The organism is Paenibacillus sp. cl123 (assembly GCF_900101595.1).
In the GTDB taxonomy this organism is placed as follows: domain Bacteria; phylum Bacillota; class Bacilli; order Paenibacillales; family NBRC-103111; genus Paenibacillus_G.
Genome location: NZ_FMYY01000022.1, coordinates 57,672 through 114,233 on the forward strand (window position 1 = coordinate 57,672; position 56,562 = coordinate 114,233).

Annotated in this window: 42 protein-coding genes, 1 riboswitch and 1 other annotated feature (1 of these 44 cut by a window edge); of the genes, 28 read left to right on the plus strand and 14 right to left on the minus strand. The window is 55.9% G+C overall.

Annotation, left to right across the window (positions count from 1 at the left end; translation table 11 throughout):
• Window positions 1–420, minus strand: the 5' portion of a protein-coding gene (locus BLR08_RS24745; RefSeq protein WP_072331029.1) for a GNAT family N-acetyltransferase. The gene continues 27 nt to the left of window position 1, outside the view; only the first 420 of its 447 coding nucleotides appear in the window; its start codon is at window positions 418–420; its stop codon lies off the left edge, out of view.
• A gap of 74 nt (window positions 421–494) precedes the next feature.
• A riboswitch (guanidine-I (ykkC/yxkD leader) is annotated at window positions 495–594 on the plus strand.
• A gap of 138 nt (window positions 595–732) precedes the next feature.
• Between BLR08_RS24745 and BLR08_RS24750 the strand changes: the two genes are divergently transcribed.
• Complete coding sequence (locus BLR08_RS24750) at window positions 733–1,257, plus strand: spermidine/spermine N(1)-acetyltransferase (RefSeq protein ID WP_072331027.1); 525 nt, start codon at window positions 733–735, stop codon at window positions 1,255–1,257.
• A gap of 54 nt (window positions 1,258–1,311) precedes the next feature.
• On the opposite strand, the gene BLR08_RS24755 is transcribed toward BLR08_RS24750, so the two are convergent.
• A complete protein-coding gene (locus BLR08_RS24755) occupies window positions 1,312–1,629 on the minus strand; it encodes a hypothetical protein (RefSeq protein ID WP_072331025.1) in 318 nt (105 codons plus the stop codon).
• Between the two features lie 147 nt (window positions 1,630–1,776).
• Window positions 1,777–2,008: a binding site (T-box leader), on the plus strand.
• A gap of 62 nt (window positions 2,009–2,070) precedes the next feature.
• Between BLR08_RS24755 and BLR08_RS24760 the strand changes: the two genes are divergently transcribed.
• Window positions 2,071–2,877, plus strand: coding sequence for a class I SAM-dependent methyltransferase (locus BLR08_RS24760; RefSeq protein ID WP_072331023.1), 807 nt, complete (start codon window positions 2,071–2,073; stop codon window positions 2,875–2,877).
• Window positions 2,878–2,925: 48 nt separating this feature from the next.
• On the opposite strand, the gene BLR08_RS32170 is transcribed toward BLR08_RS24760, so the two are convergent.
• The 3 genes from BLR08_RS32170 to BLR08_RS24770 are packed head-to-tail and all read right to left on the minus strand — an operon-like array spanning window position 2,926 to window position 4,542.
• Window positions 2,926–3,240: a nitroreductase family protein gene (locus BLR08_RS32170; protein ID WP_371117700.1), complete on the minus strand. Its 315-nt coding sequence runs from the start codon at window positions 3,238–3,240 to the stop codon at window positions 2,926–2,928.
• On the minus strand, window positions 3,230–3,559 hold the full coding sequence (locus tag BLR08_RS32175) for a nitroreductase family protein (RefSeq protein WP_371117701.1): 330 nt from the start codon (window positions 3,557–3,559) through the stop codon (window positions 3,230–3,232). Before BLR08_RS32175 ends, BLR08_RS32170 begins: the two co-directional genes overlap by 11 nt.
• Window positions 3,560–3,594: 35 nt before the next feature.
• On the minus strand, window positions 3,595–4,542 hold the full coding sequence (locus tag BLR08_RS24770; RefSeq protein WP_072331021.1) for a DMT family transporter: 948 nt from the start codon (window positions 4,540–4,542) through the stop codon (window positions 3,595–3,597).
• Window positions 4,543–4,720: 178 nt separating this feature from the next.
• Between BLR08_RS24770 and BLR08_RS24775 the strand changes: the two genes are divergently transcribed.
• The 10 genes from BLR08_RS24775 to BLR08_RS24820 all read left to right on the plus strand — a co-directional run bounded on the left by BLR08_RS24775 (window position 4,721) and on the right by BLR08_RS24820 (window position 15,377).
• Window positions 4,721–6,064 (plus strand): aminotransferase-like domain-containing protein, encoded by a 1,344-nt coding sequence (locus tag BLR08_RS24775; protein WP_072331319.1) that lies wholly within the window; start codon window positions 4,721–4,723, stop codon window positions 6,062–6,064.
• A 150-nt stretch (window positions 6,065–6,214) separates the two neighbouring features.
• Window positions 6,215–6,991, plus strand: a complete 777-nt coding sequence (locus BLR08_RS24780; RefSeq protein ID WP_072331020.1) for a UTRA domain-containing protein — start codon at window positions 6,215–6,217, stop codon at window positions 6,989–6,991.
• Between the two features lie 263 nt (window positions 6,992–7,254).
• Entirely contained in the window at window positions 7,255–8,226 is a 972-nt protein-coding gene (locus tag BLR08_RS24785) for an SIS domain-containing protein (protein WP_072331018.1), read from the plus strand.
• A gap of 127 nt (window positions 8,227–8,353) precedes the next feature.
• Window positions 8,354–9,652 carry an ABC transporter substrate-binding protein gene (locus BLR08_RS24790; protein WP_072331016.1) on the plus strand — a complete coding sequence of 433 codons (1,299 nt, stop codon included), beginning with the start codon at window positions 8,354–8,356 and terminating at the stop codon, window positions 9,650–9,652.
• Between the two features lie 75 nt (window positions 9,653–9,727).
• Window positions 9,728–10,606, plus strand: coding sequence for a carbohydrate ABC transporter permease (locus BLR08_RS24795; RefSeq protein WP_072331014.1), 879 nt, complete (start codon window positions 9,728–9,730; stop codon window positions 10,604–10,606).
• Between the two features lie 2 nt (window positions 10,607–10,608).
• On the plus strand, window positions 10,609–11,466 hold the full coding sequence (locus BLR08_RS24800; protein WP_072331012.1) for a carbohydrate ABC transporter permease: 858 nt from the start codon (window positions 10,609–10,611) through the stop codon (window positions 11,464–11,466).
• 17 nt (window positions 11,467–11,483) lie between these two features.
• The gene (locus BLR08_RS24805) at window positions 11,484–12,311 is read left to right on the plus strand and encodes a PfkB family carbohydrate kinase (RefSeq protein ID WP_072331010.1); all 828 of its coding nucleotides are present in this window, start codon (window positions 11,484–11,486) and stop codon (window positions 12,309–12,311) included.
• Window positions 12,312–12,327: 16 nt separating this feature from the next.
• The gene (locus tag BLR08_RS24810) at window positions 12,328–13,152 is read left to right on the plus strand and encodes a sugar phosphate isomerase/epimerase family protein (RefSeq protein ID WP_072331008.1); all 825 of its coding nucleotides are present in this window, start codon (window positions 12,328–12,330) and stop codon (window positions 13,150–13,152) included.
• Between the two features lie 47 nt (window positions 13,153–13,199).
• The gene (locus BLR08_RS24815; RefSeq protein ID WP_072331006.1) at window positions 13,200–14,591 is read left to right on the plus strand and encodes an NAD-dependent malic enzyme; all 1,392 of its coding nucleotides are present in this window, start codon (window positions 13,200–13,202) and stop codon (window positions 14,589–14,591) included.
• A 102-nt stretch (window positions 14,592–14,693) separates the two neighbouring features.
• On the plus strand, window positions 14,694–15,377 hold the full coding sequence (locus tag BLR08_RS24820; protein WP_072331004.1) for a cysteate racemase: 684 nt from the start codon (window positions 14,694–14,696) through the stop codon (window positions 15,375–15,377).
• Window positions 15,378–15,515: 138 nt separating this feature from the next.
• On the opposite strand, the gene BLR08_RS32180 is transcribed toward BLR08_RS24820, so the two are convergent.
• On the minus strand, window positions 15,516–16,034 hold the full coding sequence (locus BLR08_RS32180) for a glucuronyl esterase domain-containing protein (protein WP_371117702.1): 519 nt from the start codon (window positions 16,032–16,034) through the stop codon (window positions 15,516–15,518).
• Here BLR08_RS32180 and BLR08_RS24830 point away from each other — a divergent pair.
• Complete coding sequence (locus tag BLR08_RS24830; RefSeq protein WP_072331000.1) at window positions 15,970–16,767, plus strand: peptidylprolyl isomerase; 798 nt, start codon at window positions 15,970–15,972, stop codon at window positions 16,765–16,767. The genes BLR08_RS32180 and BLR08_RS24830 overlap by 65 nt on opposite strands.
• A gap of 180 nt (window positions 16,768–16,947) precedes the next feature.
• Here the strand turns inward: BLR08_RS24830 and BLR08_RS24835 are convergent, their stop codons facing one another.
• From BLR08_RS24835 to BLR08_RS24840, 3 genes are read right to left on the minus strand one after another with little or no spacing between them, the layout of a single operon-like run.
• The gene (locus BLR08_RS24835) at window positions 16,948–18,921 is read right to left on the minus strand and encodes a glycoside hydrolase family 15 protein (protein WP_072330998.1); all 1,974 of its coding nucleotides are present in this window, start codon (window positions 18,919–18,921) and stop codon (window positions 16,948–16,950) included.
• A complete protein-coding gene (locus BLR08_RS30835) occupies window positions 18,882–19,103 on the minus strand; it encodes a hypothetical protein (RefSeq protein WP_143014449.1) in 222 nt (73 codons plus the stop codon). The genes BLR08_RS24835 and BLR08_RS30835 overlap by 40 nt, the downstream gene beginning before the upstream one ends.
• Window positions 19,104–19,153: 50 nt before the next feature.
• Window positions 19,154–19,366 carry a KTSC domain-containing protein gene (locus BLR08_RS24840; protein ID WP_072330996.1) on the minus strand — a complete coding sequence of 71 codons (213 nt, stop codon included), beginning with the start codon at window positions 19,364–19,366 and terminating at the stop codon, window positions 19,154–19,156.
• A gap of 469 nt (window positions 19,367–19,835) precedes the next feature.
• On the opposite strand from BLR08_RS24840, the gene BLR08_RS24845 reads away from it, so the two are divergent.
• The 7 genes from BLR08_RS24845 (at window position 19,836) to BLR08_RS24880 (ending at window position 28,210) form a co-directional block, all read left to right on the plus strand.
• A complete protein-coding gene (locus tag BLR08_RS24845; protein WP_072330994.1) occupies window positions 19,836–20,264 on the plus strand; it encodes a hypothetical protein in 429 nt (142 codons plus the stop codon).
• Window positions 20,265–20,550: 286 nt separating this feature from the next.
• Window positions 20,551–21,384: an RNA polymerase sigma factor SigI gene (gene sigI / locus BLR08_RS24850; RefSeq protein WP_072330992.1), complete on the plus strand. Its 834-nt coding sequence runs from the start codon at window positions 20,551–20,553 to the stop codon at window positions 21,382–21,384.
• Complete coding sequence (locus BLR08_RS24855; protein WP_072330990.1) at window positions 21,381–22,937, plus strand: anti-sigma-I factor RsgI family protein; 1,557 nt, start codon at window positions 21,381–21,383, stop codon at window positions 22,935–22,937. Before sigI ends, BLR08_RS24855 begins: the two co-directional genes overlap by 4 nt.
• 219 nt (window positions 22,938–23,156) lie before the next feature.
• Entirely contained in the window at window positions 23,157–23,606 is a 450-nt protein-coding gene (locus tag BLR08_RS24860) for a hypothetical protein (protein ID WP_072330988.1), read from the plus strand.
• A gap of 259 nt (window positions 23,607–23,865) precedes the next feature.
• Window positions 23,866–24,810, plus strand: a complete 945-nt coding sequence (locus BLR08_RS24870; RefSeq protein WP_072330984.1) for an acetylxylan esterase — start codon at window positions 23,866–23,868, stop codon at window positions 24,808–24,810.
• A 262-nt stretch (window positions 24,811–25,072) separates the two neighbouring features.
• On the plus strand, window positions 25,073–26,098 hold the full coding sequence (locus BLR08_RS24875; protein ID WP_072330982.1) for an aldo/keto reductase: 1,026 nt from the start codon (window positions 25,073–25,075) through the stop codon (window positions 26,096–26,098).
• 525 nt (window positions 26,099–26,623) lie between these two features.
• Window positions 26,624–28,210 carry a leucyl aminopeptidase gene (locus BLR08_RS24880; RefSeq protein ID WP_176835601.1) on the plus strand — a complete coding sequence of 529 codons (1,587 nt, stop codon included), beginning with the start codon at window positions 26,624–26,626 and terminating at the stop codon, window positions 28,208–28,210.
• A 401-nt stretch (window positions 28,211–28,611) separates the two neighbouring features.
• Here the strand turns inward: BLR08_RS24880 and BLR08_RS24885 are convergent, their stop codons facing one another.
• On the minus strand, window positions 28,612–29,181 hold the full coding sequence (locus BLR08_RS24885; protein WP_072330980.1) for a hypothetical protein: 570 nt from the start codon (window positions 29,179–29,181) through the stop codon (window positions 28,612–28,614).
• A gap of 201 nt (window positions 29,182–29,382) precedes the next feature.
• Here BLR08_RS24885 and BLR08_RS24890 point away from each other — a divergent pair, with 201 nt between their 5' ends.
• The 5 genes from BLR08_RS24890 to BLR08_RS24910 all read left to right on the plus strand — a co-directional run bounded on the left by BLR08_RS24890 (window position 29,383) and on the right by BLR08_RS24910 (window position 36,768).
• Complete coding sequence (locus BLR08_RS24890) at window positions 29,383–30,327, plus strand: Gfo/Idh/MocA family protein (protein ID WP_072330978.1); 945 nt, start codon at window positions 29,383–29,385, stop codon at window positions 30,325–30,327.
• A gap of 159 nt (window positions 30,328–30,486) precedes the next feature.
• The gene (locus BLR08_RS24895) at window positions 30,487–31,086 is read left to right on the plus strand and encodes a sulfite oxidase-like oxidoreductase (protein ID WP_072330976.1); all 600 of its coding nucleotides are present in this window, start codon (window positions 30,487–30,489) and stop codon (window positions 31,084–31,086) included.
• Window positions 31,087–31,728: 642 nt separating this feature from the next.
• The gene (locus BLR08_RS24900; protein WP_072330974.1) at window positions 31,729–33,027 is read left to right on the plus strand and encodes an ammonium transporter; all 1,299 of its coding nucleotides are present in this window, start codon (window positions 31,729–31,731) and stop codon (window positions 33,025–33,027) included.
• 358 nt (window positions 33,028–33,385) lie between these two features.
• Window positions 33,386–35,437, plus strand: a complete 2,052-nt coding sequence (locus tag BLR08_RS24905) for a molybdopterin-containing oxidoreductase family protein (protein ID WP_072330971.1) — start codon at window positions 33,386–33,388, stop codon at window positions 35,435–35,437.
• Between the two features lie 209 nt (window positions 35,438–35,646).
• On the plus strand, window positions 35,647–36,768 hold the full coding sequence (locus BLR08_RS24910) for an acyltransferase family protein (RefSeq protein WP_256257648.1): 1,122 nt from the start codon (window positions 35,647–35,649) through the stop codon (window positions 36,766–36,768).
• Window positions 36,769–36,933: 165 nt separating this feature from the next.
• Here the strand turns inward: BLR08_RS24910 and BLR08_RS24915 are convergent, their stop codons facing one another.
• The 3 genes from BLR08_RS24915 to BLR08_RS24925 form a co-directional block, all read right to left on the minus strand.
• Window positions 36,934–38,658, minus strand: a complete 1,725-nt coding sequence (locus BLR08_RS24915) for a COG1361 family protein (RefSeq protein WP_072330960.1) — start codon at window positions 38,656–38,658, stop codon at window positions 36,934–36,936.
• A complete protein-coding gene (locus BLR08_RS24920) occupies window positions 38,655–45,362 on the minus strand; it encodes a DUF7507 domain-containing protein (protein ID WP_072330958.1) in 6,708 nt (2,235 codons plus the stop codon). Before BLR08_RS24920 ends, BLR08_RS24915 begins: the two co-directional genes overlap by 4 nt.
• Window positions 45,363–45,695: 333 nt before the next feature.
• Window positions 45,696–46,586 (minus strand): methyltransferase domain-containing protein, encoded by an 891-nt coding sequence (locus BLR08_RS24925; RefSeq protein ID WP_072330955.1) that lies wholly within the window; start codon window positions 46,584–46,586, stop codon window positions 45,696–45,698.
• Window positions 46,587–46,820: 234 nt separating this feature from the next.
• Here BLR08_RS24925 and BLR08_RS24930 point away from each other — a divergent pair, with 234 nt between their 5' ends.
• The 3 genes from BLR08_RS24930 (at window position 46,821) to BLR08_RS24940 (ending at window position 54,686) form a co-directional block, all read left to right on the plus strand.
• The gene (locus BLR08_RS24930) at window positions 46,821–47,375 is read left to right on the plus strand and encodes a hypothetical protein (RefSeq protein ID WP_072330953.1); all 555 of its coding nucleotides are present in this window, start codon (window positions 46,821–46,823) and stop codon (window positions 47,373–47,375) included.
• 376 nt (window positions 47,376–47,751) lie between these two features.
• Complete coding sequence (locus BLR08_RS24935) at window positions 47,752–54,129, plus strand: phosphodiester glycosidase family protein (RefSeq protein WP_072330951.1); 6,378 nt, start codon at window positions 47,752–47,754, stop codon at window positions 54,127–54,129.
• A 335-nt stretch (window positions 54,130–54,464) separates the two neighbouring features.
• Window positions 54,465–54,686, plus strand: coding sequence for a hypothetical protein (locus tag BLR08_RS24940; RefSeq protein ID WP_256257642.1), 222 nt, complete (start codon window positions 54,465–54,467; stop codon window positions 54,684–54,686).
• Window positions 54,687–55,267: 581 nt separating this feature from the next.
• Here BLR08_RS24940 and BLR08_RS24950 read toward each other — a convergent pair.
• A complete protein-coding gene (locus BLR08_RS24950) occupies window positions 55,268–56,488 on the minus strand; it encodes an IS256 family transposase (RefSeq protein ID WP_072327300.1) in 1,221 nt (406 codons plus the stop codon).
• Window positions 56,489–56,562 lie beyond the last annotated feature (74 nt).

The window sequence follows — 56,562 nt, forward strand, 5'->3', positions numbered from 1 at the left end:
CCCTTGCACGCTTCCCATCTTATCAAAAAAACGTTGAGCACGTTTGTTGTCTGCAGCCGTTATCCAAGACATGTGCGTGAATTGATGCTCTTGCGTGTACTTTTGACATTCTAGGAACAGGTGTGCCTCCACTTCTGTATCTCGTAATGGCTCGATTACAAACAGATCGTTCATCACCGTGTATCTATCTGCCTTCATCGTGCTAAATGTAAAGTATAAGGTCGCAAAGCCAATTAACTTCCCATCTTGTTCGGCCACAAACTGTATACCTTCCTTTTTCTGTAAAAGGGTGCGAATCAATTGATGAAGCTTTTCAAGGTCAGGTCGAGGTTTCTTATAAAAACCAACTATGTATTCATACATCAATTCGGACAAACCGTTCAAATCATTAAGCTCAGCATCTCTTATAACAAATGACATTAAGCAACCCTCCTGATTATGATTGAATAAATATACATTATGATGAATTAAAATTCAAGTCGTTGGCAGTTATAAATAATGTTATCTAGGGTTCCGCGATTGATAAATCGGCTGGTCCGAGAGATAACTCACGGCCGGTAGGTCGTGTCACGGAGGGATAAAAGCCCGGGAGATAAGCTGTTAAACGACAGTTTGTTTCCCAGGCTTTTTTTATTTTTTCTGCATTTGGAAACAATGAGTGCAGGTAGGCTTGAAGTTAGTTAGCGAAGGAACAAGAGAAGTTATTGATTCATTATTAGGGGGACAACGGGGATGACTAAGCACATAAAAAAATGCACGTTCGATGATCTTGGCGTACTTCAAGAAGTTAGTGTTGAAACATTTACTGAGACGTTTAAGAATGACAATTCACCTGAAAATATGAAAGCCTATTTGGAAAAAGCGTTTAACTTAAAACAATTAGAAAAAGAACTGTCCAGCAGTTCTTCGCAATTCTTTTTTGTTTACCTTGATGATGAAGTCGCGGGATATTTGAAGGTGAACACCAATGACGCCCAGTCTGAAGAGATGGGGGAAGAGTCCCTTGAAATCGAGAGAATCTATATAAAGAGCAGCTTTCAAAAACATGGGCTTGGCAAATATCTGCTAGATCAAGCTATAGAAATCGCAACGGAACTTCGTAAAAAGAAAATCTGGCTAGGCGTATGGGAAAAAAACAAAAATGCCATCGCGTTTTATAAGAAAATGGGATTTGTTGAAACAGGAGCTCATTCTTTCTATATGGGTGATGAAGAACAAATAGATTTTATAATGGCCAAAACACTTATATACCAGTAAGGCAGGCAGGGTAGGACAAACTGAATCTCATTATTTTCGAGCAGCCACTTTCACCTATTTAAATATGATGTCATGACTTTCCACTTTGCCCGTATCATCAAAATGAAGCTGCAACAAAGTAACCTTTACCCCGAATCCTGCACTCCCGATGTAGTACAAGAATTGTCGTGAAGGTTCAGTTAACTTTTCCGCTGGTTCTCCAAGCAAGTCAATAATTTCGCTCTCGGTCATACCCTTAAGTGTGTACTTGCTTGTTAAATCGCTCACCATATCGTGTCTTTTCTCTGGTTCTTTGAGCCACGTTTCCTGGTCAAAGCGACTGCATGAACAAAGAATAAGTACCAATAAGAATGAAAGTGTAATTTTCTTCATCGGAACACCCTTTCAATAACTCAATAGTAAGCAGAACGCTCCCTACACAACGAAACCAAGTCGAAGAATGTTGCAAAAATTTGGTTGCAACATCTCTATTGACAGGATATATTTGGAAAAGGTATACTGATTTAAATTTCATACTCGTTAAACGCAAGGATTGGGAGTATTAAGGATGAGTATTGCTCAGAGAACTGTCGTTTCGGTGCGAGACAGTCAATAGCTTCCCCAACTCACCCATGAGCGGTAAGGCTGAAACCAGCAGGTTTAGGTCTTAACGGTTAACCTCCGTCATTTGGTTCTAAGATGGTTCGTTAACGTTCGGAAACAAACGAATCAAAAAGAGTGGTACCGCGAAGGGAAACCTGTCGCCTCTTTGTAGGCGATAGGTTTTTTTATTGTACTTTAAACAAGAAAACAGGGTGAGGCAGGTGTTATCAAATGGAAAACGTGATTGATTATTATTCCCGGTTTGACGAGTGGGGCAGGTTGGATAGAGAACCGCTAGAGTTTATCATTAACTGGCATTACATGAAAACCTATTTACCTCCCATCGGCAACGTATTTGACAATGGAGCTGGCCCCGGGAAATATGCCATGGAGTTAGCGAAGCTGGGATATCGTGTAACCCTTTCTGACTTAACACCTCGCTTAGTGGAAATGGCGAAAGAAAAGGCAGACGAACTGGGCATAGCAGAACGCTTCAATGGCTTTCATGTGTTGAATGCTGCACATTTGGACGGATTACCGAATGAAGGGTTTGACGCTTCTTTGATGCTGGGACCACTTTACCACTTGCAGAGCGAAGAAGAACGGATCAGTGCAGTAAGGGAGTTGTTCCGCGTTACCAAAAAAGGGGGCATCGTTTTTGTCGCTTTTCAGAGCAGGATGAGAATGACAATAACGTCCTTGCAATATCCACAGCACTGGAAGCCCAATGATACGATAGATGCTATAAAAGAATTCCGTGAAACGGGGATTTTTAATCACGCGGATAAGGGGCGTTTTACTGGAGCCTATTACTTCGACATCAGTGAAATTACCCCCTTTATGGAAAGTCAGGGGTTCGAAACGGTTGATTTGATTGGTTCTTCCAGTATCGGTGGATTGATAACCAATGAACAAAGGCAGTTATGGGAAGAAAAGGGCGAGTCGCAGAGGCTGATGGATTTATTTATTGAACTTGCTAAGGATCCTTACGTCCTGGGAACATCGTCTCATTTGCTGTATATCGGCAGAAGAAAGTAATCGAGGGATGTTTAGCTGGATTCTCCAGCCGAACATCCTTCCCTATAGTCAGAAGCCATTCCAGACGATGGTTTTGGCGATGGGGAGTCGAGCGGATGGCCGGGCAGGAACGGCTGCCTTGCCGATGGCGATCAGCATGACGGGAATATAACGCGGCGGCACGTTGAAAGCTTCGGTAAATTGATCGGCGTCAAATCCGCCCATAGGGCACGAATCCAGTCTGTTCGCTTTCGCAGCGAGCATGAACTGCATCGCGACCAGCGATGCGTTGCGGATTGCCTCTTCGTGGGGATAGTTCGGCGCGCTTGTGTAAGCAGCTTCAATTTGGCTGATCAGGCTCGACTTGGTATTTTCAGGCAGCAACCCGTCTTGTACGTCCGGTCCAAAGACATTTTCGGCGTTTAAATTGGCTTGAATATCCCCTAGTACGGCAATGACGATGGAAGGCCTCCACGACCTGCTTTTGCCCGTAGGCGATAGGCAGCAGCTTCTCTTTGGCAGCCTGGTTATGAATGGCGAGGAACTTCCAATGCTGAAGATTGCAAGCCGAGGGTGCGCCGCTTGCAATCTCCAGCAGCTCTTTAATCTCTTGCTCTTCCAGTTCGTGCGAAGCGTCAACATGTTTGACGGAATGACGTTCCCGAACGATGGTGAAAAAATCGCTTTGTATAGCGGATGACATATACGCTCAACTCCTTCAGTGGTTTATTTCAAACTTCATGCTTCGGCACGTTTCCCCTGTACCATGCTTTCCGCAGCCTTTTTTCGCCCCAGACGATTCGCCCCGACAACCCCGGCTATAATCAGCAACGAGCCGATCAAATGGTAGACCGTAAGTTCTTCCCCGAGCACGATCGCTCCGGCCGCCATGGAGACGATCGTAGACAGATTGGCAAATACGCTCATTTTCGAGGCTTCCATCTTGGACAAAATGTAGTTGGACGTCAAGGCGGTGACGAGCGAGGATACAATGCCCAAGTAAAGAACGGATACGACAAACGTACTGCTGGAGAGCGGTACGAAAAAGCGATGGAGCGTACCGGCCGCCGCATGACCCGCGAACGAAATGATAAGGAAGACGGCAAAGCCAATGGCCATCATGATATAAGTGATTTCCGCCGGGCTGAACTGCTTCGTCAGCGACCGGGCCATGGTGGTATATCCGGCAAAAATGACGCATGTCAACAGCAGCAAAGTGATCCCCGTCAGGTTCGACCAATCGATGCCGCCGCCCTTCATCAGGAAAATGAACACAACGCCGAACACCGACACAAAGATCGACAGCTTCTGTAAGAGGGTGGTCATTTCTTTCAAAAAGACGGAGGCGACGATCATCGTGACGATCGGGGTGAACGCGTACAGGATGCCTCCCTCTGCCGAAGTAGCGTGCTGCAGCCCGTACGCCTGGAGCGTGAAAAAGCCAAGCGGATACATGGCGGCCAGCGGCAGCAATTTAGGCCATGGCTTGCCGCGGTACGCCAGTTTAACCCAGCCGAACGCCACCGGGACGGACATGACCAAAAATGAAGCGGCGAAACGGAAGGTCAGCGTGTCGAGCGGACTGGCGTCATCAAGCGCTTGCTTGGCAAACAAAAAAGACAATCCGATAATAACTGCGTTCAGCACGGCGAAAAAATAGGGAAGCTTCAATGATTTTGAATCCATGATGACATCATCCTCTCTAACAATCGTGAGCGTTCACGAACGTCTCAACCTTTGTGTTGATGATAAGCCAAACCGGCTGATCGAACAACGGCCTTTTCGTCCAACTGTATCGATACAGTTGAGGGATGTGCTGTATAATGGAGAAGTGAAGATGACGAGGGCGGACGGGGGAGGCAGCATGAAAAAATATTTTGCGATTTTATCCGATATGGAGAACAAGATCCGGGAGGGACTATACGTTCCTGGACAAAAGCTGCCTTCCGTTCGCAGCTCGGCGGAATTGTATGGGTGCAGCGTCGGCACGATCACGAGAGCATACGCAGAACTGGAGAAGCGTCACGCCATTTATTCGGTTCCGCAAAGCGGCTTTTATGTGGTCGAGAAGCCGGGGGATTGGCGTGACAATAGAGATAGCCGGCTGATCAATTTTGCCACGGTATTGCCGGACCTGGACGCGTTTCCGTATTTGGATTTTCAGCATTGCTTAAACAAAGCGATCGATATCTACAAATACGACCTGTTTACTTATGGCGAACCCAGAGGGCTGGAGTCTTTGCGCCACACGCTTGTTCCCCATTTGGCGGGTGACCAGGTGTTTGCCCAAGCTGAGCGGATCATCATTACCCCGGGAGCGCAGCAGGCATTGGAAACATTAGCGAAAATGCCGTTTCCGAACGGGAGAAAGGCGGTTTTGGTCGAACAGCCGACTTACGATATCTATGTGCGGTTTCTGCAGACGGAGGGCATACCGGTATACGGCATCGCCCGTACGGCGGCGGGTATTGACTTGCGGGAGCTGGAGAAATGGTTCAGAGGCGGCGAGATCAAATTTTTCTACACCATGTCCAGGTACCATAACCCGCTTGGCACAACCTACAGCGCAGAAGAGAGGAAGGCTATCGCCAGGCTGGCCGGCAAATACGACGTATTCGTTCTGGAGGACGATTACATGGCTGATCTGGGTGCGGAGCGGCAGTTCGATCCCATTTATGCTTACGATGGAGGTTCGAATGTCATTTATTTGAAGAGCTTCTCCAAAATTATTTTTCCGGGCCTAAGGGTAGGGGCCATCGTTTTGCCGGAACGGCTGCTCGGGACCTTCCATGCCTACAAAATATATCCCGACACTTCGCTGCTGTCCCAGGCAGCGCTTGAGGTGTATATTAAAAACGGCATGTACGAGCGGCACAAGCATAAGATCGGCAGCTTGTACGAATCGCGCATGCGGGCTTTGAACGCGTCGGTGGAACGGCACAATAGGCAGGGGCTGATTGAAGTGCCGCCCATTCGTTCAGGCATTTACACGCACTTCAAGCTGAAGTCGACGGTCAACCTGGAACGCCTCATAAAGCGGCTTGCTGGCAGGAATATTCGCGTCGTGTCCGGCAAAGGGTTCTATTTGTCGAGTTACCTGGAGCGGGAGAAGTTTCTGCGGATCAGCATCTCCCAGACACAACCAGAACAAATCGACGAAGGAGTTAAGGGGATTCTGGAGGAAATAGGGCGGGAAAGCAAGTGGTAGACGGCATTTTCAGGCTTATCGTTTCTGTTGGAAAAATAAACACTGCTTTGGCGATGGTTTCCTGGCGCCATCGACGTTGACACCCGGGAGGAATCGGGCTAAAGTAGGGTAAGTACAGTTTTTCCCGCCATTTATAAGGAGCCGTAACGCATGAAATTGAATAATACGAGTCAGGAACCGCTCTACTTACAATTAAAAAATATTATCAAAGAAGATATACACCGGGGGAAATACAGTGCCGGTGAACAGCTGCCTCCCGAGGAAGAGCTATGCGAAACGTACGGTGTCAGTCGGGGGACGGCGCGCAAGGCTATCATGGATCTGGTCGGCGAGGGTATTCTGAAGCGCCATCAGGGCAAGGGCACATTTGTCCGGGAAGAATCGATGATTAAGCGCGAGCTGTTCTCGATGGGCGGTTATTCCGAAACGGCTACCACGACTGGGGATGCGCTGCGTCCGCATATTTTGTCCTGTTCGGTGATCGGAGCGGACGATTATCTGGCCTCTTTTTTTCAAGTCGAGCCGGGCGATCGGATTTTGGAGCTGAAGCGCACGCACTACATTCGGGACGAGGTGCTCATCTATGAGACCGCTCACTACTCGCTTGACCGTTTTCCAGGGCTGGAGCGCTTTATATTGGAGTCGCCATCGACCTACAGCACGCTGAAGAGACGGTACAATATCGAGATGACGTACACGGAGAAAACGTTGGAGCTGGCGCATGCGACAGAAGAAGAGGCCGCTGTTCTGAATTGCGATCCGGGAACGACGCTGTATGTCATCGAACGCAAGTCGTACGACGACGATGATGCTCCGATTCATATTTCGTCTTCCTTGTACAAGACGAACCGTGTCAAATTTACAATTACGGTCAACCAGCGCGAAGAAAAGGGTTCGCGGGCTCCGCGAGAGCCGGAATCTATATAACCACCCGCCGATAGGCCAAGCGCCCGCAGGTCACATCGGGAATTCAAGTCCGCCATAGCCTGGCGGGCTTTTTTCATGCCCGGCCGCAGGGGCGGCAACTGGACGGCGAAAGTCCGTTTCAGGCCTCGCGATAGGACGCTTAGAATTGACCGCAAGCGAAAATTTTCCATAGTGCAGCGCTTTCAAAAAAATCGTTGACTCCATTTGTACATTATTGTACAATAACGTATGTGAACAATATTATACAACTTGGAGGTAACGTCATGATGGTCAATGAACATGTGCAGCGCGTACTGGACGCAGTGAAAGAAAGATCGATTGAACGTGTGTTTTTCGTAGCTTGTGGAGGTTCGTCATCCTTGATGTATTCCAGCAAATATATCTTGGACCGCGAGGCGGAAACGATCACCTCGGATTTGTACAGCTCCAATGAATTTATTCATCGAAATCCGAGAACGCTAAACGAAAGATCGCTTGTCATCTTGTGTTCGCTGCGGGGCAACACGCCGGAAACCGTAGAAGCGGCCAAATTCGCCCGCAGTAAAGGAGCCATTACCGCATCGATGACGAACCTGACCGACTCCCCGCTGGCTCAAGCTTCGGAGTATGTCATCCCGTATTCGTGGGGAGGGGAAGTGAAGGCGGAGGAATCGAACTACGGCGTATTGTATCAGTTGGTGCTCGGCGTGCTTTCCGTTAAGGAAGGGAACAAGAAGCTTGATAGCATGCTGCGCAGCATGCCGCATTTCGACTCCGTCTATGCCAAGGCCAAACAACAATTCGCTCCCACAGCGCAAAAGTTCGCCGTCGATTTCAAGGATGAGAGCGTCATCTACACGATGGCAAGCGGCGCGAACTACGGCATCGCCTACATGTTTGCGATCTGTTTCCTGATGGAAATGCAATGGAAAAATTCGCATGCGATTCATGCCGGTGAGTTTTTCCACGGACCATTTGAAATTTTGGACAAGCAGTCGCCGTTCATTTTGTTCCTCGGCCTTGACGAAACTCGCCCGCTCGAAGAGCGCGCCCTCAAGTTTCTCCGCCAATACGGCGAAAAGCTGCTCATTATCGATGCGAAGGACTACGACTTCACCGGGATTGAGGAAGACGTTAAGGGTTACGTGGCCCCGCTCGTTCTCAACCAGGTCATCCGTCAATTTGCCGCCGAATTGGCCAAAGAAACGAACCACCCGCTTGAAACGAGAAGGTACATGTGGAAGGTCGCTTATTGATCGTTTGATCATTTGATGGGCCGGCCGCGGGCAGGAGCAATAGGGGAACGTTCTCTATTGCCTTCCTTCATCGCGGGTTTGAAAGCGTTTTTTTTAAAACTTGATCACTATAAAGGGGGAACTAGCCATGAAAAAAACGATTGCCATCCTTATGAGCGCTTTGATGATCCTTCTGCTTGCCGCTGCCTGCTCGAATGGTAATGACGCCGGGAAGGCGGCGGGCGAAACGGGAGATGCGGGCAAAGTGACGCTTCAGTTTTTTCACAGATGGCCGAACGAGCCGTTCAATGGTTACTTCAATAGCGTCATCAAGGAATTCCAAGACAAAAATCCGAATATTAAAATCGAGGTCATCTCGGCGCTGAATGACCAGTACAAGCAGAAGATCAACGTCGTTCTGGCCAATGAAAATCCGCCGGACATCTTCTTCTCCTGGGCCGGAGAATACGGAGAGAAGTTCGCCCGCGAAGGAAAAGCGCTTGACTTGACGAGCTATTATGCGGACGACAAGACATGGTCGGAGCAAATAATGCCTTCCGCCATTGAGCCCTTTACGAAAGACGGCAAGACATTCGCCGTTCCCCTGATGGTGTCGACGAAGCTGTTCTACTATAACAAGACGGTCTTCAACAAGCTGGGGCTCCAGCCTCCGGCGACTTGGTCGCAATTCATGCAGGTGCTCACCAAGCTGAAAGCGGAGAGCGGCCTTACGCCTCTTGCGGTCGGGAATAAAGCGCCATGGGTTGCCGGCGCCTACATGACCTCGCTGAACGCTCGCCTTGTACCCGGGGACGTGCTGACGAAAGATTACGCGGCGGCAACCGGCGAGTTCACTCATCCGGGTTATGTTCAGGCAATCCAGAAGTTCCAGGAACTTATGCCTTATATGAACGATCAGCCGAATGCGATCTCGTTCGAGGAAGAGCGGAATATGTTCATCAACCAGCAGGCAGTTATCTCTTATGAGGAAACGAGCGGGTTCCGGTTCTTCAAGGATCTTCCTTTCGAATGGGGCTTCTTCCAGATGCCGGCGATCGAAGGTGGAGCGGGAGATCCGAACATTATGACGGGCGCGCCGGAAGGGTTCATGATTTCGGCGAAGACGAAGCACCCGAAAGAAGCGATGGCGTTTTTGAAATTTTTGACGAGCAAGGAAAATGGCGTGAAATACGTCAAGGATACGAATTACGCCAGTGCGGTCAAAGGCGCTATCAATGCGGAGACCTCCCCGCACCCGCTCATGATTGAAGCGGCGAACAAAATCATCGAGGCGAAGAGCATGGCGCAATGGGTCGATACGCTGATGGATTCGCGGGTATCCCAGGTTTACTTGGCCGCCATGCAGGAAGTGCTTAACAATAAAAAGACGCCGGAACAAGTCATGAAGGAAGTTCAGGATATTGCCAAGCAAGTACGCGGAAAATAAAGCAATGCCGCAAGCACGCCGGGCGGAGCCAAAACTGAGGCTCCGCTCCCTCCATACGAATGAAGGTGAAACCTTATGACCAACAAGAAGTTGACTCCGTATTTATACATTTTGCCAAGCGTACTCATTCTTGCCGTCTTTATCTACTACCCTGTCATCCAAAACCTGCAGTCCGGATTTTTCAGCTGGAGTCCTTTTTCGAGCAAAAAGGATTTTGTCGGATTTGACAATTACACCCGGCTTTTCGGGGATTCGGTTTTTTACATTGCGCTGAAAAATACGCTGCTGCATGCCGGCTTCTCACTTGTTTTTCAGGTGCTGGGAGGCCTAATGCTCGCTGCTATTTTGGAAGATGCCTTGTTCCGCAAAATATCGCCCATATTGCGCACCGTTTACTTTTTGCCTGTGATGATATCGGTTTCGGTAATCGGTCTGCTATTCGGCTTCATCTACAACCCGCAGATCGGTCTGCTGAACAAGCTGCTCGAACTGATCGGCTTAGGCCAATACGCAACCGGGTGGCTCGGCAACAGCTCGACTGCGATTTATGCCGTTATCGCAATGAGCCAGTGGCAAGGAATCGGGTATATTACGATGCTGTTTATCGTCGCCATTCAGAAAATTCCGCAGGAACTGTATGAGGCGTCCAAGATCGACGGCTGCAGCAAAACTCAGGCGTTCTGGTACATTACCGTGCCGCAGGTCAAGGAAATGATGTTTGTGACGACCGTGTTCGTCATCAGCCAGTCGTTCCTGACGTTCGCGGACGTTTACGTCCTGACGAACGGGGGCCCCGGCAATTCGTCGCAGGTGCTGAGCACCTTCTTGTATCAAAGAGCGTTCGTCGACAACGAGATGGGTTATGCGTCGAGTATCGCCAACGTCATATTGGCTATCACCTTCCTATTCTACATGCTGCAAACGAAACTGTTTAAAACCGGGAAGGAGGAGTAACCATGAGCATCGCCGCCTCCCAAGGCAAGAAGCGATCTGTCGGCATGATCGCAGGCATTGTGTTCGTTTCGCTCGTTCTGATCGGCTATTTTCTAATCGTCGCCTATCCGTTGTTCTGGATGGTGATGAGCTCCTTCAAGGAAACAAAAGAAATATACGGCAGCAGCTGGTCTTTGCCGACGAAATGGATGCCCTCCAATTATGCCAAAGCATGGACGATGGGCGTCTCGAAATATTTCATGAACAGCGTCATCGTGACGGCCTGTTCCGTCGTTCTGACGGTTTTGCTCAGCGCATTCAGCGCTTACGGCCTGTCCCGTTTTTCCTTCAAAGGGAAATATGTTATTTTGGCGTTGTTGTCCGCCGGGCTGATGTTTTCGCCGCAGGTAAGCCTTATTCCGCTTTACAAGCTCGTGCAGACGTTTGGTATTCATAATACGCATTGGGCGCTTATTCTGCCTTATGTGGCGTTCCGCACCTCGATGACGGTGCTGCTCATCCGTTCGTTTTTCTTGCAAATTCCGAAGGAATTGGAAGAATCGGCTTATTTGGAAGGCTGCTCGAGTCTCGGCATTTTCTTCCGCATTTTCATCCCGATGAGCAAGCCGATTATTTGGACGACCGTTCTGCTGACGGCGTATTGGACGTGGAACGAATTTTTATTCGCGATTATTTTCATCGACAGCGATTCCGTCAAAACGATCACTTCCGGCTTGCTGGCATTCCGCGACGCTTTGTATACGGATTGGGGCGTCTTGATGGCGGGGCTCGTTATCTCTGCCCTGCCGCTCGTTCTTCTGTTCATTTTCATGCAGAAGCATTTCGTGCGGGGACTGGCGGAAGGCGGAGTCAAAGGATAAGAAGGGAGAAGGCGCACGTGAAATTGATCGGCATCGGAGACAGCGTCGTCGACTATTACAAGGACCAGGGGAACATGTATCCGGGGGGAAATGCGCTGAACGCCGCCGTCTTCGCCAGAAGAAGCGGCTGCGAGAAGGCCGCTTATATGGGGATCGTCGGGCGTGATGTTCCGGGAGCGCATATTCTCGATTCCCTGGAGCGGGAAGGGCTGGATATCGGCCGGGTACGGGTGGTGGATGCTCCTTCCGGAGTCGCTACCGTTTCCCTGAGCCAGGAGGGAGACCGGGTGTTTATCGCTTCGAACAAGGCGAAGCGGGCGCAGTCGGTACTCGCGTTGAAAATCAACGCGGACGATTTGGACTATATTGCGGAATACGATGTCGTTCATACGAGCATCAACAGCGATCTGGAGCATGAGCTGGCCAAGCTGAGGGGGAAGGCGATTTCGTTTGACTTTTCCACGCGCAACCGTTGGGATGCCGACTATTTGCATCAAGTATGCCCTTATTTGACCTATGCTTTTTTCTCCGGCAGCGATATGGGACCTTCGGAAATCGACGATCTGTTCGATTTCGTCCACAAGCTGGGCGTCCGCGTCATCGGGGTTACCCGGGGAGCGGACCCGGCCATATTTTCAGAGGGAGGCAAGGTGTTCCGGCAGGTTTCGCTGAAGACCGAGGTCGTCGATACGATGGGGGCTGGCGATTCACTGATCGGCGCATTTTTGCGGCATTATCACGAAAGCCGCGACTTGCCGTACGCTCTGAACGAAGCGACGGCATTCGCATCGGCCGTCTGCGGTTATTATGGGGCGTTCGGCTATGGGAAGCAAGCGGCATTATAGGAGGGGGAAGCCGGACATGGCCAAAATCGCCAATATGAACTTCCATTATCATCGGTATACGTTCGATTATTTTCTCGATTCCACGGAACGTCTCGGCCTGCAGGCGATAGAGCTGTGGGCAGGCGCGCCGCATTTATACGTCGGGGACGCCACACATCAGGAAGCGGCGGCCATGCGGAACAAAATCGACCGGCGCGGCTTGGAGATTGTCTGCTTCACGCCGGAGCAGTGCATTTATCCGATCAATTTGTCTTCGAAGGACGATACGCTTCGCAGACGAAGCATCGACTATTTCAAGAAGAGCCTCAGTATGGCAAATTCGCTGAACTGCGGTCGGCTGCTGGTGACGGCCGGGTACGGATTTTTCGACGAACCGAAGGAGGACGCGTGGGAAAGGGCCCGCGATTCGATCGGGGAAATCGCCCTGGAAGCGAAGCAAGCCGGCGCCGTTCTGGTGCTTGAGCCGCTTTCACATTTCGGCTCCAATGTCATAAACAATGCGGCCGACTTGAAACGGATGATTGACGAAGTCGGCTCGCCGAACGTCAAGGCGATGCTCGATACGGTACCGATGATGCTGGCCGGAGATACCATCGACGGCTATGCGGCCGCCTTCGGCGACGATCTCGTTCACATTCATTTTTTGGACGGCGACGGCAAGACATCGGCTCATCTCGCCTGGGGGGAAGGCTGTTTCCCGCTTGAGGCGTTCAAGCGCAGTCTGGACGATCATGGCTATGACGGGTACTTGACCTTGGAAATCATCGGTCCCAAGTATAACTGGGATCCCGAATCGGCGACCCGGCTCAGCCTGGAGCATTTGCGGAAAGCCGGGTTTTAAGCAGGCCGGCGCCGCGGTCATTACATCGAAAGAAAGGCGAGAAAGAAATGAGCGTCATATTGCGCATAGAGTTGGATCATCGTCTTGTCTCGTTCGGAGACGTCGCGAACACGATCAGCAAGGCGGGGGGAGATATAACGTCCGTCGACGTCATTCGTCCCGGCAAGGAATATTCCGTCCGAGATATTACGGTCATGGCGGAAGCGGGCGAAGCGGAGATTGTCGAGTCGATCAAGCGTACGGAGGGTATTCGTCTTGTCAACGTATCGGACCGTACGTTTCTCGCTCATCTCGGCGGTAAAATCGAAGTGCAGCCGAAGCAAAAAATCAAAAACCGGGACGATTTATCGCTAGTTTATACGCCGGGGGTTGCGAAAGTATGTACGGCTATTTATGAGGATATGAAAAAAGCCTATTCCTTGACGATCAAGCGCAATGCGGTAGCCGTCATTTCGGACGGGACCGCTGTTCTCGGTTTGGGCGACATTGGGCCGTATGCGGCCACACCGGTTATGGAGGGAAAGGCGATGCTGTTCAAGCAGCTCGCCGATGTCGACGCATTTCCGCTTTGTCTGGATACGAAAGACACGGAGGAAATCATACGGACGATTAAAACGATTAGTCCGGTCTTCGGCGGCATCAATCTGGAGGACATCAGTTCTCCCCGTTGCTTCGAAATCGAGACTCGCTTGTCCGAGGAGCTGGACATCCCCGTCTTCCACGACGATCAGCACGGAACGGCCATCGTTGTGACGGCCGGGGTGCTCAATGCGCTGAAGGTGGCGGGCAAACGGATCGATCAGATTCGCGTTGTCGTGAACGGAATCGGAGCCGCCGGCGTCTCGATCTGTAAAATGCTGCTGACCGCCGGCGTTACCCGGCTTGTCCCGGTCGATCGGGAGGGAGCCATCGTGCGCGGCGGACATTATGAGCATCCGATGTGGCAATGGCTTGCGGAACAGCCCGAAGTGGAGGCGCAGGAAGGAAAGCTGCGGGAGGTATTGGCGGGGGCGGACGTCTTTATCGGCGTGTCCAGGGGAAATCTGTTGAGCGGGGCGGATGTGGCGCGCATGAATGAGAATGCGATCGTCTTTGCGATGGCGAATCCAGTGCCGGAAATCGCTCCCGAAGCGGCGCTGCCTCACGTGAAGGTGTTTGCGACCGGAAGAAGCGACTACCCGAACCAGATCAACAACGTGCTTGTATTCCCCGGCATTTTCCGGGGCGTTCTCGACTGCCGCGCGGCGCGGATCAACGAACCGATGAAACTGGCGGCCGCACGCGCCATTGCGGCTGTCGTATCGGATGCCGAGCTGAACGAGCAGTATATCATCCCGAGCATTTTCAATGAGCAAGTCGTTCAAAAGGTGCGGCGCGCCGTCATCGAAACGGCCATATTGACCGGCGTTGCGCGGCGAATTCCCCCGGATTTCAGATAAAGACGAAACGAGACAGCGAATGAAAGCCGCATCCCATTTGACTGAAGGATAAAGCCCCGGGACAGGCGGCTGGAAACAGTCTCGACGGAGTGTGACGCACAGATGTCAAGAACAGTAGGCGTGATCGGCGGGATGGGTCCGCTGGCCACGGTAGACTTTATGCGCAAGGTGATCGAGCATACGCCGGCCAGACGGGATCAAGAGCATGTTCATCTAATCGTGGATCAGTATCCCCAAATTCCGGATCGGACCGAAGCGATTTTGGGTGTTGGTCCGGACCCCGGTCCTTATTTGCAAGAGTCGGCAAACCGGCTGCAGCAGGCAGGAGCGGATATGATCGCGATCGCCTGCAATACGGCCCATTACTTTATCGATCGGATCGAAGGAGCCGTGTCCATCCCCGTCGTCCATATGCCCGGAGAAACGTCCCGCCATGTCGCCAATTCCGGAATTGGAGCGGTGGGAATTCTCGCCACTGACGGGACGCTTCGAACGAAGCTTTATCAGAAGCTGCTGAGTCGAGAGGGCGTTAGCGTGCTGATCCCGGACGAAGGGCTGCAGGCGGAGGTCATGGAGGGCATCCGGGCGGTCAAGCGAGGCGACCTGGAGACCGGGGAGCGTATTTTCCGGAAAGCGGCGGAAGCGCTCGTATCCGACGGGGCACAAGCCGTTATCGCAGGCTGTACGGAAGTGCCGATCGTACTGCGGTCGACTGAGAGCATCCGGGTCGTCAATCCGACCGATATATTGGCCCGCGCGATTGTTGAACGCGCTTATGCCCAGTAGAAGGGGCGCCGGCGGCATGGTCGGCCGAGTCCGGGAACCGTAAGAAGGTTCCCGGGCTTTTTAACGTCGATTCGAATCCGCATGATTGCTAAGGAGCGGCGGGAAGCTTTTCACGACGCATTGGAGATGTTGATTTCTCTAGCGCCCCAAGTTGGCAGGAAGATCAGCGAAGTCCATAAAGCAGCTCCAATCGTACCGCGTCAAATCATGATGTCCCGTTCGCAAATGGTACCCTATCCGTGCGCTATGTATCGGCGTTTCCGGCGAGGGAGGCCCGTCTGCTTCAAACCCGACGTATCCGAGCAGCCTGTAGACGGGATCGGCATGCATACAAGCCAGAAACTCCGATGCCGGGTCCGCCCACGCATCCTCCGTCGCGCTGGCGACGTAGAGCGGCCGAGGAGCGATGAGCGCCAGCAGCATATGCTGATCCACGGGCAAAGCGAATTCTTGACCGTTGTAGCTCTTGTAGTTTTCACAGAACCAAAGGCAGCGGCCGGCAAATCCAGCGTCACACTGGATTTTTTCCGCACATGGCTTTATGCTTGATGGTAGGCAGTCATTCATACTTAATCGAGGAGGCAGGAAGCCTTTGAAGGACAAGCTGAAGTACACGGCAGTCGGAGTGGTGCTCGGGGCTATGCTGACGGCGGCCATTGGCGTTAGCGCGGCTGGAGGGCAGCAGATCGAGGTTTATTTCAAGCCGCTGAAATTTATGTTCGATGGCAAGGAGAAAAAGCCGGCGGAAGGTCAACCGTTCATCTATGAGGGGACTACTTATGTGCCGCTGCGTTTCATGAGCGAAACGCTGGGCAAGCAGGTGCAGTATGACGGCAAGAACGATACGATCTGGGTCGGCAACCGGTATACCCAAGCGCCGAAGATGGCGATCGACGTCAACAAGACATATACGGCTACCATCGAAACGAACAAGGGGCCGATCGTTATCGAGCTGTTCGCCAAGGATGCGCCGCAGACGGTCAATAACTTTATCGCGCTGGCTAGGGACGGCTTCTACGATGATGTCGTGTTCCACCGGATTATCCAGAGCTTTATGATTCAGACGGGCGACCCGGCAGGCACCGGTCGCGGCGGCCCAGGCTACAGCTTCGCAGACGAGCTTGGCGGCGGTCATAAATACGAGCCGGGTATCGTTGCGATGGCGAATGCGGGACCCGATACGAACGGCAGCCAGTTTTTCATCTGCACGGGACCGGATAGCGAATATCTGAACAGCACGCCGAACTATACGATCTTCGGCAAGGTCAGCTCGGGCATGGATACAGTACAAGCGATCGCCGCTACGCCGGTGAAGGCCACTGACCGAGGCGAGGCCAGCGTGCCCGTGGAGACGGTCAAGATGCTCTCGGTTCAGATCGCAGAGAAATAGGGCGGCGGGCTTGCTCACGTACATGAGCGAGTGGCTGAATGCGCCCGGCCAGACAACGTAAAGCAAAAAGGGTCGAACCCAGGACAATGTGCAAGTCCTGCGTTCGACCCTTTTTTTCATGAAGACGTCAATTCAACTATGCCCTCAGCGTTATGGCCTCAGCTTCAACCGGAGCAAGCCTTACTTGTCCGCTGCGGCCAGCAGCTTCTTGTACTTCTCCGTATACTTTACGACGGTCAGCACATAGGTCGCATGGGACCAGGTCAGCGGAGCGACCGAGACCGGATCGCCGTTGAACGGATCGAGCTGCTCGGACAAGACGCCGCTTTCCATCGCATGCTTCACGACCCACTCCAGCGTGCGGCGGGGAGCTTCAAGCTCCTCTAGCGTTTTGGCGTATTCGATCTCCCATTCCGCGATCCACAGGGTACAGATGATCCAGGGATTGCCCGGCACGTTGGCAATGTCGGACGAGCGCTGGAAGTAGTAGTCGTGATGATACCGGGCGACGCCGCCGATCTCCGTCTTGATCGTCAAGTGCTCGCGATTGGCCTGCATGGTGCTCACGACACGCGGATCATCCGCCGGCAGCACGCCGAATTCGAAGATGCCGTAAACGCTGCTCTCGTAGGTGCGGTCCTTCACCCAGACTCCGTTCTCCTGGTACAAGCCGCGGACGAAACGGCCTTCTTCCTCGTCCCACAGATGCGTGAGAATGCCGGCCTTAATCTTCTCCGCATGGTCGCGGTAGAGGCTGGCCCGCTCTTCATCCCCGAACAGGCTGCAGAAGTTCGCCGCCGCGATCAGGCCGCCGTATACGGCTGAAGCTGTGAAAGTGAAAATTCCGTAGCGTTCTTCCCACAGGTCATAGCTTGGCTTGGGCAACGACAGCTCATGCTCGATGTAGCTGGACATGAAGCGCGCCGCGCGGCGGATCAGCGTCCGATAGAGCGATTGGGGCAGCTCGATAACCTCGTGGCGGGCATAATCCTGCCAGAGGGCGAACAGCACGAGCGCCGTCTCATCCTCCTGGATCGGCAGCTGGACATTGCCGCCATTGAGGTAAGGATGCCAGCTGGAGCCGACTGTCCCGTCCGGATTGTACTTGTGGTGAAGATAGCCCTCCGGCGACAGCGCATTCGCGCAAAAGTGGAAGAAAGGCGTAATCATACCCTGATAGCCGGCCATCGTCATCGCGTAAGCGATCAGCGCTCCGTCCCGGGGCCACATGTAGCTGTAGTGGTCGCGGTTGGAATGCATAATATCCGAGTCGTTGGCCGCGATGATCGCGCCGTTCACATCGGTTTGCGTGCGGACGATGAGCAGGCTTTGCTTGTACAAGCGGACGCATGCCTCGCTCAGATTGCCATAGTCTCGCTCGGATTTGTTAACCCAGCGCTGCCAGTAAATTTTGGCCCGCTCGAGCAGCTTGTCGGGATGGCTTTCCTTGACGTAGGCGTCGAGCTTCTTGACTTCCTCCAGGTCCTTGCCGGCTGTCATCCAGTAGTAGAGAACTCCGTCATTATTGGGCGGAACATGCAGACGCACCGAGATGGTGCTGTCAACGGAGCCTTGAGCGATCGCATTGCCGGAGAGCTGGCCGTCTTCGGCATCGCGCCACGTGCCCTCGGCGTTGTAGAAGCGCTTGACGCCAGTCGTGTACTGGTAGAGACCTTCGTCTCCGCTCAATCCGTTGAACATAAAGTAGCGGTCTTTCTTATAATGAAACACGGTGTTATTGAGCGGGTAATAGGCGGCGGTATCGCCGACCTCCGTTTCATTGATGACAAGATCCTGGTTGAAAAACATGCGTACCTCGCGGACGCTGTCCCAGTGATTGTGAACCGTGATGCGCTTCAGATAAATATCCTCGCGCTGGTGCACGCCGTCATTAATCAGAAGCGTAATGCCCAAGTGGTAATGCGATGCCCGCACCTCTGTGACCAGCGAGTCCTCCACATAAGAGAGTTCGAAGTTCCATTCGGGATCGGACAGCCAACTAAACGTGCCGTCGACCCATAAGCCGATACGGCATTGATAGCCGCCGACGTGATTCAGCTGCCCTACGTAGGGATAGTACAGGTCGCGCATATAGGTGTTGCGATCCAGATTGATCAAGAACTTGCCGTTCCCGATAACGAGATGTCTTGGCATGCATCCACTTCCTTCTTGTTCAGAATGCTTTCTCTCTCTATAAGAGTACCGTTTTCTGCCAAGCCGGTCAATGTATGAAAAACAATGAAAACGTATCCCGCCGCACTTTTTCTGCCCTCTTGGAGAAAAATACCGGCCTGGCCGGGAGATAGCGGCGCATGCAAGCCCTCTTTGCGCGTCAAAAAAATAATCTCCGCCGCAAGGGGAGATTCAGGGTCTCGCTAGTGGAGGCTTACTTCTGATGCGTGAGGCCGGGCTGCAGGGCAGTCATCCTCATGATCATATCGTAACGGTTCGGAGACTGCAGCAGCTGGCGGTACTGATCCGGCGCTACGCCGCTGCATGTGAGGGTTTGCCCCGTATAGTAATGGATATGCATCTGTGATGCCTGATCATCATAGCGCACATACGGGATTTGCTTGGAACCGATCGAAATCATCTTCATGGTGAGCCTCTCTCCTCTCGGGTTGCCATGTCATTTATATATATGTGCGACTTGCGGGTTATAGAAGGGGAGGGCGCAAGCAAGATCAATCCGGTTAGAAAAATGGGAGGTCTTGCAACATCTGCGCCAGCCGCTCCGTCAGGGAAGGTGTCGCCGTGCCACGGCGATTCCTTCGGCCGGCTGCAGCTCGCAACCGGAGGCGAGCCCGAGTCGATCATAAAGCCGTTTTCCTATCATACAGTGGGAATATAGGCAGACAAGACGGCGGTAAGGCGGCCATGAAGAAGTTTGCATGCGGGAATCCAATTATGCGCCTATAGACCGAGGGAGGCTCCTCCAGGAAGGACTTCCGCTGGGGACAGGCAACATTTAACTTTAGGCGTACGGACAGAAAAAGCAGGATAATTGACGCTTTTGGTCGAATAAGGGTAACAGGGACAGAAGAAAGCGAATCAGGGGGCGAGTGTGAATGAGTTTTTGTTGCGGAGCCAGTATGCTGGGAACGAAGGGTACGCTTAAACATATCCGAACGCAGATTCACAATGTGCCGCTGCTGTTCTGCCCGGTATGCCATCGCGTTGAGGTCCACCATCTGGTGGAGAATGAATATGAGATTTTGGCCGAATATGCGCACGGGGACGGCGCTCCGGAGGTCGACTTCGCGGAGTATGTCGAGCAGCGCGATCCGTCGGAGCTGCTGGAGAATTGTGTAAACCATGAGAATGAGGAGCCGCTGGACGTTGTCCGCAGCCAGGTCGATATGGCGCTGGACCTGCTGACGGTTGCCAAGGATATCGGCGATACGGAGTGGGAGCAGCAGCTGAAGAAGCGGCTTCATGTGCTGAGCCAGCGCAGGAATAAGCTCAAGAGCAAGAAGACGATACGCGGCATGTCCTGATATCCGCCTATCCGAGAAACGTCCCTTATGCCGCGCGCCCGCTCCTGCCGTATGCTTGTACGGCAAAGAGCCGGCGTGCGAACGGCTTGCGCGAAAGCTGCGGTCCGGAGCCTTCCCGGACTTGCGGCCGGCAGGCGGCAGGGGGGCGTTTTTTTCTCGTACAAGCCGCTTGACAGGGGCTAAGAAAATCGCATAAAAATTTACTTTGCAAATAGGCCGGAGGGTGAAGCTCATACCCCCGCAATCCCATAGAGAACAGCGAAAAATTTAGTGTGAGGTGGAACGGTTGCTGCTTGTTTTATTCAAGAAATTTCTAGGAAAACGTCAGACACACCACCCGGCTTCCGAAGCGACTAGTACTCCGGAAGAGATTGTGATTCGTATACAGGAGGGCGACTTGCGGCTGCGCAATCAATTTATCACCGACTATCAGCCTTATGTGGCGAAGGTGACCAGCCGTTTCTGCAAGCGTTACGTCGATCCGACGCGGGATGACGAGTTCAGCATCGCGCTCGGAGCCTTCAATGAAGCGATCAACCAATTCTCTCCGCAGGCGGGGCGTTCCTTTCTCGGGTTCGCCGAACAGGTCATGCGCCGCCGTCTTATCGACTATGTGCGGAAGGAGCAGCGGTTTGCCGGGCAGATTCCTTACAGCACATTCGAGGTCGAGGATGAAGAGGATCACGCGGTGAACCCGATTGAGATTCACCAGGCCATCGAGGAATATGAGAAACAGAAGGGGATGGAAGAGAGACGCAGCGAAATTGTCGATTTGAGTCGAATGCTGGCTGAATTCGGAATCCAGTTTGAGGAATTGGCCGATGCCTCTCCCAAGCATGATGATTCCCGGCAAGCCTTGTTCGCCATTGCTTACAAGCTGTCGGGCGATATGGCATTGATGAAGCTGATGCTCGGCAAAAAAATGCTGCCCATCAAGGAATTGCTCGACCAAGTGAGCGTCTCCCGCAAAACGCTGGAGCGCAACCGGAAGTTTATTATTACTGTCGCGCTGATATACAGCGGGCCGTTCCCGTATCTGAAGGATTATTTGCATATCAAGGGCGACGAAGCAGAGAGAGATGAAGAGGTTGATCATGAGGGAAGGGGGGACGCCAATTGAATAAGGGTATTGTCATGCAAATCACGAGCAAGCATTTGATCATCATGAGGGCGGACGGCAGGTTTGAGCGTGTCTCCCGACGGAAACGCACCTGCCAAATTGGGGAAGAAATCGAATATGACAAACCCGGCGTCAACTGGAGGAGCTCATCGGTCGCGGGAAAGTCGGCGATCGCCGCAGCGGTCGTATTTTGCCTGGTCGTGTTCGCCAGCTTCAATGGCAAGCTCGGCAGCCCCGAGATTGTTGCCTACATAACGATGGACATCAACCCGAGCGTCGAGATCGGAATCGACGTTCAAGAGAACGTATTGGAGCTGCGCGGGCTGAATGAGGATGGAAACCTGTTGATTGAAGCGGTAGAGTTCAAAGGCAGAAATCTGGAGCAGGTCACCGAGCGTTTGCTGGATAATGCCGAGCGTGAAGCTTTGGCTAAGGGAGAAGGCGAGATCGTTATCGCCAGTACGGTCATTCTGCCGGACAGCAAGGTCAATGACGAATCGATAGCCGAACGTCTGAAGCAGCAGGTCACCAAGCATATCGAGACCACACACCCGCAGCAGGCGAATCAATACCAGGTAGCGGCGTTCGCGGCCCCCAAGGAAGTGCGAGAGGCGGCGAGCCAGAACGGGGTATCAACCGGCAAATATTCGGTCTATCTGAATGCCAAGAGCAGCGGAGCGGATGTGACGCTGGAGGAGATTAAGAAGGAATCGGTCTTGCAGATTGCCAAAAACAAGCCGGAGGTGGCCCAGTCCATCCAACCGAGCCGCGTCCCGACGAAGAGCGATCTCAAGCAGCTTGTCGAGGAAGAGAAGACCGGCGAGCTGGATAAAAAGGTCAATGAGAAAAAAGGCTCGGCTAAAAACAGCCCGGATCCGAACGGGAAAAATCAGACAGGCGCCAAGGCCGGCAAAGGCCAAACGCAGTCGGACAGGGATGGCAAAAACAGCCAGAGCGGCACCCGCAACGGAACCTCCTCGGGCGGCAAGGATGATCCGAAGAAAACGACCTCTTCGCAGAGCAAGAACGGCAACAGCCGCGACGACGATGACGATGACGACGACCGGAAGGGCAGCCGGAACACCAGAGACGACGACAAGAAGGATAACGGCAAAACTTCATCGGGCTCCGGCTCCAAACCTGGCACATCCGGTTCAGGCGGCTCCCGCGGCAGGGACGACGATGACGACCGGAAGCAGGAGGAAGTAAAGCGCGGCGATGAGGCGAAGCGGGCGGAGGAAGCGCGCAAGAAAGCCGAGGAGCAGCGCAAGAAGCAGGAGGCCGAACGGAAAAAGCAGGAAGAAAACCGCAAGAAACAAGAGGAAGAGCGGAAGAAGCAAGAGGAGCTGAGAAAGAAGCAGGAGGCCGAACGGAAGAAGGCCGAAGAGCTGAAAAAGCAGCAAGAGGAAGAAGCGAGCAAGAAGAAGGAAGCTGAGCGCAAGAAGCAGGAGGAAGAGAAACGCAAGAAGGACGAAGCGGAGCGCAAAAAGCAGGAGGCCGAGCGCAAGAAGCAGGAAGAGCAGAGGAAAAGAACGGAACGGTCAGACGATTGACCGGCTGTTCAGAGCGGACCGAATCCCGGCGGGTTCGGTTTATTTTTATGAGTCAAGAAAGTTTAACTTCACTAAAGCGGTAGAGAAAGGCTCCGATCAGGAGCTTTTCTTATTTTTACAGGCAGACAGGAACGATGCCGGGTGTTGCGGCATAGATTAGGGAAGAGGGCGCATGACTATATATTTCTGCCGGCTTAGGGCAGGGACATAGAGGGTGATATGGTGAAGTCCTATTCCGATTCATTCTTGACGGAGTACCTGGGTGAACTGGGCATTTGTTTGTTCCTGGGGTTCATGTGCTTTGTTTACTTCTCGATCTGGAGGGAGTACTACAGGCAGCAGAAGTACAAGAGGCTGATCCATCATGTCATGCTGGGGTCTTTGATGGCCGTTGGCTTTGTTTATTTCCTGCTAGTCACGGTTAATGCGATTCGGGATTTGCCGGCCTATCTGAACGGCTCCTATCAGGAAGTGACCGGCAGGCCTCAGATCGAGCGGACCGGCGGCAAGCATACGAATGAGAACATCATAATGGTGGAGGGGACGAAGCTGTATATTTACGACACGGACTTCCCGAGCGATGCATTCGACGCCGACCTCCGGTATACGTTCAAATACTTGGAGCATACGGGCTATGTGATAGAGTACGGGGTTGAGAAGGAGGAGTGACGACTTTCCGGTAGGAGGGTCTTCTCCTCTTGTTTATTTTTTTGCAAAAAAAAAAGGAACTGTCCCTATCCGGATGGAATAGTATGCGTAATGGGCGTTGTTCAATTAAAGCGACAGCGGGCGAAATCGCTATGGGAAGCAAGTCGAGTCATCTACATCGTGCCAGCGATCGCAGAACTTCGGGGACCCGGGACATGAACAGGCAGTTTGCCTATGCCCAAGGTCTTTCACGGCCCCAAATGTTAAGGAGGATTTTGTTGTGAACGCGATAGAAAAAAGGATAGACTCTTTGTACCATTATATGGCCGATTCCACGGCTCAGCCGGATCTGGACCAATTCTGGGAGCAGACGCTTCGCCTGAACGAAGGCGGCGCCCCTTACCGGCGCACGGAGGTAGACTCCCCCATGCAGGCGGATGTCAGCAAGCTGACGTTCGAGGCGCATGACGGGACGCCGATTCATGGCTGGTACTTGCTGCCTCCGCAGCCGATTCGTAAGCCCTGCCCGTGCATCGTTATCTATCATGGTTATCATGGCTCCAAGGGGGACCCGGAAAATTATGCGCATTGGCTGTTAATGGGCTTTGCCGTCTATGCGATCGATGTCCGCGGCCAAGGGGGAGAGACGGGGAATTTAGCTCCGCAATCCTTCGGCATGACGAGCGGCTGGATGACTCAAGGCATTCTCGACAAAGAGGAATGCTATTACAAGCACATCACCCTGGATGGACTGAGAGCGGTGCTGGTGGCGTCGGAGCAGCCCGAAATCGATCCGGAGCGTATCTTCGTAATGGGCGGAAGCCAGGGCGGCGGGCTGGCGCTGATCACGGCGGCGCTGAGCGGCAAGGTGCGCGGCGCTGTGGCTAATGTGCCGAATATGTGCCATATGGATTTCGGCATATTAAATTCCACGAGCTCGCTGGCGGAGGCCGCGAAGTTCGTGACAACTTTCCCGGACAAGCTGGAGCAGGTGCTGCAGACGCTCAGTTACTTCGACATTATCAACTTGGCGGACCGGATTACGCTGCCTGTGCTGGTGTCGGTAGGGCTAAAGGATATGGTGTGTATGCCGGAGACGATCTTTGCCGCCTATAACCGGCTGCACTCGAAGGACAAGACGATGGAAGTATTTCCGTTTATGGGCCACGCGCTTGGCAACGGGATGAACATCAAAGCCTATGAATTCATGAAACGGCTGCTCTAGCGCCGGGCGGATGCCGCTGCTCGGAGGCGGCGGTCCGGCGGGGTGGGCAATGTGACGCGCGCTGCGGGTGGGGGGAAGCTGTACCTCGCGGGGGTTTGACGTGGTATAGCTGCTTCTCCCGGCTTGTCCGCCGGCGCGCCGGACCGTATAACAACTTTCGCATGACGAGTGAACACCCTGGTTAGGGTGTTTTTGGCATAGGCTTGATCTATAATAGATGAGAGGCGAAAGTACACCTTGCATGGGGAGGCAAACATACACGATGCGTTATACGTTATTCGGCAAGACAGGCTACCGCGTATCCTCGCTTGGCTTCGGCGCGATGAATTTGCCGGGCGTTCCGTTCGAGCAAGCGAGCGCGGCGTTGAATTATGCCCTCGACGAAGGCATCAATTATATCGACACGGCAGCGGCCTACCGCAACAGCGAGGAGATTATCGGGGACAGCATTTCGCACCGGAGGTCGGAATATTTCCTGGCAACCAAAACGAACAAGCGGGACTACGCTTCGGCCAAGGAAGAGATAGAGCGCAGCTTGACCCGGCTCAAGACGGATCGGATCGATCTGCTGCAGATACACTATGTGAACACCGTGCAGGAGTTCAAGGCGGCCATGAGCGAGGACGGCGCGTACAAGGCAGCGTTGGAGATGAAAGAGAAGGGCTATATCCGTCATATCGGAATTACCGGCCATCGGCCCGATCTGTTAGCGAAATGGATTCGCAAGGAGCAGTTTGAACAAGTGCTGTTCCATCTGAATCTCGCCCAGCCGTTTGCTCTGGATGAGCTGATCCCGGAGATGACCCGGCTGAACATGGGGAAGGTGGCGATGAAGCCGCTGTCCGGCGGTTTCATTCAGCCGGTGGACAAGGCGATCCGCTATCCGTACAGTCAGGACGTAAATGTCATTATATCCGGCATGGTGAGCGTGGAGGAGGTGCGGGAGAACATAGCGGCGATGCGCTTGGAGGTGGGCGATGCCGAGCGCTCGGAGCTGGAGGCGCTTGCGCATAAGCTTGGCGAGCATAACTGCCGGCGCTGCAACTACTGTTCCTGTCCGGTCGGGATCGCCATCCCGGATATTATGATCTCTAGCCAGGTGCGCTCCACCTTTGGCCTGCTGCCGAAGGGCGACGGATTTTATCAGCGGAATAAGGAGAAAATTTTGTCCTGTGCGGATCATGAACCTTGTGGCGAAAAGCCGATCTGCGAGCCGATGTGTCCTTACGAGCTGCCAATGCGGAGGGTCGTGATGGAGGCATCGAGCTATTACGCGACTTCTTCCTAACCGGTGTTTGGGATGGGGAAGAGGATAGAGGGCAGAGGGGCGGTAATCGAAACTTCGTATAAATAGCGTACGGCTGGTGGTCCGAAGTATGCGGGTTACGGGAAAGTCGCATAAATGTGCCTCTCTGGCGACCGAGGTCATGGATTTGTGTGGCAAATCGTATAAATGAGCGGTAGGGGCAGGCGGTCAACAGTGGAGGGTTGTAAGGAAAATCGTATAAATGCGCTCGAATGGCGGAGCGAAGTATAGAGTTGTATGGAAAATCGTATAAATGCGTCTGACTGGCTGTCCGAAGTAGGGGATTTGTATGGAAAATCGTATAAATGAACTGGATTGGTGGTCAAAAGTGTAGAGGTTATACGAAAATTCGTATAAAACAACCGGCTAGCGGCGAAAGTATGGGTTTTGTGTGGTGCATCCCGTTATTCGCAGGTCTCCTCAACAAGGAGCTCCTAATCGGTGTGGTAACAAAAGCTAAAGGCTGTAGGCGCAATGTCAGATGCTGCTTTTTTGAGGAGTGAAATTATGGATTTGTTGGAGCGATATATGACCCAGGAGCTGAGCCTGGCCGTCGAGCTGGCCGAATCGGAGGCGGGCGAGGCGGGAGCCGAAGCGCTCGCCTTCTTCATGACTCCCGAGGAGCTGGCCTCGGGAGAGTGGGCGAAGCAGGCCGGCGCGCCTCTGCCGCCGGCGCTGGTTGATGCGGTCCGCGGGCTGGCCGCGCGCGGACGGTTCGCCGCCGGCCTCGGGGAGACCGAGGCCGTGCCGACATTGGGCCTGATGCCCGGCTATCAGGCCATCCTGCTGTGCGGGCTCGGCGAAGCCGCCCGCACAAGAGCCGACGCCTGGCGCGACGCAGGCGTCTACGCGGCCCGCGCCGCGCTCGGCCTGCGGCACGAGCGCCTCGCGGCGCCGCTGCCGCGCGCCGGCGGCGGGCGCGCGCAAGAGCTGGGCGAGCGCGTGCAGGCGCTCGCGGAGGGGCTCTGGCTCGGCAGCTACCGCATGCCGAGCTATGCCCGGGAGGCGGCGGGCGAAGCGCCGCCTCAGCTGCAGCGCGTCGCGCTGCTAGGCGCCGCGGACGAGGAGCGGCGCGAGCTGGCGCCCGCGCTGGAGGCCGCGCGGGCGACGGCGCTTGCCGTCTATACCGCGCGCGATCTGACCAATCTGCCCGGGAACTATCTCGGGCCGGATGACCTTGCGCGCGCAGCCCAGAGCTTGGCCGCCCGCTATGGGCTGGCCTGCACCGTGCTCGAGGAGGAGGGAATCCGCGAGCAGGGGATGGGCGGGCTTGCCGCCGTCGGACGAGGCAGCGTGCTGCCGCCGCGGATGATCGCCGTGAGGTATGACGGAGCGCCGGAGAAGCCGGATGAAGTGCTCGGTTTGGTCGGCAAGGGCATTACTTTCGATACCGGCGGCATATCCCTGAAGAAGCCCGAAGGGATGGAGGAGATGATCAGCGACATGGGCGGAGCTGCCGTCCTTCTTGGGCTGATCCATGTGTTGGGCGTTCAAAAACCGGCGATCAACGTAGTGATCGTCATCCCGGCCGCCGAGAACATGCCGTCTGCGGCTGCCTTTAAGCCGGGGGATGTGATTACCCTGATGAACGGTCAGACCGTGGAGGTGCTGAACACGGATGCGGAAGGGCGGATCGTGCTGGCGGACGGTGTGCTGTATGCGAAGCGGCTCGGAGCTACGCGCCTGATCGACGTGGCGACCTTGACGGGAGCGGTCCTGGTCAGCTTCGCCGATGTGGCGACGGGAGCCGTCAGCAATAACGAAGCGCTGCTTCAGGAGGTGCTGGACAGCGCCCGGAGGGCCAATGAGAAGGTTTGGCCGCTGCCAAACTATCCGGAATACCGGGAGATGCTGAAAAGCCGCATAGCCGATATCAAAAACTCAACGAACCGTGACCGGTGGGCGGGCTGCATTACAGGGGGGCTGTTCATCGGGTATTTCGCGGGGGACACGCCGTGGGTTCATCTCGATACCGGCGGGACGGCCTGGCTGTGGAACGAGAGGGGGACCGAGCCGCTGGGAGGGACCGGAGCGATGGTCCGCACACTCGGCCAACTGGTATGCGCGAAACCCGGCCAGCAGACCGGCAAATGACGCCTGGAGGCCGCTCGGGCGTGAGAACTCAGGGTGTGTCGATACTCAGTGTTTGAGCGAGCAGTCCACGCACCGCGCATGGTACTCAGTGTTTGAGCGAGCAGCCCATGCACCGCACGAGGTGCTCAGTGTTTGAGCGAGCAGTCCATGCATCGGTGTAGGTGCTCAATCTACCGCTGCTCAAGCAGACATAATTCTGTTCAGGCGGCGCCAACCGCTGCCCTAGCGCCCGCCTCCCAGAACTGAGCGTGCCAGCTGGCCGCAGCTGTTGCCTTCCGCATCGGCTCGCCCGCCCGTTCTCCTGACCGGCTGCATAATGAAGAGAAGGCTCGCACGGCAAGGGCCGAACGAGCCTTCTCTTTTGTTGCTGCTGCTAGCCGTAGGACGGCAAGCCTTCCCGTTTAAGCATGGAGACGCTTGCTGTTGTTCCCCACTGGAAGGAGGCCGGCCATATGGCGAACTGCGACCTGTTCCAAATCCTGGAGCGGGATGATGAGGCGGACGACTTCGTCGGTCGTGATGGCTAAGCTGGCCGTGCGGGCAGCCAGTTGCTCCAGATCGATCCCTACCCAGCCGCTCTTGCTGGGATGCGGGGCCAGGTCATAAGGAAGCACCGACAACGAGGCTTGCTGATGCGGATTGGCTGACTCTGCAGCCGCTTCTCCCCGGCTAAGCGTGTTGAGGTGGAAATAAAGCTTGCCCCCTTGCTTCCAGCGGATAAAGCCGGGGGTGAAGCTGATCGTCAGCCTGCCGTTCTCTCCGCTGTCATGAGCAAGAAGCCGCACTTTCTTCAGGTGCCGGGCCCGAATGTATTGATTCTGCTCCCGGTTGGGCAGGCACAAAACGATCAATATGGGGATAGCGCTGGCGATATGCAGGCAGACAGGGGACTCCAACCAGATAGAGAGCCCGAGAAAAACGGCAAAAAGCAGCACCCATAAAATTAAAAACCAGATTTTTTTCGTAGACATTCGTGTATGGATCCTCCGGAAATCAGGGTTTGGGACAAGGCGTAAGCTTGCGCCTATACCCGCTATTGGGCCTATTCAAACAGGCAAGATAAATCTTTTTTTATCTTACCACATCACGGATGGGCGTGAAAGCAAGCGGCATCATTTGGAGAAATGAAATTTTAGTAAAATGAGCTCGCGGTACGCAAAGGGGGATAGTTTATGACGGCAAAAGTCGCGATCATCGGTCTGGGCGACATCGCCCAAAAAGTATATATGCCGCTGCTATCGGCGGATGAGCAGGTAGAGATCGTAGGCTTGTACAGCCGAACGGCCTCGACTGTTGAACGAATCGGCCGGCAGTACCGGATCGCCGGTCAGTACGGGTCCGTCGAGCAGCTGCTGCGCCATGAGCGTCCGGATATCGTGTTCGTCCATAGTCCTACGCCAACTCATGAGGCTATCGTGATGGAATGCTTGGAAGCGGGCGTGCATGTCTACGTGGACAAGCCCCTGTGTTACCGGATCGAAGCTTCGGAGAGGATGGCTGCCTATGCGGCCGAGCGGAACCTGCTGCTTGCGGTCGGCTTCAATCGGCGCTTCGCCCCGCTCTATAGGGAAGCGAAGCGACGAATGGCTGAGGCCGGCGGGTTCGAGCTCGTTTCGGCACTGAAGCACCGTACGAAGCTGCAGTCATGTTCGGCGAAACAGACGCTTTACGACGATCTCATCCATATGCTGGACCTGCTGCTTTGGCTGGGCGGAGACGATGCTGAGGTCGGCTCGTACAAGGAGAGGACGGACGAAGAGGGGAGGCTGCTGCTGGCTTCCGGTGCATTGCGTCTAGGCGGGGACAAGCTTGACGGCACAGCCGCTCATTTTGCAATGGCGCGCCGGGCGGGCGCCGATCTGGAGAAGCTGGAGCTGCACGGCAGCGGCTGTTCCATGGAGGTAGTGAATCTGGAGAAGGCTGTGTGGATGGAGCGGGGCGTTGCGCCACAGGAGCTCGCATTCGGCAGCTGGGATACGATATGGCACCGCAGGGGCTTTGCGGGCATCGTCCGGCATGTGCTGGACACGCTGGCCGATCCGCTGACGTGCGAGGTACGGGCGGATGCCGTGCTGCCGGTGCATCGTCTGGTGGAGAGTCTGCATCCGGGGGATTAGGGGGATAGGTATCGAACCTGAGGGAACGGGATATATAAGGGATATGGCCTTCATGAGGCGCATTGTCGTGCTTGCCGGCTAAGAGGGTGCCGGTGGATGGGATGAGCGGGACGGGTCCCGAGTCATTGAGGAAAAGTACAAGCAAGGAGGCTGAAGACGATGGATAGGGATAAACAAGCGGAGCCCGCGGTACGGGAGGATCGGGTGCCGCCCGGTCAAACGGTGACGGAAGGATTCCCGGTGCTGCACTACGGCGATGTCGTGTATTACAGGGATATGAGCAAATGGGACTTGCGCCTGTTCGGACTGGTGGAAGAGGAGAGCTCGATCAGCTACAAAGAATTCATGGCGCTGCCCAAACGGGAATTCCGCAACGATATTCATTGCGTCACGACCTGGTCCAAGCTGGATAACGTATGGGAAGGCGTTGCGGTATCTACGATTATGGAACGCGTGAAGCTGAAGCCCGAGGCCCGTTATGTGATGCTGCATGCCGAGCAGGGCTGGACGACCAATTTACCCCTGGAAGATTTTCTGCGTGAAACCTCGTTCCTCGGCTTCCGTCATAACGGCCAGCTGTTGACGCCCGAACACGGTTATCCTGTACGAATGGTCGTGCCTCACTTGTACTTCTGGAAGAGCGCGAAGTGGCTTCGGGGCATTGAATTTATGGCGAAGGATAAGCCGGGTTTCTGGGAGCGCAATGGCTATCATATGTATGGCGATCCGTGGAAGGAAGAAAGATACGATTTTGAATGAGCAACGGGTCGATTTTAAAAGGAAGGTCACTGTGGCGGTGGCCTTTTTTTGTTGCGTGAAGTCGGCTGTGCTGAAGCGGAAATGGGGCGGTATCGCGCGCTTTTTGGCAAATACCTCACATGAGAACGGTCTCCTTTTACATAGAAGTGGAAAATAAAGGAGGAATTTCAATCCGGCATATGAATATCATGAGGTAGTCATGAGGCATTATGAATTTTTCTAGGTGGAAAAAGAGGACGGAGACCATAGAAACTATACCCTGATGTAACAATTTATGCCGCAATTTAAAAGTTTATGCCGCCATATAAACGGCTGCCTGGTTAAGTGCCAATAAGCTAGACCGAGCTTTTGCAGGAAGTTTGGCCTTTAACTGCATGAAAAAGTCAAATGACCGCGTGCAAGATGTTTCGTGTCAGGTATATGATACGTATTTCGATATATGTAAGATTTTTCGTTGTAGGAACGCATTTAATTATAAAAATAATAAAATGTGTAAGGAATATTGACATAAATGGTTTTTGTGTCATAGAATATGTACATGAGTTGAGAGGATGGCGATTGTGGAGCCGATGCTTGATTGGTTAAGCATAAGTGAAGCAAGGCTCCTCGAATCAAATTTCAGGTAAAGCGAGGGTGAAAGCTATGGAATTGGGATTGAATGCGATTTGGGTTATGCTGGGGGCTATTCTTGTTATTTTCATGCAAAGCGGGTTCGTTATGCTGGAGGCGGGGTCCACAAGAATGAAAAATGCCGGCCATATCGCCGGAAAAACGATTGTGGCGCTTGGTATCGTCACCCTGGTATTCTGGGCGGTCGGTTACGCCCTCATATTCGGATCGCAAGGCAATTCGCTGATCGGATGGGGAGATTACTTCGGGTTCGATGTGAAGGATGTGCCTGAGGGAAGCACGGTAGCTCCGACGGTCATGTTTATTTTCCAGCTCGCTTTTGCCGCTATTTCGATGGCAGTAGCTTTCGGCGGGTTTGCAGAACGGGCGAAGTTGTCGGCGTATCTGATCTTCGCCATCCTGTTTTCGGTGATCGTATATCCTGTGATCGCTCACTGGATCTGGGGCGGCGGGTGGCTCGCCGAGCACGGCAAGCAAGACTTCGCGGGTTCGACGGTCGTCCACTTGACTGGCGCTATGGCCGCGCTGGCTGCTACGCTGCTGCTGAAGCCCCGTCTTGGCAAATACAACAAAAACGGCACGCCCAATGCCATGCCGGGACATAACCAGGTTTTCACGACTCTCGGCGTAATGCTGCTATGGGTAGGCTGGTTCGGATTTAACGCAGGCAGTACGATCGCCGTAGGCGACGGCAGCTTCTTCGGATTTGTGGCTATCAACACTCAGCTCGCCGCTGCGGCAGGAGCGGTTGCCGCTTTCCTCATCGCCTGGTCGGTGAACGGCAAGGCCGATATCGGCGTGATGCTAAACGGCGCGTTAGCCGGTCTTGTTGCCATCACGGCATCTTGCGCCTTTGTCGAATCCTGGGCGGCGATTGTTATCGGTTTGATTGCAGGCTTCGTCGTATTCGGCAGCATGCGCATGTTCGAGAAGCTGCGCGTCGATGATCCGATCTATGCGCTGTCGGCTCACGGCACGGCAGGTGTATGGGGGACATTGTCTACAGGTATCTTTGCTACTCCGGAGCTCGCCGAGAAGGTAGGCGTAGGCAAAGCCGGACTTCTGTACGGCGGCGGCTTCGAGCAGCTGGGCGTTCAATTGATGGGCGTCGTCGTTTGCGGAGCCTTTGCATTTATCGCTTCTTACATTATTCTGGCCATCATGAAAGCCGTTATGGGACTGCGCGTCACGGAAGAGGAAGAAACGATCGGTCTCGACTTGAGCGAGCACGGAACTTACGGTTACCCGGAGCAGCTGAAGGCGGCTCAAGCGGAAGCGCGCGGCCTAGGCAGCGTGCAGCAAAGCCTGTAAGACTCTGCAACAAGTTCCTTTAGACGGTAACAAGTTCCTCTGTATAAAAACCAGCTCCTCCATCCGGTAACAAGCTTCTCCACGCAATAACCGGCTTTTCCACGCAATAACAAGCTCCCCTTACAAAGAGTCCCGATATTTCCGGTTTACTGCCGGCTATATCGGGATTTTTTGCTTTGTTAAAAGGTGCAGTTAAAATTTAGTGCTGCTGGCCGAAGTTTCCGTTTGCCGTGCGAATAGACGCCTGACTGCCCGGACAGAGAAAGCTTGTTGACCATCCGGAGTTGTTGGTATGATCATGAAGTGGCTACCGACGAGAGAAGGGCGAAGCCGCGGCGTAAGGAGAAGGGAGAGTGTTATGTCTAACTATGCGAACCAACAGACGGGCGTCGTGCCGGCGGTCTGCTCATTGGACTGTCCGGATCAGTGCGGTCTGCTCATTCATAAAGCGGAAAGCAAGATAATCAAGATTGAGGGAGATCCGGCGCATCCGGTCACGCAAGGCGCGATCTGTAACAAGGTGCGTCATTTGGCTGACCGCATCTATGATCCGAAGCGACTCCAGTATCCGCTCAAGCGCGTGGGAGCCAAAGGGGAGGGGCTATTCGAGCGTATATCCTGGGAGGAAGCCGTAGAGACGATTACTGACCGCTGGAAAAGTCTGATCGCCGGGTATGGAGCGGAAGCGATTCTCCCTTACAGCTTTTACGGGAACATGGGCCGGATCGGGACGGAAGGGCTGGACCGGCGGTTTTTCTACCGGATGGGGGCCAGCCGGCTGCAGTATACGATCTGCCAGGCAGCAGGCTCGGAGGGCTACAACTATACGATGGGCGCTAACCTGGGGACCGACCCCGAAGATACGGTCCATGCCAAGCTCATCATCATGTGGGGCATCAATGCGGTCAGCACGAATATGCATCAGGTCATGCTGGCCGAGCAGGCGCGCAAGCGGGGAGCGAAGGTGGTGGCGATCGACGTGCACCGCAATCAGACGGGCCGCTGGGCCGATTGGTTCATTCCGATCCTGCCGGGGACGGATGCGGCTCTCGCTCTGGGGCTGATGCATATTCTCTTCGCCGAAAATATGGTGGACGAGGCGTTTCTGAGCGCCTATACGGTCGGGCATGAAGAGCTGCGGGAGCATGTGAAGGCGTACGATCCGGACAAGGTGTCCGCTATTACGGGAGTGCCGGCGGACGATATATACCGGCTGGCCCGTATGTACGGACAGACGTCGCCGTCTTTTCTGCGGATCGGCAACGGGATTCAGCATCACGACAACGGCGGGATGTGCGTGCGCACGATAGCCTGTCTGCCGGCGCTTACCGGCGCTTGGCTGACCAAGGGAGGCGGAGCGATCAAGGGCAATAGCGGATATCTGGAGCATAATGCGGCGGCACTGCAACGCCCCGATTTGCTGAAGGCCCCGACCCGCCGCATCAATATGAACCGGATTGGCAGCGCGCTGCTGGAGCTGGACCCGCCGATCCGCTCATTGTATGTATATAATTCGAACCCTGCGGTCGTAGCTCCGCATGCGGGCAAGGTGAAGCGGGGCTTGGAGCGGGAGGATCTGTTTACGGTTGTGCATGACTTGTTTCTTACCGAGACGGCCATGTATGCGGATATCGTGCTGCCTGCCACTTCTTCGCTGGAGAATAAGGATTTCTTCAAATCGTATTGGCATCATTACGTCCATCTGCAAGAGCCGGTCATTGAGCCGTACGGAGAGAGCAAGTCCAATGTCGAGGTGTTCCGGCTGCTTGCGGAGGCGATGGGGTTCGAGGAGGAGGCTTTGCGGCAATCGGACGATGAGCTGATTCGGCAAGCGCTGGATTACCCGGCCAATCCCCGATTGAAAGGCGTTACGCTGGAGAGGCTGACGGAGGAGCGGTTCGTGAAAGCGGAGGTGAAGCCGTTATTCCCGGGCAGGCTGCCTACGCCCAGCGGCAAGATCGAGCTGTATTCGGCGGCTATGGCGCGTAAAGGCTACCCGCCTCTGCCGACTTATACGCCGCTTTCTGAGGGCGAAGAGCTGCCGTTCTGGTTTATACCGGCGCCCAATCATAATTTCCTGAACTCTACCTTCGCTCATAATGACAAGCATGTCCGCATGGAGCGGACGCCGAAGCTGCATATGCATGCGGCCGACGCTTCCCGGCTTGGCATCGTGAACGGCGAGCTCGTCCGGGTCAGCAACGGGCGGGGTGAATGCGAGCTGACGGCGGCGGTCGGCGAAGACGTGCTGCCAGGCGTTGTCGTCAGTCAGGGACTGTGGGCGGGCAAGGCGGGAGCCAAAGCGCTCGTCAATGCATTGACCCCGGACCGCGTTGCGGATATGGGCGGCGGGGCGACCTTCTTCTCCGGCAAGGTACAGGTGGAGAGACTGGGACGAGCCGGCGATTGAGGGCACAGGCATCAAACAGCCTCGGTAAACTGCTTTTTGTAGCGACTACAAATCAATAGGTCTTAAGCGGCAAGGAGATGGCTTCTGGATTGATCAGGAGTCATCTTTTTTTAGGCCGTTGGCAGCGTTCGGACGGAGGTAGAAGTTTCTTGTCATTCAGGGAGACGAAATGACTAATTTTGGCTGAAAGACTTGACTAAAATTTGACTTTGATACATAATGTATCGAAAATAAAGGGGGGTGTAGGGCTGTCAAAGAAACGAATCGTAGAAATCGATATTCTTCGCGGGATTAGCATTTCACTTGTCGTTATGGCTCATACCGAGGTTCCCGATATGCTTAATGATGTGCTCCGCACCTTCAGAATGCCGTTATTTTTTCTGCTGTCCGGCTATTTATTTAACGTTGCCAAGTACTACACAGCCTTCGGAGATTGGTTGAAAAGCCGTGTTATCGGCTTGCTGCTTCCCTATTTTACGGCGTGCTTCGCATTCTACGCCTTATGGTTCATTCGGGAGCGCGCAGGAGAAAGCGGCGGCTTGAGCCCATCCTATTTATTTGCCGGCATATTTGCAGGAAACGGGGACCGGCTTGCATTCAACACGCCGCTCTGGTTTCTGGTCTGTTTGTTTTGTGCGGAGCTGATTTTCTGGTGCGGCTGGAAGCTGGTTTACCGCCGGGGAGCTGCCGTTCAAACGGCCTTGTTCTTCTCGCTTTCGATCGCAGGGTATGCAGTCAGCAGATTTGCGCATCTGCCGTGGAGTCTGGATGTGGCGCTGGTCGCTCAACTATTTATGTTTGCAGGCTATAGATTGCATGTGGCCGGCTTATTTCGCTCTTACCGGTTTTCGCTGCCGCTGCTCGCGTGTTTCGTCGTGCTGTTCGGTCTTGGCCAGCTTAATGAAACGACTGTGGATATGAATCATCGGGCATACGGGAATGTCCTCTTGTTCCTGGCCGGCGGGCTGGCAGGAAGCTTTTTGCTTATGCAGCTCGTGTACTGGATAAAATCATGGTCGTGGGTTCGCCGTATATTTAGCGCGCTAGGCAAAGAGTCTTTGATGATTCTGGTCTTCCATATGGGGTTTGCGTTTGTGGTGCTGAATAATTTGAACAAATACGTGTTTGCCAACCAGCTCCACCTGAATTGGGTGGCATATACCCTATGGGGAATCGGACTGTCCTATGTCGCAGGGTTGGCGATCAATAAAATACCGGTTATCCGGTTTTTATTCAAAGGAAAGCGCTTCGTCCCGGCTGTCGAGAGGGCATGGGGCAAAGAGAAGGCAAAGACGGAATATAGTCTGCCCGCCGGCGAAAAAGCCATGTAGCCTGATGGACATCCTCTGCTTAGCTCAAGGTGGAGGAGCATCCGGCGCATCAAGTCAAGCAAGGCACGGGCTGTCTTGCAAGGGAGGCCCCATGAGTTTACGGCCATACCTACGCGAAAAACCCTTCCGATCCCGGAAATTGCGGGCTGAAGGGTTTTTGGCCTGTCATTCCTCATGACTGAATATCCAGACATCTCCCGCATTGGAATAGGTAGTGCCGGAGAAGATGCGGTCCTGGACAGAGAAGCTGTATGCCGCCAGCCAATACGCAGTAATTCGCTCCCGGCTGGTCGGGCTGTCGATCCTTGCCCGGTAGCTGACTTCGGCGCTTTGCTGGGGAGCCAGCTCGCCCAGCCAGACGCCGAGCGCCGGATCGGACCCGGGGGTCAGGCTGCTGATCGTCGCTTCCGGCCGGGATGCGGGACCGCTGATGCGCATGCTGCCCCGCACCGGGGAAGTTCCGGGAACCAGCAGGTCCTGCAAGGTAACGCTGGCCGCCGTATTGCCCGTGTTGACGACGACGCCCGTGAACGTTACCTGATCGCCCGGCTCGGCGGAGAAGGGCTGAGCGGTCAGCGTGAGGGTGATGACAGGCGAGACAAGCTCCGTTGCCGCGGCGCCGGAGCTGACGCGATCCGAGACGATGCGTTCATCCGGGAGCTGGAAGCTGTAGCCAGCCTGTGCGATGTTGACGATGGCCGGATCGCTGGGCAGGTTGCCCTGCAGCGCCGGCACGCTGACGTTGAAGACGACCGTGCCGCTCTCCCCCGGCTGCAGCAGGCCCAGCGGAATCCCGCCTTCGGGGTGCAGATTTGGCTGAGGCGCATCGTTCAAGAGAACGCTGCCCCGGACGAAGAGGACGCCTGCGGGCAGTTTGTCGGTCAATACGGCCTCTGCCGGACGGTTGCCGGTATTTGTAGCCGTGATGCGATAGCTCAGCGTCTCCCCTGGAGCGGCCAGCTTACGGTCTGCTTCCTTGACGAGCTGCAGCGCAGCCGCCCATACCGAGGTTTCCGCCGGATTGGAGGACTGGCGGTACGTGCCGCCGCCGGCCTCATAGGCAAGCTCCGCGCGGTTCACAAGCAGGCCGGAGGGCGGAAAAGCGCGGACGACGGCCCGGTAGCCGATATCGACGGTCTGCCCCGGCTGGATAGGGGGCAGCTCGATGCCGCTGTCAGGAGACGCGAAGGGCTGGTAATGCTGGCCGACCGTCACGCTGCCGGGGACGAATGCCGTACTGTCCGGCAGCTCATCCAGCAGGCGAACGTTATGCAGCAGATTGCCGCCTTCATTGACAACCGTCACGCCGTAGACGAGAAGGTCCCCGACGAAGGCATGAGCCGAGCTGACGCGCTTGGTGACGGTGACTTGAAGCTCCTTGACCGGTATCTCGACCACGTTGGAGCGGGCTGTCCCGGTGACTGAGCGGCCCGAGCCGGTGCGGAAGGCGTATTCGGCCCGGGCCTGGTTGCGCACCTGCCCGGATACGGGCAGGCTGTCGAGCATCAGCTGGAAGCTGATTCGTGCGGAGCCCGGCGGACGCAATACGCCCAGACCGATCCCGGCTTCCAGCTGAGCGCCGGGAACCGGCGCTCCGTTCACGATGATGCTGCCGGGGACGAGCCGGGTCCCTTCGGGCGGAGCGTCGAACAAGCGGACTTCGGCTTCGCGGTTGCCTTGGTTCGTGACGAGGATCCGGTAATAGATCGGTTTGCCGATGGCGGCATATTCGGTATCCGTGCTCTTGCTTACAGCGATGACGGGTCCGATGACCGGGGTCTCGACAATATTGGAATACGTCTGCCTGCTGTACTCTCCGGAATGGAAGCGAACAACGGTCTGGTTGCGAATAATCTGCGGCTTCAAGGGCTCCTGCGGCTCGGGTGTCATACGATTGTCACCTCGAAGCTTACGATAGCCGATGCCCCGGGAGCGATTGTGCCGATGAGGATGCCGATGTCGGGATTATCGCTCGGCCGCGAAACGCCGTTGACGGTGACGCTGCCCGGAACGAACAGAGCGCCTTGCTGCACCGGGTCTAAGAGAACGACATTGTTGACATTCTCAATCCCTTCGTTCGTTACCGTAATCGTGTACGTGATCGTGTCGCCGACGACGGCGTCGATGACGTTCGCCGTCTTCACGACGGCCACATCCGGAGAAGAGACGGGAATCGTAAGCGTATTGGAGACGGCTGTCCCTGTCAGCTGGCGCAAATCCGGCGGGATGAACGTGAAGGTGGCTGTCGCCTGGTTCACCAGCTGCTGAGGAGTCGGAAGCACATCGACGGTCGCTTGCAAAGTCAAGGTGACGATGACGGAAGCGCCTGGCAGCACGGTGCCGACAGATATGCCCGCCGCCGGATTGGCTCCCGGCTGAGGCACGCCATTCACTTGCACGCTGTTCGGTACGAAGTTCGCTCCCGGCGGTATCGCGTCGGTAATCGTGACGTTCGCAGCGTAGTTGCCCGTATTGGTGACGGCCAAGGAATAAGTGATCGTATCTCCGACCGTGGCATTGGTCGTATCCGCTGTCTTCAGCACCCCGATAATCGGCTGATAGACCGGGATCGTGACCGTATTGGAGGTCGCCGATCCGGAGAAAACCCCGGAGGTGAAGCTGACGGTAGACGCATTGGTGAGAGTGGCAGGACTCGGCAGCGTATTGACAGCCACTTGAAAGGCGACCGTGGCGCTGTCGCCGGCGGCAAGCGCGCCGAGACTGACGCCGGTAACGGGACTGTCGGACGGGCGAACGTTCCCGTTCACCGTAACAGTTCCCGGAATGAACGAGGTGCCGGCCGGCATCAGATCGTGCAAGACGACGTTGTTGACCGTATCGATGCCGGTATTGGTGACGGCGATGGTGTAGGTCACCGTATCTCCGACTACGGCATCGATCGCCACGGAGCTCTTTATTACGCTAAGATTCGGCGCGGATACGTTGTAGGTAAGTACATTCGAAGCGGCTGTCCGGTTGATGGTGCGGCCGTCGGGCAGCGTGAAGGCCAAGGCAAGTGTAGACTGGTTGGATATCTGCTGAGACGGCGGCAGAGCTGCGACCGTGACAGTGAATACGACGTTGACCGTCTGGCCGGGTCCGACGGTGCCGACGGTAAGCCCGGCTCCGGGATCGGCGCCCGCCTGGGCTGCTCCGCCTACGATGACGCTGTTTGGAACGAGCGGAGTTTCAGCCGGCAGTATATCGGTCAGGACGACGAAGGCCGGATAATTGCCGTTGTTGCTCACGGCAATCGTATAGGTGACCTGATTGCCCAAGGTGGCGTTGGTCGTGCTGCCGGTTTTAAGGGCGGTAATGACCGGTTGATAGACAGGAGTCGTCACCGTATTGGAGAAGGCGGCGGCGGAGAAGGCGCCCGATGTGAAGGAAACGACGGAACGGTTGCTGAGAGTCCCTGTCGAAGGCAGTGTATCGACGCTGACATTGAACGCGACGGTGACGAAGCTGCCCGGCGCAATCGCGCCGAGATTGACGCCGCTCGCGGGATTGGCGCCCGCACGGGCAACGCCGTCCACGGTCAATGTCCCCGGCAGGAAGGTGGTGCCCGCCGGTACCGGGTCGGAGAAGATCGCATTATTGATGTCGGTAATGCCTTGATTCGTGACGATGACGGTGTAGGTTATCGTATCGCCCACTGTGGTCGAGGTGGTGGCGGTGCTCTTCACGACGCTGACATTCGGCGCGGATACCGGGACGGTCACCGTGTTGGACAAAGAGGTTTGCGTAAGCGTCCTGGTGTCGGGCAGCGTGAAGGAAACGGTGCCCGTTGCCTGGTTGGTCAGCTGTTGAGAGACAGGCAGCACATTAATAACGACTGCGAAGCTTGCGGTGACGGTTGCCCCCGGATCCAATGTGCCTATCGTGATGCCGGTGACAGGATTGGCCCCGGGCTGAGGCGTCCCCCCTACGCTCACGCTGTTCGGCTGGAAGGTCGTGCCGTCCGGAATCGGGTCGGTCAGTACGACGAAACCCGGGAAGTTGCCGGTGTTGCTGATCGTGAACGTGTAGTTCACCGTGTCGCCGACCGTAGCGTTGGCCGTGCTCGCTGTCTTGGCGATGGAGATGATGGGCTGCAGCACCGGCGTCAGCACGGTATTCGAGAACGAGGTGCCGGAGAAGGTACCGGATGTAAAGGTGACGGACGACTGATTGGCAAGCTGGCCGGACGCCGGCAGCTGATTCACCGCGACGGCGAAGGTGACGCCGACGGTTCCCCCGGCCGGAATCGAACCGAGGGCCACTCCGTTGTTGGGGTCGGCATTCGGTATCACGACGCTGTTCAAGGTGAAGCTGCCCGGTACGAAGGTGGTGCCGAGCTGGACAAGGTCGGAGAAGACCACGTTATTGACCGGTTCTATCCCGCTGTTCGTAATGGCGATCGAGTAAATGACCGTATCGCCGGGGGTGGCGTCGATCGCGGCGGTGCTTTTGACGACTGTGACATTCGGGGCCGACACCGGAATCGTCAGCGCATTCGAAAGCGCCGTCCTTTGGATGGTTCTGCCGTCGGGAGGGGTGAAGCTGACGGCGGCTGTCGCCTGATTCAGCAGAATCTGGGGATTCGGCAGCGAGTCTACGACGACGGAAAACCGGACCTGCACGCTCGCCCCCGGAGCGATCGTACCGGCGTCGATCCCGGTGGCCGGACTCGCGCTCGCCTGAGGAATACCGCCCACGATCACGCTGTTCGGCAAAAACGAGGTGGCGGCGGGGATCGTATCGGTCAGCGTCACCTGGGCGGCAATATTTCCGTTGTTGGCGACCGTCAGCACATACACAATTGTTCCGCCTACGGAGGCCTGCGCGATATCCGCGCTTTTGACCACTGTGATGTCAGGCTCAAATACCGGGGTAAGCGTCGTATTAGAGGATGATGTCCCCGAGAACACGCCCGACGTAAAGCTGACTGTCGACTGGTTGACAACTTGCGGAGTCGTTGGCATGCTAATCCTCACCTCATAAGTTACGGTTACCGAAGCGCCAGGCGCCAAGGTTCCGAGTGGAATGCCGGTAGTCGGATCGACCGCTGGGAAAGGGCTGCCGTCCACCCGCACGGTGCCCGGGATAAACGCCGTGCCTGCGGGAAGCTGAGTGCTGTACACGATGCCGGAGGCCGGCGCGTCGCCGGTATTCGTGACTACGGCGGTGTAGAAAAGATTGTCTCCTCTCACCACATCTCCGGCGCTCGCGCTAAGCGACACCGCAATATGGGGGGATGACACGGGAAGAACAACGGTGTTCGACAGACTGCTGCCGTTCATCGTACGGTTATCCGGCAGGGTGAAGCTGTAAGCCGCTTTCGCCTGATTAACGAGCTGTTGGGAGGGGGGCAGCGAGCTGACGATAACTTTATAGGTGACGGTGGTCGATGAGCCCGGCTGAATAATGCCGACGACGATTCCCGAAACCGGATCTTCTCCCGGCTGGGGGCTGCCTCCCACGATCACGCTGTTGGTTATAAAGGTTGAGCCGGGAGGCACGTTGTCGGTCAAGGTAACATAAGCGGGATAGCTGCCGGTATTGCTGACGACAAACGTATAGGCGAGCTGGTCTCCGATCCGTGCCGCCGCCGTTTCCGGACTCTTGGCGATGTTGATCACCGGCTGGTAGACCAGCGTGGTGACGGTGTTGGAGTAGGAAACGCCGGTGACCGCACCCGAGCTGAAGCCGATCGCGCTGCGATTGGCCAGCTGGGCGGAGGCGGGCAGCGATTGCACGATAGCCTGGAACGTCACCGGCACAGGTGTGCCCGGACTCACGCTGCCGAGCAGAATGCCCGTCTCGGGATTCGCAGCCGGGGAGGGGCTCCCCCCGATCGTTACGCTGCCCGGGACGAAGGCGGCTCCTGCAGGTATGATGTCTGTTAAATTCACCCGAGTGACAGGGGTGATCCCGTTGTTGCTGACGACTACAGTGTAGGTCAGGATATCGTTGACGGCCGCGCCGGCAAGATTAGCGCTTTTGACGACTGTTACATTCGGATTGGACACCGGAATGACGACGGTATTGGAGCTGACAGTCCTGTTGACGGTGCGCCCGTCCGTCAACGTATAGGTGTACGCTCCGAAAGCCTGGTTGGTCAGCTGGGGAGGCGAGGGCAGCGTCTGAACGGTTACAGCGAAGGTGACAGTCGCCGTTCCGCCCGGCGTGAGCGTCCCCGCCGGAATTCCTGTGAGCGGCGAGGCTCCGGGCAGAGGAACGCCGTTCAGCGTCACGCTGCCCGGCACAAAGGCCGATCCGCCCGGGATCGTGTCGGTTAAGGTCAGGGCGGCCGCCGCATTGCCGGTATTGGCGGCGGACAAGGTGTATACGATCGTATCTCCGACCGTTCCCGCAGCCTCGCTGGCGCTCTTGCCGAGTATGATCGCAGCGGTCGAGACGGTCGTCACGACAGGGGAGGAGCTTGACGTTCCGCTGAGCACGCCGGATTGATAACTGACATTGGCCTGATTGCTCAGCTGTCCGGACGGCGGAGTGGCATCCACCCGCACCTGGAAGGAGACCGTTGTTGTCGTGCCGGCCCCAAGCGTTCCCAGGGAAAAGCCGAGCCCTGGGTCTGCCGTCGCTCGCGGAGTCCCGTTCACGACCGTAGAGCCCGCGACAAATACCGCTCCGGCCGGAATGGCATCGGCAAATACCGCACTCGTAACGGCCGCCGCCCCGCTGTTTGCGATAGCGGCTGTATATGTAAGAATATCTCCGACGGTCGCCGCCGTCAGGCTTACGCTTTTGCTCACCGTGATGTTCGGCAGCGATACCGGCAGCGTCAAGCTGTTGGAAGCCGCCGAGCCGGATACGGTCCGGCCGTCGGGCGGCTGGAACGTATAGCTGGCTGTCGCCTGATCCGTCAGCTGGGGAGGCGAGGGCAACGTATTGACCACGACCTGGAAGGTGACGATTGCCGAGCCGCCTGCCGGCACGACGCCGATCGGGACGCCGCTTACGGGATTGGCTCCGCCGACCGCCGTCCCGTTGACGGTCACGCTGCCGGGGATGAAGGTGCTGCCGGCGGGGATGTTGTCGAACACCGTCGTTGTTGCCCCCGCATTGCCCGAATTGGCGAGCCGGATCGTGTAAGTGACGGTTGTGCCGACGGCAGCGTTGGCCGTATCGGCGCTTTTGACCATCGCCAGATTGGGGGAGTAGACGATAACGGTGGCCGCGTTGGATGGAATGACGCCTGTAATGCTGGGTCCTCCCGCCACGCTTTGAAAGGTGAAGGCTGCGTTGGCCTGATTCACGAGCTGCTGCGGCGAGGGCAGTGAGGCGATTCTGGCCCGGTAAGTAACGGTGACGCTGCTTCCGAAGGCAACGGTGCCGATCGGTACGCCCGTCACAATATTGCCGGCAGGCTGCGCCGCCCCCCCGACGGTGACAGAACCGGCTGCAAACGCCGACCCGGCGGGAAGCGGGTCGGACAGCACGACGCTGAATGCGCTCGCTGTCCCTGTATTGCTAACAGTGACTGTATAGGTAATCGTATCGCCAACTATGCCGCCCGGGACTGACGAGCTTTTGGCCACGCTGATTTTGGGTGCATTGATATCGACCTGGATCGCGTTGGCGTTCAGCAGGTAGGCATCTCCCGATGTCGTCAGCCTGAGCACGGCCGAGGTCTGATTGTTGACCAGCCGGGCGGATACGTCAACGTTCGTGATATCCCAGCCCTGCCTGCCTGCGCTGATGTTGGTCCCGGGCGCTCCATTGGTTTGGTTTCGCGTCCCGAAGGTGCCGGTGGTATCAAGCTGGCCGGCGTCGTTATTAATTTGGGAGGCGAAGAAATTGTTGGCGAAATTGTTGGGGCCGGATAAAGCGACCAGCGAATTGGCGGCAGGTCCGAATAAAGCCTGGTCGCCCGTGCGGTTGGCATCGCCCTCCTGCGCGCTGAACAGCGCCCTGCCCCCGATCACGCCGGTTATCGGCGTAGCAAAGCCCGTCAGCGTAGTCGTGACAGGCTCAGAGTTAGCCTGAATCAGGATAGCGCCCGCCCTTAGCGACATATTGCGGAACGGGAGCGACGGATTCTGGTAGATGACGCCAAGCGTCCAGCCGGCATTACTGATCGTTGAATCGCTGACGACGATCGTTCCGACGACCCGGCCGACGGTATAAAAGCCGCCTCCGCTTTGCTGGATGATGGTCGTTACATTAGCCGAGCGGACATACGCGAGACCGCCGCCGATATCGACATTATTGGCGGTGGCCGTATCGGGCAGTACATTGAAGGTGGTGCCGCCGGGCGTAGTCAAGGTAACGGCGTCATTAATGAAGGCGCTCAGATTCACGGACTCGACATTATATGTGCCGCCCCAGATCAGCTCCGCATAAAGCACTGAGCTGCCGGCCGGCAGCACCAGATTGGCGGCGGAGCTGTTGTTCAGATACTGGTTGGTCGTTCCGAACGGATATGTTCCGTATCGGGAAGAGGTGTCTACCGTGACGAAGGCGCCGATGCTGTCGATCGTCCCGGGGACTCCTGCCGTTGCTCCGCGGCTGAGACCAAGCGTATTGCCTGTAAAGGTGATGGCTCCGGTTGCATTTACAGTCGCTCGAACGACGAGCGGCAATGGCATTCCCTCCCTGCTTGATAAGTGTGAGACATCCTGAAAATCCGGAGAACTTGAGGCCGGTGAGCCGCCCCCGATCGGCTGCAGGCCCGCGTTGTTCACCGGATTTCTAAAGTAAGATTGGTTTGGGGGTATAGGGCAGCTCCTGCTGTGTTCGCCACTGTTAGCTTATGACTCGGAGGAAGAGGAATATGCGAGGAATCCGGGGATAGCTGCCAGATTTTGCGCGGATAGCGCCGGCGCGGGCCGGCTCGGTCCGGGAGCCTCGCGGCTCTTGCCGGTCAAGGCCGGCAGACACTGCAGAGTCTTGCTCAGCCCGCATAACGGCGGAGGCGCCGGCTAGCGCTGGCGCGGACCGGCGTGGGTCTGCCGCCGCAGCTTGCGTCTGGATGCTTGGGCCTGTTTGCCGGCGTTTCTCGCAGATGTGGCGTCAGGAGACGCTTGGCCGGCAAGCTCAGGGGAGCCGGGAGCAAAGGCAGCATCCGCTGCGGCTGCAGCCTGATGCCGCTGCAGAGGAAGGTGACTGGCGACAAGCTGACCGGAATGCGGGCTTTGCTTTGCTTGCTTGTCATCCGCCGCCAGGGCGGCAACGCCTTCTTCCGGCGACTGCTGCCTGTATTCCCTCAGCCCATGAGGCTCCGGATAGCGCTGTCTGGACATCCACAGGAGTTCGGCTTCGGAGATGTCCTTTTTAATCACGACCAGATGATACATAATCTCATGGACGACATTGACCTGCAGCTCCTTCAGCATGCTGAGCTCTTCCGGCTCGTACAAGGGAGAACGGTAAAGCGAGTCGTACAGCAGCTCCATACGCAGCAGGCGGAAATCGTAGGGGATGTCGAAGTCGTCGTAGTCGATGACAAGCGGACTGACCGCCGTATGCGGAGGCTGGAAGAAGCGCTCTCTGCCCGTCAAGTACCGGGGGGTGTATTCATCAAATTTTTGCTTGATATACGGATTGGACATATGGCGGAAATGATGGGCGTACGGCGCGAGAATACAGATGACGGCCTTGTGTACGCAGATGCGCGCGATTTCCTTCAGGACGGTCTGCAGGTTGTCGACATAAGGCAGGCTGCGGCTGGCCATGACCAGCTCGACTGAGTTGTCCGGCAAAGGAATTCCGTCATTGAGATCGCATACGAGGTCTACCCCGGGGCCGCCCTGCTTGTCGAGGCCGAAGAAGCCCGGCTGTTTGCGCGCGCCGCAGCCGATATCCAGTTTCATTGGGGTATCACCTCCCGGAAGCGGATGTCTGTGCTATATAGTATGGCAGCGCGGGGGGCTGGTCTGTGCGGTTGTCCGGGGGATCGGAGGAAACGATTTTCATCAAGAAGGGGTCTTCGCGGCGAAGGACTCCGCCCGGGAGGTTATCTTCTCGTCCGGATGATGGTAAGATGAAGGTATGAGAAAGTCAAGCAAGCTGAACAGTTATGAAAGACAAGAGGAGAGACAGCAGACATGAATAATGAAATCACCAATAACTCCGCTGCAGGCACGGCCGACCGGGAGGAAGCGCGCAGGCTGCTGGATGAAAGTCCCGACATTGTGTTCGAGGAGCGGCTGAGGCTGGAGATCGACGAGGAAGCTGCCGGATTCTGGATGAAATTCACGGCGGAGTGGGGCGGAGCCCTCTATTTGCTTGACGAAACGAACAAGAAGCGGTATGAGCACGGGCTGCTGGATGAGGAAAGCTATGAGTGGGCGCGCCGCTGCTACCGGCTCGGGCTGATCGGACTCAGCGAGCTGTACGACCGGTTAAAGGCATGGACCGAGGAGGAGAACCGGGACGAGCGTTTCCTTTATGCGATGAATTCGATCGATTGCTTCCTTGTCCCCGGCTATCTGGACGACTACAGCCGGGTGCATGAGGCGGGGGCGGACCTTTGCAGACATTGGATCGGCGAGATCCGGGAACGGCTGTCATCGCAGGCTCCGATCGAGGAAGCGGTCGCCGCTATTCATACGATGGCGAGCGAGTATATTAAGCGCATGCATCTATATGCGGCAGGCTGACCGGCCGGGTTATAAAGCAGGCGGCTTTCATGCCGGCCGATGAACGGAAGAAGAACCTTCGAAACCGCTTTTTTGCGGGCTTGAAGGTTCTTTGTCGTAGTTCAGGAGCCGGGGGATTCAGACGGGAGTTGAACTTGAGCGGGAGTGCATTCGACAATTTTTGAAATTTAGTTTCTAATTTTTATTATTTACTGAAATTTAATTTTAAAGTATGATGGCGGTAGGAAGGGAGGGAAATGCTGGAACCCATGCCGAATCGTGGCGTGCCTTAACACAATCTTGAGAAGAAATGCCGCTTTATTTAACAAAACCTCGTTAAGATTGTCATTTGGAGAGCTGTTTATCCTGCTATTCATCTGAAGGAGGTATTCGTGCATTGAGAGGGTTAGCCGGTAAAAAGGCATTATTAGTATCATGGACGTTAATTGCATCTCTCATTATGCCGTCCGGCCACGTCTGGGCGTCGGAAGCGGCGTCAGCCGCAGCGGGACAAGTAGTGGTGGACACCCGGGAAATGGAGCTTGCGCCGGGGGCTGTCTACCGCTGGCTGGATATGAAGCTGGACCGGGGAGCCGAGAAAGTACATATGGTGGAGTTCGATCCGAAAAATGCCAGTCTGGAGCTGCAGCCGGCCAAGACGTTCGGCAAAGTATACGGCATGCAGCCTTTAACCAAAATGGCGGCCGAAGCCGACCGCCAAGGCAACCGGGTCATCGCCGGCATCAATGCCGATTTCTATGATTTGGCCAATGGCGTGCAGCACGGCTTGTTTATGGGCGAGGGCACGATCTTAAGCAGCCCCACATCTGGCCGTTACGCTTATGGGATTACGGCTGACGGAGCGAGTCTGTTCGGACCGAGTCCGAAGCTGACCAAGACGGTGACCATAGGAGGGAAAACGGAGAACCTTACGCATATCAACCGTTTGCGCGGGGCCGAGGAGCTCGTGCTGTACAGCGCCGACTTTCATACCTCGACCAAGACGAATGAGCTGGGCGATGAAGTGGTGCTCGATATCGTCGAAGGGGAAGTAAAAAGCGGACAAACGCAGCGCCTGAAAGTCGCCGAGATCCTCCAGAACCATGGCGACACGCCGCTCAAGACGGGGCAGGTCGTTCTGTCCGCTTCGGGCAAATACCGCGAGGCGCTGAAGCCGCTGCAGATCGGCGATGAAGTAACGGCCCGCTACGAGCTGGAAAGCCCATGGGATCAAGTGAAGACAGCTATCGGGGGCGCGGGCATGCTTGTGAAGGACGGCGTTGTCCAGACGAATGTAGGACCGGAGGGAGTTCATCCCCGCACGGCGATCGGAGCCAAGGCCGACGGTTCCGTCGTGCTGTTCGAAGTGGACGGACGGGCCCCGGGCTTCAGCGAAGGGGTAGAAACCGCCGAGCTGGCCGCGATGATGCGCGAGCAGGGAGTCGTCAATGCGATGAATCTTGACGGAGGCGGCTCCTCGACGTTCATCGCCAGGCTGCCAGGAGAATCCACCTTCAAGATGCTGAATCGCGGCTCCGACGGCGGCGAGCGGAGTACGGCCAACGGCGTGCTGCTGGTCAATAAGGCTCCGGCCGGTCCTGCGGAGAAGCTGGTCGTCCGGCCGAATCTTGAGCGGGTGCTGACCGGCTCGTCCATCAGCTTGCGGGCCGCGGCTGTGGATGCCGCCGGCCACCCGGCTTCCTTCGACGGAGCGCTCGTCTGGCAGCTCGATGCCGCCTTGGGCCAGGTGGATGCACAGGGCAAGCTGACCGCCGGCATGTCTGCAGGCGTAGGGGAGCTGACGGTAACGGCAGGCCATTTGACGGGGAAAGCGCAAGTGGAGGTTGTGGATGAGCTGACGGAGCTGCGTTTTCCGGACGCGGTGAAAACAATCGCTTCCGGGCAGTCGACGATTATGGAGGTGACCGCTCTTCGGCGCGGACAAGTCGTGCAGGCGGACAATGCCCGGCTGGCGTGGAGGGTGGAAGGACCGATCGGCACCATCGACGGTTCGGGCACATTTACGGCAACGACGGAAACGGAGAAATCGGGAAAAATTTTCGTCCGCTACGGTGATGTAGAGACGTCGATGGAAGTGAATGTGGGACTGCCGCCCGTTATATTGGAGGATTTCGAGGGAGGCTTGGACCGGTACCTGGCGTCGGCCGGAGACCGGGTCGTACTCAGCAAGGTCAGCGTGGAGACGGATGAGGAGTTTGTCCGGTTCGGCAAGCAGGCGCTGAAGCTGGAGTACGATTTTACCGGCCAGCCGAGCACATCCGGGGCGTACCTGAAGACGAAGACGCTGGGAGACGCCATCGTTCTTCCGGGTTATCCGGAGAAGATCAGCATGTGGGTGTACGGAGACGGCCGCAAGCATTGGCTGAGAGCCCAGCTTCGCGACAAGAAGGGGGTCATTCCGCTCGATTTCGTCGATCAGACGACCGGGATTGATTTTGTCGGCTGGAAATATCTTGAGGCTGTCGTTCCGAAAGGCAGGGAGCTGCCGCTGACGATGGATATGCCGGTGCGCTATATGGAGACGAGCGCCGCCAAGAAGGATGCGGGCGTGCTCTATGTGGACCAGATTAGCGCCCTGTACGGTCCGGCCAAGGACGATATGAAGCCGCCGGTGCTGAAAATTGTGTCTCCGGCGGAGGGAGCGACGGTGCGCACGAATACGCCTGTCATCCAGGCGATTGGAGAGGATGACGGCTACGATCCGGCCACGCATCCGGGGACGACGCTGATCGATCCGGAGCAAATCCGCGTGCATCTGGACGGCGTTCCAGTGCAGCATGCGCTGTACCCGCCCAAGGGTGAAATTACGTACAAGCCGGGGGTTCCGCTGGCGGACGGCGTGCATCAGGCCAAGGTCCGCATCAAGGATATGTCCGGCAATGTGACGACCCGGGAGTGGACATTCCATGTCGATACGGGTTCTTCGAAGCTTGTCTATGATACGCCGCAGCGCATGTACGCGGGCGGGACGTACACGCTGGACGTGAAGGGGTTCAAAGCGGCCGGCATTCGCGGAGCGCAGCTTGAGCTCGGTTTTGATCCGGCTAAGGTGGAAGTGCTGGAGGCGGTGAAAGGCTCCAAGCTTCAGGACAGCCAATGGCAGCCGATTACAGACGCGGCCAAGGGCATCGTGCGGCTTGCCTGGACCGGGCTTGACGCGTCCGGACTGACGGATGCGGACCTGCTCGGACAAATCCGCTACCGGATCAAGCAGGATGCGGTCGGCGCGCATCAGATCGCGTTCCGGTCGGGCGCCATTTCCTTCACCCACACGGGCGATATGAGCTTCCCGTTTTTCGGCTTGCCGCTGAATGCCGATATTGCTTACGGACTGCAGCTTGGCTGGGATGAAGACGGCAGAGCGCAAGGCTATCCCACTGCGCTGCGCGTCAGCGATGAAGGCGGGCGGCCTGTGGAGGGGGCGCGCATCGTTGCGGACGGAGCGGACCTCGGAGTAACGGGGGCTGACGGTCAGCTTGTAACTTCATCGCTGACCGCGAGCGTGAAGGAGTATAAGCTTCAGGCATCCAAGGACGGCGGCTTCAGTCCGGTGATGGTGTTCAAGGTATCCCCGCTCGCCGGTTCGTCGGTGCCGAACAATATTGCGGTTCAGATGGGGGCTGACCCGGCTCGTTCCCGCTCGTTCAACTGGCACACGCATCCTGGCACGGATCAAACCGTGGTGGAGATCGTCAAGCAGTCGGAATTTGCCGGCTTCGATCAAGCGAATGTACGGAAGTATACGGGGGACAGCAAGCTCTACAACACCTACGATCTTGGCACGGTAAGGGTACACCGGGCAGCGGCGACTGATCTCGAGCCGGGAGAGCGGTATGTGTACCGGGTAGGCGACGGGGCGGGAAATGACAGCCCGCAGGGCATGTTCCAGACAGCGCCTATATCGGCACCTGTGTCGGCACCCGCGCCGGGGACAGGAGAAGAGGACTCGCTGAAGTTTCTGTATTTCGCCGATTCCCAGGCTTCCGATCTGAATGGCTACAAGCTGTGGGGGAATACCGTGAAGAAGGCGGCCGCCGAGCATCCCGATGCCGAGTTTATGCTGCATGCGGGAGATATGGTGGACAGCGGGTATAAGGAAAATGAATGGAATATGTGGTTCGGCCAAGCGCAGGAGCAGCTGCTGCAAACGACGCTGGTTGCCGTTATCGGCAATCACGAGTACAGCACCGCGAGCGGCAATAGCGATTTCCAGGCGCATTTCAATCAGCCGGGCAACGGGCTTCCGTCGCTTCAGGGCACGAGCTTTTCTTTCGACTACAAGGATATGCATTTCGTTGTGCTGAACAGCGAGCAGGATTATGAGCAGCAGGCGGCGTGGCTGCGGGAGGATTTGGCCGCAACGGATAAGACGTGGAAGGTGGTCGCTTTCCATCGCGGTCCGTACGGCAGCATTTACGATACGGAGGTCGTCAGGCAGCATTGGGTGCCGGTGCTGGATGAATTCGGCGTCGATCTCGTGCTGAACGGGCATGATCATATTTACTTGCGGACCGTGCCGCTGCGCGGGGGACAGGAGGTTCCTGCGGGCCAAGGCACGACTTATGCCATCGCCGGCTCGACCGGGCCGAAGTTTTATTCGTACACCGAGCGCTCCTGGCCGCTGGCCAAACTCGATGAGGAGCAGACGCAGATGTATGCGGCCATTGAGATGAAAGGCGGCAGCTTGAGCTACGTGGCCAAGACGGTCGAGGGACGGGTGGTCGATGAATTTACGCTGGTGAAGCAGCGGCCGCAGCTTCCGGAAACGGTCTTGCTGGACCGGGAGGCCGTTTCGCTGGCAGTTGGGGAAAGCTTGAAGCTGCAGGCGACGGTGCTGCCGGAAAATGCTTCGAACAAGCAGGTGACCTGGTCCGTCTATGATTCTGCTCCGGGCGCTATCGTCTCGGTATCGGAGGACGGCCGGGTGTTGGCTCATGCCGAAGGCCGCGCGACCGTGCGGGCAACGGCAGTCGCAAGCGGCGTATATGCCGACAGTGCGATTACGGTCCTGCCTTTCTCCGAGGGCACCAAGCTGGAATTGCTGGGTAAAGGCGAGCTTGTTGCCGGCGGACAGGATATGGCGGTAGCCGAAGCGGTCTATGAAGGGAAACGGACCCGGCTGACCGAGGGCGTCGTTTTTGCCAGCTCCGTCCCGGCTGTTGCCGTAGTGGACGGCCAAGGCGTGGTAACGGCGCTGAGCCCGGGGGAGACGGTCATCTCGGCCGTGTATGCGAGTCTGCGGGCTGACTACCGGCTGACGGTCATCGCCAAGGAGCCTGAGCCTGAGAATAAGCTGGAGCGCATCGAGCTGAGCGGTCTGCCGGGAACGCTCGAGGTCGGCAAGTCTGCTCAGGCGTCTGTGACGGGAGTTTACGCGGATGGCAGCCGGGCGGGCCTCAGCGAGGGAGTTGTGTTCGACAGCTCCAGCATGACGGTCGCTTCGGTCAGCCTGACCGGAAAGGTAACGGCGCTCACGGAAGGCATTTCTGTCATCCGCGCGGTGTATGAAGGCCTAAGCAGTCCGTTCACGGTGAAGGTGGTTCGCGCTTCCGATTCCGGATCTGATCCGGAGCCGGGAACAGGCGGATCTGCGCCGTTCGCGCCGGCTCCTGATCGTACGGAATCTCAGCCTGGTCCGGTCGAATTGACCGCGGAGCAGTTGAGCAGTATGATGACTGATCGCGGCGTCGAAATTCGTCTGTCCGGCAGCTTCGAGGGGCTTACGCTCCCGGGGACGGCAGCGGATATGCTGGAAGGCAAGCCGGTGCAAATCACCGCTGACGGACTGTCGATGACCTTGCCGGCGGAGGTGCTGCTGGCTGTGAGCAAGCTGTTGCCTGCCGGACAGGATGCGGACAGCCGGATTCAATTGGAAGCTGCCGGCGTGGCCGGGGATGCGGTACGGAAGCTGCTCGCTCAGGCGGAGCAGATGTCTGAAGCCGAACTTAAGGCGGCGGGAGAAGTACTGGAGTTCCGTTTGTCGATTATGACCAAGGATGGGCGGACGGCCAGCCTGACCCGGTTCGAGCAGCCGATTCGCCTGACGCTGAAGGCGGACTCTGGCACGGACCGCAAGCTTGCCGGCATCTATTTTATTGCCGATAACGGCAAGCTGGAGTATGTGGGCGGAACCTGGAAGGACGGCGGGCTGACGGCGGATATCAGCCATTTCAGCAAATATGCCGTGTTAGAATATCGCAAGACGTTTGCCGACCTCGCTTCGGATCACTGGGCCTTCCCTGTGATGCGCGAGCTGGCGGCCCAGCATCTCGTCGATGGAGTGGGGGGCGCTGCCTTTGCCCCTGAACAGCAGGTAACCCGGGCGCAATTCGCTGCCATGCTGGTGCGCTTGCTGGGGCTTGAAGGCGGTTCGGCCGCTTCGTTCGCCGACGTAGCAGACGATGCGTGGTATGCGGCTGAAGTTGGAGCGGCCGCTCAAGCCGGACTTGTCGAGGGGATCGGCGGCGGACAATTTGCACCCGACGCTGCCGTGAAGCGTCAGGAGATGGCCGCTATGCTGGTGCGGGCTTACGTGCTCCAGACGGGCAAGCAGCCAGAGAAACAGCCGGCTGTTGCAGCCGGATTCGTGGATCTGGAAGCGGCTCCGGGTTGGGCGAAGCAGGCGGTAGCGGACGCCTATGGGCTTGATCTGGTGAGCGGCCGCGCGGCGGAGCAGTTCCATCCGCTCGATGCCGTGACAAGAGCGGAGAGCGCCCAAGCTGTGTACAACCTGAAGGCTAGGCTATCCAGGTAGGAGGGCTTCGACTTTGGAGTAACTACTGCAAGTTGGTTGATTGATTGGCGTAGGCTCGGAGGAATGGGCGGCATGTGCAATACGAGTCTGGAAGACCTGTGGCGTCAAGGGGGCTTTTGTCCGTGGAGGAGCGCCGTTTAAGCACATAGCCGTTTGAGCACATAGTAAAAATAGGCTTCTCACGAGTTCGGACTGAACTTTGTGAGAAGACTATTTTTCAGTTCAGAAGGCTTAGTTCGAAACTGTTGCGGCTTATCTCATCTTACCGCATACCTATGCCCAGACATCCAAAAGCGGAACGCTTTCTTTCCGGGCGGGCCGGTGGAGGGAATCAATTGACCGAGTCGGCACAACAATCGGCATTAGATTTTATGCCATACCTATCCACAAAACAGAATCAACCTGATTGGGATGATATTGCGAAATTGGAGCCGGATGCTGCACCGTTGAGCGAAGCAGAAGAGCGCCAATTAAACAGCGAGAGCGGATTTATGTCTTGGGAGGAAGCAATGAGTGAGCTTAACTTACCGACTGACATTAAATCGTGCTGCCGTTAAATTTGTGGCCAAACAAGAAAAGTATTAATTTGAGGAGTTCAAGTTAGAAAACGTCATTTGGCCACATGAATAAAAAATAGGCTTCTCACGAGTTCAGATCGAACTTGGTGAGAAGCCTATTTTTTTAAGAGTTGCGTAGTTTATCAAGCATCGCTTTCTAATTATCATATGCTTGTTGCTAGTTGCAGTTTGCAGGCTACGCTGACCGTTAGAGGCTAAACACGGAGCTTGGCATAAGTAAGCAGCAGCCTCTTAAGGGTCATCTTCCAGGAGAAACGTTGCTCCAACTAAATAATCTGCAAATTTGGCCAGATTGAATCGGGATGCTGAAGGATGTCGAGCGGGTTGCGGCTGGCGCTTGGACGATCAGGGGATTTTTGTCTAATGGGCCCATCCAGTATGGAAAAATGATCCTGCTCCGAATGTTGCTCTGGCTGGAAAAGACGGATGCCGGGTGGTGGAAGGGGTACAACCCGGAGAAATGTTGGCGATGTTTTAAGAGGACCGGCTTTGGTAAATTTCACTGACCGGACAGCTTGGGTCTGTCAAGAATTTTGTGTAAACCCACCAACAGTGAAGCCTTAACGTAGATGCTGCCCGATGCGATCAGGGAAGAAGACGGAGAGCTGGAGGAGGATTTGGCCCCAGTTCTGGATCCGGCCTGTCCACTTGCGGACAACGTCCATGGTCGCCAGGTAGAGCATTTTGAGAAGGGCATCATCCGTCGGGAAAATGCTCTTGCCCTTGGTGACTTTGCGAAGCTGCCGATGGTAACTCTCGATCATATTCGTCGTATAGATGAGCTTGCGGATCTCCGGCGGATACTTGAAGAAGGTGGCGATTTCCTCCCAGTTGTTTCGCCACGAACGGACGATGAGCGGATACTTGGTCCCCCATGTTTCCTCAAATCGATCAAGCTCTAGAAGCGCAAGCTCTTCCGTGGCGGCCTTGTAGATCGGCTTTAGGTCAGCCGTTACTTTCTTGAGATCCTTGTACGACACATATCGGGTCGAGTTGCGGATCTGGTGGATGATGCACTTCTGGATCTCCGTATTCGGGTAGCAGGCAGAAATCGCCTGGGAGAAGCCGGTGAGGTTGTCCACACAGGCAATGAGAATATCCTGTACGCCGCGATTCTTGAGCTCGTTCAGCACGCTCAGCCAGAACTTGGCCGACTCATTCTCGCCGATCCACATGCCCAGCACGTCCTTGTTCCCGTCCAAATCGATGCCAATGGCCATGTACGCCGCCTTGTTCACGATGGCCCCGTCCTGCTTGACCTTAAAGTGGATGGCATCGAGATAGACGACCGCGTAGACGCCTTGCAGCGGCCGGTTCTGCCATTCCTTGATAAGCGGCAACAGCTTATTCGTGACATTGGAAATGAGCGTCGGCGACACTTCGATCCCGTACAGATTCTGCAGATGATCCTGAATTTCACGGGTACTCACGCCTTTGGCGTACAGGGCTACGATCTGGTCTTCGATGCCCGTCACGTTCGATTGGTGCTTCTTGACCACCAGCGGCTCAAACTCACTCAACCGGTCGCGCGGAACCAAGATCTCCTGCTCGCCGTATTCGCTCATAACCGTTTTCTTGCTCTTGCCGTTACGGCTGTTAGGCGTGGCCTTGGCTCTCGTCTCATGTTTCTCGTAGCCGAGATGCGTATCCATCTCGGCCTCCAGCATCTCCTGGATCGTCTCGGCAAACAGGTCTTTCAGCGCGTTCTGCGCATCCTGTGCCGTTACCAACTTGTTTTCCTTGATGAATGTCCGCAGTTGCTCTTTCGTCCACAATCCCATGTGTACTCCCCAACCTTTCGTCTACTTTCATAGTAAATTGGTTTTGGAGTTTACACAAAAGATTTTACAGACTC

Coding starts and splice junctions, on each gene's coding strand:
- BLR08_RS24860 (WP_072330988.1), top strand. CDS start 23,157: ATGGTGAAGTCCTATTCCGATTCATTCTTGACGGAGTACCTGGGTGAA.
- BLR08_RS24920 (WP_072330958.1), bottom strand. CDS start 45,362: ATGCCATTGCCGCTCGTCGTTCGAGCGACTGTAAATGCAACCGGAGCC.
- BLR08_RS24885 (WP_072330980.1), bottom strand. CDS start 29,181: ATGTCTACGAAAAAAATCTGGTTTTTAATTTTATGGGTGCTGCTTTTT.
- BLR08_RS24905 (WP_072330971.1), top strand. CDS start 33,386: ATGTCTAACTATGCGAACCAACAGACGGGCGTCGTGCCGGCGGTCTGC.
- BLR08_RS24820 (WP_072331004.1), top strand. CDS start 14,694: ATGTCAAGAACAGTAGGCGTGATCGGCGGGATGGGTCCGCTGGCCACG.
- BLR08_RS24895 (WP_072330976.1), top strand. CDS start 30,487: ATGGATAGGGATAAACAAGCGGAGCCCGCGGTACGGGAGGATCGGGTG.
- BLR08_RS24950 (WP_072327300.1), bottom strand. CDS start 56,488: ATGGGATTGTGGACGAAAGAGCAACTGCGGACATTCATCAAGGAAAAC.
- BLR08_RS24800 (WP_072331012.1), top strand. CDS start 10,609: ATGAGCATCGCCGCCTCCCAAGGCAAGAAGCGATCTGTCGGCATGATC.
- BLR08_RS24925 (WP_072330955.1), bottom strand. CDS start 46,586: ATGAAACTGGATATCGGCTGCGGCGCGCGCAAACAGCCGGGCTTCTTC.
- BLR08_RS24900 (WP_072330974.1), top strand. CDS start 31,729: ATGGAATTGGGATTGAATGCGATTTGGGTTATGCTGGGGGCTATTCTT.
- BLR08_RS32175 (WP_371117701.1), bottom strand. CDS start 3,559: ATGTCATCCGCTATACAAAGCGATTTTTTCACCATCGTTCGGGAACGT.
- BLR08_RS24890 (WP_072330978.1), top strand. CDS start 29,383: ATGACGGCAAAAGTCGCGATCATCGGTCTGGGCGACATCGCCCAAAAA.
- BLR08_RS24835 (WP_072330998.1), bottom strand. CDS start 18,921: ATGCCAAGACATCTCGTTATCGGGAACGGCAAGTTCTTGATCAATCTG.
- BLR08_RS24795 (WP_072331014.1), top strand. CDS start 9,728: ATGACCAACAAGAAGTTGACTCCGTATTTATACATTTTGCCAAGCGTA.
- BLR08_RS24815 (WP_072331006.1), top strand. CDS start 13,200: ATGAGCGTCATATTGCGCATAGAGTTGGATCATCGTCTTGTCTCGTTC.
- BLR08_RS24930 (WP_072330953.1), top strand. CDS start 46,821: ATGAATAATGAAATCACCAATAACTCCGCTGCAGGCACGGCCGACCGG.
- BLR08_RS24770 (WP_072331021.1), bottom strand. CDS start 4,542: ATGGATTCAAAATCATTGAAGCTTCCCTATTTTTTCGCCGTGCTGAAC.
- BLR08_RS32180 (WP_371117702.1), bottom strand. CDS start 16,034: ATGGCCGCCGTCAGCATAGCCCCGAGCACCACTCCGACTGCCGTGTAC.
- BLR08_RS24750 (WP_072331027.1), top strand. CDS start 733: ATGACTAAGCACATAAAAAAATGCACGTTCGATGATCTTGGCGTACTT.
- BLR08_RS24875 (WP_072330982.1), top strand. CDS start 25,073: ATGCGTTATACGTTATTCGGCAAGACAGGCTACCGCGTATCCTCGCTT.
- BLR08_RS24810 (WP_072331008.1), top strand. CDS start 12,328: ATGGCCAAAATCGCCAATATGAACTTCCATTATCATCGGTATACGTTC.
- BLR08_RS24845 (WP_072330994.1), top strand. CDS start 19,836: ATGAGTTTTTGTTGCGGAGCCAGTATGCTGGGAACGAAGGGTACGCTT.
- BLR08_RS24780 (WP_072331020.1), top strand. CDS start 6,215: ATGAAATTGAATAATACGAGTCAGGAACCGCTCTACTTACAATTAAAA.
- BLR08_RS24915 (WP_072330960.1), bottom strand. CDS start 38,658: ATGACACCCGAGCCGCAGGAGCCCTTGAAGCCGCAGATTATTCGCAAC.
- BLR08_RS24840 (WP_072330996.1), bottom strand. CDS start 19,366: ATGAAGATGATTTCGATCGGTTCCAAGCAAATCCCGTATGTGCGCTAT.
- BLR08_RS24775 (WP_072331319.1), top strand. CDS start 4,721: ATGAAAAAATATTTTGCGATTTTATCCGATATGGAGAACAAGATCCGG.
- BLR08_RS24790 (WP_072331016.1), top strand. CDS start 8,354: ATGAAAAAAACGATTGCCATCCTTATGAGCGCTTTGATGATCCTTCTG.
- BLR08_RS24755 (WP_072331025.1), bottom strand. CDS start 1,629: ATGAAGAAAATTACACTTTCATTCTTATTGGTACTTATTCTTTGTTCA.
- BLR08_RS24880 (WP_176835601.1), top strand. CDS start 26,624: ATGGATTTGTTGGAGCGATATATGACCCAGGAGCTGAGCCTGGCCGTC.
- BLR08_RS24785 (WP_072331018.1), top strand. CDS start 7,255: ATGATGGTCAATGAACATGTGCAGCGCGTACTGGACGCAGTGAAAGAA.
- BLR08_RS24760 (WP_072331023.1), top strand. CDS start 2,071: ATGGAAAACGTGATTGATTATTATTCCCGGTTTGACGAGTGGGGCAGG.